The 56,422-nt window shown below is 58.6% G+C and carries 53 protein-coding genes and 6 pseudogenes (1 of these 59 cut by a window edge); 18 read left to right on the top strand and 41 right to left on the bottom strand.

Translation table 11 applies throughout. The annotated features are described in order from the left end of the window. From CWM58_RS13880 to tssK, 15 genes and pseudogenes are all read right to left on the bottom strand, one after another. Positions 1 to 322: formylglycine-generating enzyme family protein (locus CWM58_RS13880; protein ID WP_227520712.1), on the bottom strand; the 322-nt coding region annotated here is incomplete at its 3' end. 141 nt (positions 323 to 463) lie between these two features. Next, a pseudogene (locus CWM58_RS29540) lies at positions 464 to 541 on the bottom strand (hypothetical protein); the annotation flags it as partial. After that, positions 518 to 769: a hypothetical protein gene (locus tag CWM58_RS29545; RefSeq protein WP_100681281.1), complete on the bottom strand. Its 252-nt coding sequence runs from the start codon at positions 767 to 769 to the stop codon at positions 518 to 520. The pseudogene CWM58_RS29540 and the gene CWM58_RS29545, both read right to left, overlap by 24 nt. A 23-nt stretch (positions 770 to 792) precedes the next feature. Beyond that, positions 793 to 1,821 (bottom strand): hypothetical protein, encoded by a 1,029-nt coding sequence (locus CWM58_RS13890; RefSeq protein ID WP_165785801.1) that lies wholly within the window; start codon positions 1,819 to 1,821, stop codon positions 793 to 795. Between the two features lie 137 nt (positions 1,822 to 1,958). Next, positions 1,959 to 2,030 (bottom strand): annotated as a pseudogene (locus CWM58_RS29550) (hypothetical protein); the annotation flags it as partial. 12 nt (positions 2,031 to 2,042) lie between these two features. After that, positions 2,043 to 2,546, bottom strand: a complete 504-nt coding sequence (locus CWM58_RS13895) for a DUF6392 family protein (protein ID WP_100681128.1) — start codon at positions 2,544 to 2,546, stop codon at positions 2,043 to 2,045. Continuing rightward, positions 2,543 to 3,051, bottom strand: a pseudogene (locus CWM58_RS13900) (DUF6392 family protein). The gene CWM58_RS13895 and the pseudogene CWM58_RS13900 overlap by 4 nt, the downstream one beginning before the upstream one ends. Positions 3,052 to 3,144: 93 nt before the next feature. Then, positions 3,145 to 3,651 (bottom strand): annotated as a pseudogene (locus tag CWM58_RS28590) (DUF6392 family protein). Further along, complete coding sequence (locus CWM58_RS29285; RefSeq protein ID WP_100681132.1) at positions 3,648 to 4,157, bottom strand: DUF6392 family protein; 510 nt, start codon at positions 4,155 to 4,157, stop codon at positions 3,648 to 3,650. Before CWM58_RS29285 ends, CWM58_RS28590 begins: the two are co-directional and overlap by 4 nt. Continuing rightward, the gene (locus tag CWM58_RS13920; protein WP_100681133.1) at positions 4,158 to 5,513 is read right to left on the bottom strand and encodes an S-type pyocin domain-containing protein; all 1,356 of its coding nucleotides are present in this window, start codon (positions 5,511 to 5,513) and stop codon (positions 4,158 to 4,160) included. A 23-nt stretch (positions 5,514 to 5,536) separates the two neighbouring features. After that, positions 5,537 to 8,023, bottom strand: coding sequence for a DUF2345 domain-containing protein (locus tag CWM58_RS13925; RefSeq protein WP_100681134.1), 2,487 nt, complete (start codon positions 8,021 to 8,023; stop codon positions 5,537 to 5,539). A 150-nt stretch (positions 8,024 to 8,173) separates the two neighbouring features. Then, positions 8,174 to 8,298, bottom strand: a pseudogene (locus tag CWM58_RS28600) (hypothetical protein). A 184-nt stretch (positions 8,299 to 8,482) separates the two neighbouring features. Next, a pseudogene (locus tag CWM58_RS13935) lies at positions 8,483 to 10,178 on the bottom strand (OmpA family protein). Positions 10,179 to 10,181: 3 nt separating this feature from the next. Further along, positions 10,182 to 10,835 (bottom strand): type VI secretion system protein TssL, short form, encoded by a 654-nt coding sequence (gene tssL / locus CWM58_RS13940; RefSeq protein WP_012541320.1) that lies wholly within the window; start codon positions 10,833 to 10,835, stop codon positions 10,182 to 10,184. Then, positions 10,832 to 12,172, bottom strand: a complete 1,341-nt coding sequence (gene tssK / locus CWM58_RS13945) for a type VI secretion system baseplate subunit TssK (RefSeq protein ID WP_023340376.1) — start codon at positions 12,170 to 12,172, stop codon at positions 10,832 to 10,834. The genes tssL and tssK overlap by 4 nt, the downstream gene beginning before the upstream one ends. 629 nt (positions 12,173 to 12,801) lie before the next feature. Between tssK and CWM58_RS13950 the strand changes: the two genes are divergently transcribed. After that, on the top strand, positions 12,802 to 13,131 hold the full coding sequence (locus CWM58_RS13950; protein ID WP_012541317.1) for a gamma-glutamylcyclotransferase family protein: 330 nt from the start codon (positions 12,802 to 12,804) through the stop codon (positions 13,129 to 13,131). A gap of 57 nt (positions 13,132 to 13,188) precedes the next feature. Here CWM58_RS13950 and CWM58_RS13955 read toward each other — a convergent pair whose 3' ends face one another. The 6 genes from CWM58_RS13955 to dgoR form a co-directional block, all read right to left on the bottom strand. After that, the gene (locus tag CWM58_RS13955) at positions 13,189 to 14,136 is read right to left on the bottom strand and encodes a 2-hydroxyacid dehydrogenase (protein ID WP_012967808.1); all 948 of its coding nucleotides are present in this window, start codon (positions 14,134 to 14,136) and stop codon (positions 13,189 to 13,191) included. Next, positions 14,133 to 15,446 carry an MFS transporter gene (locus CWM58_RS13960; protein WP_100681135.1) on the bottom strand — a complete coding sequence of 438 codons (1,314 nt, stop codon included), beginning with the start codon at positions 15,444 to 15,446 and terminating at the stop codon, positions 14,133 to 14,135. Before CWM58_RS13960 ends, CWM58_RS13955 begins: the two co-directional genes overlap by 4 nt. Positions 15,447 to 15,540: 94 nt before the next feature. Continuing rightward, positions 15,541 to 16,689 (bottom strand): galactonate dehydratase, encoded by a 1,149-nt coding sequence (dgoD, locus tag CWM58_RS13965; RefSeq protein WP_095032996.1) that lies wholly within the window; start codon positions 16,687 to 16,689, stop codon positions 15,541 to 15,543. Further along, positions 16,686 to 17,303: a 2-dehydro-3-deoxy-6-phosphogalactonate aldolase gene (locus CWM58_RS13970; RefSeq protein WP_100681136.1), complete on the bottom strand. Its 618-nt coding sequence runs from the start codon at positions 17,301 to 17,303 to the stop codon at positions 16,686 to 16,688. The genes dgoD and CWM58_RS13970 overlap by 4 nt, the downstream gene beginning before the upstream one ends. Next, positions 17,248 to 18,165, bottom strand: a complete 918-nt coding sequence (locus CWM58_RS13975; protein ID WP_100681137.1) for a 2-dehydro-3-deoxygalactonokinase — start codon at positions 18,163 to 18,165, stop codon at positions 17,248 to 17,250. The genes CWM58_RS13970 and CWM58_RS13975 overlap by 56 nt, the downstream gene beginning before the upstream one ends. Then, complete coding sequence (gene dgoR, locus CWM58_RS13980) at positions 18,162 to 18,851, bottom strand: D-galactonate utilization transcriptional regulator DgoR (RefSeq protein WP_012541311.1); 690 nt, start codon at positions 18,849 to 18,851, stop codon at positions 18,162 to 18,164. Before dgoR ends, CWM58_RS13975 begins: the two co-directional genes overlap by 4 nt. A 368-nt stretch (positions 18,852 to 19,219) precedes the next feature. Here dgoR and CWM58_RS13985 point away from each other — a divergent pair, with 368 nt between their 5' ends. After that, positions 19,220 to 19,759 carry a DUF2058 domain-containing protein gene (locus CWM58_RS13985; RefSeq protein WP_100630701.1) on the top strand — a complete coding sequence of 180 codons (540 nt, stop codon included), beginning with the start codon at positions 19,220 to 19,222 and terminating at the stop codon, positions 19,757 to 19,759. 25 nt (positions 19,760 to 19,784) lie between these two features. On the opposite strand, the gene CWM58_RS13990 is transcribed toward CWM58_RS13985, so the two are convergent. Further along, positions 19,785 to 20,483, bottom strand: a complete 699-nt coding sequence (locus CWM58_RS13990) for an RluA family pseudouridine synthase (RefSeq protein ID WP_100630702.1) — start codon at positions 20,481 to 20,483, stop codon at positions 19,785 to 19,787. 190 nt (positions 20,484 to 20,673) lie between these two features. Between CWM58_RS13990 and CWM58_RS13995 the strand changes: the two genes are divergently transcribed. Further along, on the top strand, positions 20,674 to 21,156 hold the full coding sequence (locus tag CWM58_RS13995; protein ID WP_061154172.1) for a cold-shock protein: 483 nt from the start codon (positions 20,674 to 20,676) through the stop codon (positions 21,154 to 21,156). A 119-nt stretch (positions 21,157 to 21,275) separates the two neighbouring features. Next, entirely contained in the window at positions 21,276 to 22,175 is a 900-nt protein-coding gene (locus tag CWM58_RS14000; RefSeq protein ID WP_064171071.1) for a LysR family transcriptional regulator, read from the top strand. On the opposite strand, the gene CWM58_RS14005 is transcribed toward CWM58_RS14000, so the two are convergent. From CWM58_RS14005 to CWM58_RS14015, 3 genes are all read right to left on the bottom strand, one after another. Then, complete coding sequence (locus CWM58_RS14005; RefSeq protein ID WP_165785791.1) at positions 22,150 to 22,959, bottom strand: substrate-binding domain-containing protein; 810 nt, start codon at positions 22,957 to 22,959, stop codon at positions 22,150 to 22,152. The genes CWM58_RS14000 and CWM58_RS14005 overlap by 26 nt on opposite strands. 11 nt (positions 22,960 to 22,970) lie before the next feature. Beyond that, on the bottom strand, positions 22,971 to 24,266 hold the full coding sequence (locus CWM58_RS14010) for an MFS transporter (protein ID WP_061156350.1): 1,296 nt from the start codon (positions 24,264 to 24,266) through the stop codon (positions 22,971 to 22,973). Positions 24,267 to 24,571: 305 nt separating this feature from the next. Beyond that, on the bottom strand, positions 24,572 to 25,504 hold the full coding sequence (locus CWM58_RS14015) for a LysR family transcriptional regulator (protein ID WP_100681139.1): 933 nt from the start codon (positions 25,502 to 25,504) through the stop codon (positions 24,572 to 24,574). A 100-nt stretch (positions 25,505 to 25,604) separates the two neighbouring features. Between CWM58_RS14015 and CWM58_RS14020 the strand changes: the two genes are divergently transcribed. After that, positions 25,605 to 26,081: a GNAT family N-acetyltransferase gene (locus CWM58_RS14020; protein WP_008804344.1), complete on the top strand. Its 477-nt coding sequence runs from the start codon at positions 25,605 to 25,607 to the stop codon at positions 26,079 to 26,081. Between the two features lie 49 nt (positions 26,082 to 26,130). On the opposite strand, the gene pckA is transcribed toward CWM58_RS14020, so the two are convergent. Next, positions 26,131 to 27,774, bottom strand: coding sequence for a phosphoenolpyruvate carboxykinase (ATP) (pckA, locus tag CWM58_RS14025; protein ID WP_012967799.1), 1,644 nt, complete (start codon positions 27,772 to 27,774; stop codon positions 26,131 to 26,133). Positions 27,775 to 28,057: 283 nt separating this feature from the next. Between pckA and CWM58_RS14030 the strand changes: the two genes are divergently transcribed. Then, positions 28,058 to 28,951 (top strand): LysR substrate-binding domain-containing protein, encoded by an 894-nt coding sequence (locus CWM58_RS14030; protein ID WP_008804342.1) that lies wholly within the window; start codon positions 28,058 to 28,060, stop codon positions 28,949 to 28,951. A 5-nt stretch (positions 28,952 to 28,956) separates the two neighbouring features. Here the strand turns inward: CWM58_RS14030 and CWM58_RS14035 are convergent, their stop codons facing one another. The 5 genes from CWM58_RS14035 to CWM58_RS14055 form a co-directional block, all read right to left on the bottom strand. After that, a complete protein-coding gene (locus CWM58_RS14035) occupies positions 28,957 to 29,676 on the bottom strand; it encodes an ABC transporter ATP-binding protein (RefSeq protein WP_023290181.1) in 720 nt (239 codons plus the stop codon). Further along, positions 29,673 to 30,548, bottom strand: a complete 876-nt coding sequence (locus CWM58_RS14040) for an ABC transporter ATP-binding protein (RefSeq protein WP_004148803.1) — start codon at positions 30,546 to 30,548, stop codon at positions 29,673 to 29,675. Before CWM58_RS14040 ends, CWM58_RS14035 begins: the two co-directional genes overlap by 4 nt. After that, positions 30,545 to 31,831, bottom strand: coding sequence for a high-affinity branched-chain amino acid ABC transporter permease LivM (gene livM / locus CWM58_RS14045; RefSeq protein WP_100681140.1), 1,287 nt, complete (start codon positions 31,829 to 31,831; stop codon positions 30,545 to 30,547). Before livM ends, CWM58_RS14040 begins: the two co-directional genes overlap by 4 nt. A 9-nt stretch (positions 31,832 to 31,840) precedes the next feature. Continuing rightward, on the bottom strand, positions 31,841 to 32,755 hold the full coding sequence (locus CWM58_RS14050) for an ABC transporter permease subunit (RefSeq protein WP_008804338.1): 915 nt from the start codon (positions 32,753 to 32,755) through the stop codon (positions 31,841 to 31,843). A gap of 109 nt (positions 32,756 to 32,864) precedes the next feature. Then, the gene (locus CWM58_RS14055; RefSeq protein WP_162494489.1) at positions 32,865 to 33,923 is read right to left on the bottom strand and encodes a branched-chain amino acid ABC transporter substrate-binding protein; all 1,059 of its coding nucleotides are present in this window, start codon (positions 33,921 to 33,923) and stop codon (positions 32,865 to 32,867) included. Between the two features lie 289 nt (positions 33,924 to 34,212). On the opposite strand from CWM58_RS14055, the gene CWM58_RS28605 reads away from it, so the two are divergent. Further along, complete coding sequence (locus tag CWM58_RS28605; RefSeq protein ID WP_032431965.1) at positions 34,213 to 34,359, top strand: hypothetical protein; 147 nt, start codon at positions 34,213 to 34,215, stop codon at positions 34,357 to 34,359. A gap of 51 nt (positions 34,360 to 34,410) precedes the next feature. On the opposite strand, the gene pflB is transcribed toward CWM58_RS28605, so the two are convergent. From pflB to tdcA, 5 genes are all read right to left on the bottom strand, one after another. After that, positions 34,411 to 36,705, bottom strand: a complete 2,295-nt coding sequence (gene pflB / locus CWM58_RS14060) for a formate C-acetyltransferase (RefSeq protein ID WP_100681141.1) — start codon at positions 36,703 to 36,705, stop codon at positions 34,411 to 34,413. A gap of 28 nt (positions 36,706 to 36,733) precedes the next feature. Next, positions 36,734 to 37,939 carry a propionate kinase gene (gene tdcD, locus CWM58_RS14065; RefSeq protein ID WP_100681142.1) on the bottom strand — a complete coding sequence of 402 codons (1,206 nt, stop codon included), beginning with the start codon at positions 37,937 to 37,939 and terminating at the stop codon, positions 36,734 to 36,736. A gap of 27 nt (positions 37,940 to 37,966) precedes the next feature. Beyond that, positions 37,967 to 39,298, bottom strand: coding sequence for a threonine/serine transporter TdcC (gene tdcC / locus CWM58_RS14070; RefSeq protein ID WP_100681143.1), 1,332 nt, complete (start codon positions 39,296 to 39,298; stop codon positions 37,967 to 37,969). Positions 39,299 to 39,323: 25 nt separating this feature from the next. Continuing rightward, a complete protein-coding gene (gene tdcB / locus CWM58_RS14075) occupies positions 39,324 to 40,313 on the bottom strand; it encodes a bifunctional threonine ammonia-lyase/L-serine ammonia-lyase TdcB (protein ID WP_002910762.1) in 990 nt (329 codons plus the stop codon). 93 nt (positions 40,314 to 40,406) lie between these two features. After that, on the bottom strand, positions 40,407 to 41,345 hold the full coding sequence (gene tdcA / locus CWM58_RS14080) for a transcriptional regulator TdcA (protein ID WP_044612909.1): 939 nt from the start codon (positions 41,343 to 41,345) through the stop codon (positions 40,407 to 40,409). A gap of 167 nt (positions 41,346 to 41,512) precedes the next feature. Here tdcA and CWM58_RS28610 point away from each other — a divergent pair, with 167 nt between their 5' ends. The 6 genes from CWM58_RS28610 (at position 41,513) to CWM58_RS14110 (ending at position 46,816) form a co-directional block, all read left to right on the top strand. Further along, positions 41,513 to 41,665, top strand: a complete 153-nt coding sequence (locus CWM58_RS28610) for a hypothetical protein (RefSeq protein WP_165785792.1) — start codon at positions 41,513 to 41,515, stop codon at positions 41,663 to 41,665. Between the two features lie 437 nt (positions 41,666 to 42,102). Next, entirely contained in the window at positions 42,103 to 43,191 is a 1,089-nt protein-coding gene (locus CWM58_RS14090) for an ABC transporter ATP-binding protein (RefSeq protein WP_100675406.1), read from the top strand. Continuing rightward, positions 43,184 to 43,813, top strand: a complete 630-nt coding sequence (locus tag CWM58_RS14095) for an ABC transporter permease (protein WP_100681144.1) — start codon at positions 43,184 to 43,186, stop codon at positions 43,811 to 43,813. The genes CWM58_RS14090 and CWM58_RS14095 overlap by 8 nt, the downstream gene beginning before the upstream one ends. Beyond that, the gene (locus tag CWM58_RS14100) at positions 43,813 to 44,481 is read left to right on the top strand and encodes an ABC transporter permease (RefSeq protein WP_100681145.1); all 669 of its coding nucleotides are present in this window, start codon (positions 43,813 to 43,815) and stop codon (positions 44,479 to 44,481) included. Before CWM58_RS14095 ends, CWM58_RS14100 begins: the two co-directional genes overlap by 1 nt. A gap of 60 nt (positions 44,482 to 44,541) precedes the next feature. Further along, positions 44,542 to 45,441 (top strand): ABC transporter substrate-binding protein, encoded by a 900-nt coding sequence (locus CWM58_RS14105; protein WP_061154160.1) that lies wholly within the window; start codon positions 44,542 to 44,544, stop codon positions 45,439 to 45,441. 58 nt (positions 45,442 to 45,499) lie between these two features. Beyond that, positions 45,500 to 46,816, top strand: a complete 1,317-nt coding sequence (locus CWM58_RS14110; RefSeq protein ID WP_227520713.1) for an NtaA/DmoA family FMN-dependent monooxygenase — start codon at positions 45,500 to 45,502, stop codon at positions 46,814 to 46,816. A gap of 47 nt (positions 46,817 to 46,863) precedes the next feature. On the opposite strand, the gene CWM58_RS14115 is transcribed toward CWM58_RS14110, so the two are convergent. From CWM58_RS14115 to CWM58_RS14125, 3 genes are all read right to left on the bottom strand, one after another. After that, on the bottom strand, positions 46,864 to 47,664 hold the full coding sequence (locus CWM58_RS14115) for a phosphate/phosphite/phosphonate ABC transporter substrate-binding protein (protein WP_100681147.1): 801 nt from the start codon (positions 47,662 to 47,664) through the stop codon (positions 46,864 to 46,866). Then, a complete protein-coding gene (locus CWM58_RS14120; protein ID WP_165785793.1) occupies positions 47,657 to 48,643 on the bottom strand; it encodes a fatty acid desaturase in 987 nt (328 codons plus the stop codon). The genes CWM58_RS14115 and CWM58_RS14120 overlap by 8 nt, the downstream gene beginning before the upstream one ends. Before the next feature lie 74 nt (positions 48,644 to 48,717). After that, positions 48,718 to 49,926, bottom strand: a complete 1,209-nt coding sequence (locus CWM58_RS14125; RefSeq protein ID WP_032733255.1) for an ROK family transcriptional regulator — start codon at positions 49,924 to 49,926, stop codon at positions 48,718 to 48,720. 214 nt (positions 49,927 to 50,140) lie between these two features. Between CWM58_RS14125 and CWM58_RS14130 the strand changes: the two genes are divergently transcribed. From CWM58_RS14130 to CWM58_RS14150, 5 genes are read left to right on the top strand one after another with little or no spacing between them, the layout of a single operon-like run. Continuing rightward, the gene (locus CWM58_RS14130; protein ID WP_008804325.1) at positions 50,141 to 51,385 is read left to right on the top strand and encodes an extracellular solute-binding protein; all 1,245 of its coding nucleotides are present in this window, start codon (positions 50,141 to 50,143) and stop codon (positions 51,383 to 51,385) included. 9 nt (positions 51,386 to 51,394) lie between these two features. Continuing rightward, a complete protein-coding gene (locus tag CWM58_RS14135) occupies positions 51,395 to 52,303 on the top strand; it encodes a carbohydrate ABC transporter permease (protein WP_012541290.1) in 909 nt (302 codons plus the stop codon). Then, on the top strand, positions 52,293 to 53,132 hold the full coding sequence (locus tag CWM58_RS14140; RefSeq protein ID WP_008804323.1) for a carbohydrate ABC transporter permease: 840 nt from the start codon (positions 52,293 to 52,295) through the stop codon (positions 53,130 to 53,132). Before CWM58_RS14135 ends, CWM58_RS14140 begins: the two co-directional genes overlap by 11 nt. A 2-nt stretch (positions 53,133 to 53,134) precedes the next feature. Then, positions 53,135 to 54,097 (top strand): carbohydrate kinase family protein, encoded by a 963-nt coding sequence (locus CWM58_RS14145; protein WP_012541288.1) that lies wholly within the window; start codon positions 53,135 to 53,137, stop codon positions 54,095 to 54,097. Beyond that, positions 54,084 to 55,169, top strand: a complete 1,086-nt coding sequence (locus CWM58_RS14150; RefSeq protein ID WP_061154156.1) for an ABC transporter ATP-binding protein — start codon at positions 54,084 to 54,086, stop codon at positions 55,167 to 55,169. The genes CWM58_RS14145 and CWM58_RS14150 overlap by 14 nt, the downstream gene beginning before the upstream one ends. A 61-nt stretch (positions 55,170 to 55,230) precedes the next feature. On the opposite strand, the gene CWM58_RS14155 is transcribed toward CWM58_RS14150, so the two are convergent. Together CWM58_RS14155 and CWM58_RS14160 are read right to left on the bottom strand one after the other, a co-directional pair. After that, positions 55,231 to 55,977, bottom strand: coding sequence for a proteasome-type protease (locus CWM58_RS14155; protein WP_008804320.1), 747 nt, complete (start codon positions 55,975 to 55,977; stop codon positions 55,231 to 55,233). 16 nt (positions 55,978 to 55,993) lie between these two features. Then, positions 55,994 to 56,422: the 3' portion of a transglutaminase family protein gene (locus tag CWM58_RS14160; protein ID WP_100681149.1), read on the bottom strand. 387 nt of this gene lie beyond the right edge of the window; the window shows 429 of its 816 coding nt (coding positions 388–816); the start codon falls outside the window, past its right edge; the stop codon is at positions 55,994 to 55,996.

A 56,422-nucleotide genomic window follows, 5' to 3' on the forward strand; every position in this document is an offset into this window, starting at 1 on the left:
AATCAATTTTTTTACCGGATTTTTTACCTAACCACTGACAATAATCTTTTGCCTGTTGCCAGATAACACCTGCAGGATAATCCCCCTTTAGCAGAGAAGGATGACGTTTTGCCAGTATATCCACAGGTGGATTTTTTTTATCTGTTACTTTCAAATAAACATTAAAATCATCGTTAGTGACTTTATATTTTGATATCGAAAAATCACTTAAAATAACCTTATGTAAAGTTTTATCATCCTGTTGTATGCTGAAAGGTAATTTTTGACCAACTAATGGACCAAAATCACCCATTAAAAACTCACCACCCTGAACGGGGACCATATTAGAGACCGATTTATCCACAAGTGCTTTAGCTGCTTTTTCACTCCCGGTGGTATTTCCCTGATCGCACCCGGTCAGTAAACCGGCAGCAACGGAAGCAACTACGATTAATTTTCTCATCTTATCACCTCAGCCATTGCATCAGGCAGTCATTGTACCCGTCGGATGCTGGTCGTCGATCATGGCAAGATATTCTTACATCAGGATATCCGGAATAGGTCTAAATGGTTCATCCGGGCCAACGGAAACCGGAAGGTTATTATGCAATAAGGTGAGCTTTTCGCCATAATTGGTATAGAAAAACAATTTTCGTTCTCCAATGCCTAAAAACTTAATCACATCTTTTTCATTCAATTCTTTATTACCTTTCTTCTCCCCTGGCGACAACGTCAAATGCTGCATGACATTGTTATAATCTGCCTGACTTTGTATCCACTTCAGCGCCATAAACACCGCTTGTTTTCGTCTCTTTAAAGGACCAAGCTTCCAGCTGTTAATGGAAAAAAATCATTATTCTGATTGCGAGGGTCAAGCCAGTCCATCCAGTCCCTGTCAATTAATGTGGCAATCACTGCCCCTTTTGTTTCTGGAGGAGTATATTTTAGCTGATCCGGATTAGACAAAATACTGCTCATCAAATCCACACGTTTATTTTCTTCCAGAAGATCTACTCTTAAGCTGTCCAATATATCCACAACTTGATTATATCTTTTCTCCAGTGCTTGTATTCCTTCTGCTGCTATAATTATTGGGATTGCACATAATCCTCTAAAAGCATTCTCTCCCATCATATCTTCTAACTTCTGATAATCCACATTCCTTAGCATAAACATAAAACTCTTCATAAAAGCCGCAAAGCTGCTGCCATCAACTTCAAAACCGACGTCCCCTTTAGCTCCCACTCCCCAACATAAAGCCGCTTTACAGTAAATACGAAAACGTCCCTGAATATAGGTGATATAAAAAAATCCACTTCCCCCAGCGCCTGCCTGCACCGTCATCCCTGCTTCCAGTTTGGCTATCGCGGCAAACTTCTTCTCTTTATTGACAATGGGTTTGTTATCTTTCTCAACACCTATAGCCACTGGCGTATCATCAGGATGCGGGTCAAACCACTCAATGGCTCCACTAATATTGCCTCCCGCCTGAGCACCAACAAAAACACCAATTTCACCTCCCCCCTGTGCTTCAGGTATTGTTGAGGTCTTTAAATTCACCTGCTGCTGTCCTGGTAACGGTGGGGCAGTCAGGGTTGCAGGACGGCCTTTAATGCCATAGCCCTTTCCCATTTCTCCACTCCAGTCTACTGTCACCCCTAATTCAATTGCAGCACTGGCACCAACGCTACCTGACAATACCAGTTTCATGGCAAAACGCAGTGCTCCCATATTACAGACACCATCCGGTGTCTGTGGCGTCACTTTTTTCGCCGGAAATAAAAGGCTGACACCTAACCTGTCCGGCAGGTACAGGGCCGTTTCGGCCTTCGCCTCCCCCAGTGCAAAACTGGCATGACCTTCTATTTTTCCCTCCAGTTTTTTTCTGACGGATTGTATTCAGCTGATGCACCCGCCCATGACTGTAACGCATCAGTTGGGCCAGTGCGCTAATGTCAATATACTGATGGATTAGGAAATAGCATTTCCGTCTCACCTTCATTCAGTGACGGAGAATAGAAGATAGCCAGCAGAGCAACGGTGACCGGATCATTAAGGCTCCATTAACGCTCTAATCGTTTTTTCTCCAGTACTGCCTGAATCTCTTTGGCTCGTTCCAGTGGGTAAAAAGTTACGGTTTCTACAAATAAATCTTTGTTATAGGTAAACACGGCAGCGATATATTGATGAGGGGCAGGCAGAGCATAGACCTCTTTTACCCCTATATAAATAGTCATGATGATTTCCGCATCAGCGTAAATCATGGGCAACCCGAAGCGCTCTCTAACCCACAATTGGGTCATCACCGGTTCCATACTAAATGGCATCGAATTGGGGAATAGCCAGTCAGTTTTACCTTCATCTTCGAGTGTTAATGTCACTTCTTTAAGTTTTTTTTCCGAATTATTAATAAACGCTAAATATATCCCCTCTCGTTTCATATCCAATCTGGCTGTATCATCAATGGCACCATAAATTTTTGTTTTATAAGGAATCAACCCTTTCTCAAAAATCTCCTGATAGGGCTTACCCAGTTGTTTTACCAGTGTTTCGACATCAATATTCATTTGCCACCAAGCCGTTTTTTCTCCACTGCTGTCTGGATTGTTTTGGCTTTTTCCAGTTAAAAAAACAAACAGATTTAACAAAAAGTTCCTTGTTATATGTAAACATAGCAGCCAAATATTGATTTGGGGAAGGTAATGTGTAGACTTCTTTCACCCCAAGGTAAAATGACATCATTTTTTCGGCGTCAGAATATATCATTGGCAAACCAAAACGTTCCCTTACCCACTGCTGGGTCATCACCGGCTCAAGATTAAATGGCATAGGATTAGGAAATATCCTGTCAGTTTTCAGATCATCCTCCAATGTCAACTCTACATCAGTAAGTTTTTTCTGAGAATCATTTACAAAAACCAAAAAAACTCCTTCACGCTTCATATCCAGATAGGCTTCATTTTCATCAACCGGGCCATGTGGTTTTTTCTTATAGGGAATCAATTCTTGCTCAACTATTTCCTGATAAGGCCGACTAATTTTCTTAATAAGCTGTTCAACATCAATACTCATTTGATAAATACACCTCACGTCCCTGTATCCTGCTAGTACTATCTTCATTGCGCAATGAAATGGTCCAACTGTGAGCGAACCATTGCAGAACCATTACCCACCCAACCGTTTTATCTCTAACGCGGCTTGTATTTCTTTGGCTCGCTCAATTGAGTAAAATGTGACTTTTTGTACAAAAAAATCTTTGTTATAGGTAAATGCGGCAGCGATATATTGATGAGGGGCTGGCAAAGTATAAAATTCCTTCACACCAACATAAATAGTCATGATTATCTGCGCATTAGTGTAAATCATTGGATGGCCAAGTTTATCCCTTACCCATTTCTGGGTCATTACTGGTTCAAGACCAAATGGCAGCGGATTAGGAAATAACCAATCCATTTAATTTTCATCTCCTAACCGCAAAGTCACTTCTTCAAGATTTTTTTCTTTGTTATTGATAAAAGATAAAAATATTCCTTCTCGCCTCATATTCAACCTGGCAATATCATCACTAACAGTACCCGTTGGTTTTGTTTTGCAGGGAATTAAACCTTGATCATAAATATCCTGATAAGGTTTACCTAATTGCTTCACAAGTGTTTCGACATCAATATTCATTTGCCACCAAGTCGCTTTTTCTCCAGCGCAATATGAATCTCCTTTGCTCGCTCCAGTGGATAAAAAGTCACGGTTTCTGCAAATAACTCTTTGTTATAGGTAAATGCGGCAGCAATATTTTGATGAGGTACAGGTAAGGTATATATCTCTTTCACTCCCCTATAAGCAGCCATAACAATTTTTGCTTCAACATAAATCATCGGAAATCCAAGATACGCCCGCACCCACTGCTGAGTCATCACGGGTTCCAGACCAAACGGCATAGGATTAGGAAACAGCCAGTCAGTTTTGGCTTCATCTTCTAACCTTAACGTCACTTCTTTCAGATTTTTATCTTGGTTATTAATGAAGGCTAAAAACATCCCATCACGTTTCATATCCAAACTAGCATACTTATCACTTAGAGAACCATAAGGTTTTGTTTTATAGGGAATTAAATTCTTATTGACAATATCCTGATAGGGTTTACCTAGTTGCTCTATCAATGCCTCAACGTTAATATTCATTTAATATAACCCCCTTAATCGATTCAATTTATGTAATTCATCTCTGATTTCTTCTATCTTTTCGTCACTCATGCCATACTCATTTTTAAGGCATTCAGCATTTGCGTCCCAATTTGAATTAACTGCAGCTTCAAGATCGCTAGCATCCAGCTCTTTTTTAGTCATAGTTTCACCATTTCCTGCTTGAACCTTACTATTATTTCTTCCCCCATAGGTTTCACTGCATTTCTGGTGAACAGCTGTTGGAAGAACAACTGCAGCAACTTTATCAGCCTGTTTATTTATGTATTCAATATCTTCCTCAGGATATTCATCCTCTAAAAAGAGCCGAACAGCCTCCCTGGAAGGAATATGATCGACTTGATATTTTCCCTGCCTTGAACGCCCTTTGAAATCTTCATAATAGTCAACCTCATACTCTTCCACAGGGGCTTTCTTAAAATACACATAGATTGCCGGGACAACCCCCATCGGGTCAACAATAATAAAGTCATTGAAATCCCGGTCTTCGATGGGCAATGTTTCAATATTTGGTCCCTGTTCCTCCGGGATCGGCGTTCCCGGTACGGGCGGTAACGATTCCGGGGCCGGGTTAGCCAATCCCCAGACGCTCTGCGGTTCCGGAATGGGTGTAGGCGGTGTGGTAGAGCCGCCAGCGCTCCCGTCATGGACAGTCGTCTGGCTGGAACCCCACTCAAATTTTCCCTGCCCGGCAGACCGGGACCAGACAAATGTGCCTTTAATTGAAGGATCTTCAAAACCCCATGTCTCTTTATCCAGCTGTTTTGCAAACCGCACCCGGACCCGATCCAGCCCGCTTTTTTCCCCCACCTCATAGCTGCGGGAAACCAGTTCCCCTGACTCAGGATCTTCTTCAATACGAAAGCGTACCCTCGTGCGCACTGTGCCGTTTTGTCGGGCTATTTCCCGGAGTTCATATTCCGGGACATAATCCCCCTGAATGACCGTTGAATTTACACGGGTAAAAGCGCCCACCATCATCTGGCCATGGATCAGATTCTGATAGAGCTGGTCGCCACGTATATTTTGTAGCATTTCCGTCTCACCTTCATTCAGTGACGGAGAATAGAAGATAGCCAGCAGAGCAACGGTGAGAGGATTAGGCGCAGCCAGCACCCGTGCGCCCGCGACGCCTTCTCCGACACCTGCCGCAGTCCCCGCCCCCAATGAAAGCGAATTTCCCAGCGTTGTGGCTGTTGGCCCTGCATAATAACCACTCATTGAGGCGGCCAGCGCCATCGATTCAAAAAATACCTGTGCGGGTTTACGTTCAACAACCGGCTCTTTTGCGGCTGATGATGTTTTTCCCTCTCCGGTTCCCAGTATTTGTGTCATCCCGGCTTTCTCCTGTCCATGGCTCACAGTAGCTCTATTTTTATTGATTCAGGCAATGCGGTATAAACCCTGGCCGTTTTCCCATCAGCATCTGCCCGGCCTTCGAATACCTGGCCTTTTTCAGTGGTGATGCGGTAACGGGCAAACGGAACAATTTCACCGGTCTTCTGATCTTTGACAGTAAAACGCTCTTCGAATCCTTTAGGCAATTCCAGCGGAGGCACCCGAAAATCCGCCTTACCCATTTTCTGCACATTGGCCGATTTCAGCAGAATATTCCCCGGGCAGCCCAGCTCGATATTGCCACCACTTAGCCTGATATACGCTCCCGCACAGTTCACCACCAGTTCCTCCGCCGCCGTGATTTCCACTCGCCCATCCACGCTGGTCACGGTGATATCCTTTTTCGCCGTCGCCTCCAGCGCATCATCCTGCGCCTGGATTTCCATCTTTCCCTTCGCCGCAAACAGCTTCATCCCCGCCTTTCGCGCCAGCAGGCTGACGGCTTCTCCCGCCGCCACCGTAAAACGTTTCAGCGCACTGATGTCCGTATTCTGCTGTGACACAATCCCCACGCTGGCGCTACCCGAAGACAACCGTACCGCCTGCGGACTGCTGATGCTCACGCCCTGCGGCGCATTCAGTACTATCCCCGGCTGCGCCAGCTCTTTCAGCGCATCGTTCAGCGTCTGCTGGTTGCCGGTATCCGATGGCAGGGCCTGAGCCGATTCCGCTGCCGACGCCAGGCTTTTCGCAATACCCAGGGCATTTTCAAGCTGCGCAATCGCCTCCTCCATTGCCAGCATCCTGTCGCCTGCCGAAGGCTGTTTATCCGCACTGATAAACACCCCCGCACCGCCCCGGATGCTCACCCATTTATCCGTACGCAGTTCCGCCCCCTCGCCCCGCAACTCCCTCTGCGCATTCACGTTATGCCCCAGGTTCAGCTGCGTCTTGCCGCCGTAATCGGTGCTGAGCTTGATATGCTCCTCGCCGCGCTTATCCTCCATTCGCAGCTTATTATTGGCCGGAGTACGAATCACATTGCGGGTGCTGTTTTTCTCCGTCACAGGATCGACATGCCGCGAGTCGTGCAGCGCATGCGCAATATACGGCCGGTCAGGGTCGCCTTCGTGGAAAGCAATCGCCACCTCCGTGCCCTGGATCAGCGGGAAGTGAAAGCCGTACACGTCGCCGCCGTAGGGTTTGGCGAGACGCACCGGCATGCTTTCCTGACCCTGCCCTTTCTCCTCTCTGTCAGCGTCAAATTTCACCCGGTACAGGCCGGACGCATCCTGCCAGGCGTAGATATCATTCGCCTTCGCGCTGGTCACCCGCGCCGTCATGGTGCCAGTCACCTTCGGGCGCGGCAGCAGCGGCGGACGCCAGCACAATGTTTCGCTGTAGGGCACCGCCAGCAGGGACACCCGCAGCGCCTCCCGGCGACTGGCGGTAAAACCTGTGCCGGTGATTAACAGCGGATCCTGCACGGGCGCAGGCAGGGTCGGTGGGAGGCTGTCGGTAACGGTCAGCACCTGAGCCGGCGCCAGCCAGGCTGCAGTACTGCTCGCGGTAATAAGCGTCTGGTGAGCCAGAAAACGCTCATGGTCGAGACGGGCATAGAAGTTGGCGGTCTCCGTCTGCGGGTCGATTTTATCGCCACGCTCCCGGTGACGAAGCTTATAGTGGTATACCTCACCGTAAGTGAGGCCTTCCCCATTTCCCCGGGTCATATCCGCTGTCGCCGACTGGAGAACGCTCTGCGCATCGCGGGGGTTATAATCCCGGGTAGTAACGTTCGCCTCTACGACGTTGTGGGTGATGTTCAGACCCCATATCGATTCCGCACCGCTGTCGCTCATCCCGGACGGGCTGTTTACAGGGAGTGTTTTATCGAACATCAGCGCCCGCTGCGCGTCGGCGAAGTGGACCACTTCGCTCTGGGCCTCTTCCTGCAGGGTGAAGAAATAAAATATCCCCACCTCTGCCAGCAGGCGCTGGATAAACGCCAGGTCGCTCTCCTGATACTGATTAATTTGCTCACGCCGCGGATAGTGTTGCTTGAGATTAAACTCATACTCCCAGTCATGCAGGTGATGTTCCTGCAATACCTGCTCCACCACCTCCGGTACCGATTTATTCACGAAAAAACGATGGCTGCGAAACTGTTTATCCAGCAGGAAGAGAAACGGCTGGAGGGTTATCTGATAGGTCGACTGATCTTCAGAACGATTGACGCGCCGGAAGGTGGTAATCACACCATGGACGCGTTTGCAGTCCGCCAGCTGCTGCAGTGCGCCGCCGCCCATCGTCAGCATGGCGGGTTTGCTCAGGAGCTGTGCGGCATCAATGTTTTTCTCTGCGCTGGTAAACGTAATGGTGTAATAATAAAGTTCACTCAGTTTTTCTGCCCCACTGAATTCTTCCACATCCAGCGATGCGGTACATGAAGGAATATCCAGCTGGTAACGGTTAAGGGTGGTGCCGGTAATCATTGAAAATGTATCCATTATATTCCTGTTTTACTCCGCAGTAATGACCACCAAAAATCAATTAACAGGATGCACTGTTTAATTTTGTTTAATGATAATCATCTCATTCATCATAAATATATTTATGTGCATATCGATATCTCAGATACCCCACCAGGAATTTCATAACTAAAAGGAAACCCCAGAGATATTTATATTCACTGACTGAGAAATAAAAAAAGCAGCCAGAAACCGGAACCTTCAACGTTTATCGCCGCCAGCATTTCTCTGGCAATGTCCTTAGCGCTATCTATGCTGAGCGCCTTTATCCCCTCTTTCCTGCGCTTCATCCCCGCAGAGGCCCCGCTTTGCCGACAAGATTGACTGGCTGCAGGCACGCTACCGCCCATCGCTGTTTCCTGTTTATCAGGAACCCGTAGCGCACAGGGTCAGGCAGGCATAATGTTGTTGTTCAACGTCCGCGATCGGGTTCGCGGGTTACTCGGTTTCGTTTTTTAAGGCGTCAGCCCCGGCTCCTGACGTATTAGCCGTGCCCGGCGTCAGACAGGCGTCCTTCTGCGGGACCAGACTGATCTCCACCCGGCGATTTTGCGCCCGCCCCTCTGGCGTCTCGTTGCTGGCGACAGGACGACTTGCGCCGTAGCCCTGCACCGCAAAACAGCTCTCCGGCACATCGCCGGTATCGCGCATCCAGTCGCGGACCGCCTCGGCACGCTTCAGGGAGAGCTGTTGATTGGATCTATCGTTGCCGATGCTGTCGGTATGGCCTGCCACCACGATCAGCCAGCCGGGTTTCGCCTTAATGCCCAGCAGCGAGTTCACCAGCAGCTTTGTCGAACCTGGTTTCAGCGTCGATTTGCCGGTATCGAACAGCGCCATGCTATCGAGGCGGATCGTCTGCGGCCCCTGCACAACCTGCTTAATGACCGGACGCGGCGGCAGGGGCGGCGCCCAGGCATTGATAGCGGCTTCCACGAAGGGGATCAGCCGCATCCCCTGATACAGCCCCAGCCGGTAACGCAACGGCTCTCCCCGGCGCAGCCAGTCATCCAGCTGGCGGCTGTCGGTACGCAGACGCTGCTGCGCCTGCAGCTTCGGCATCGGCGGCGATCATCTGGCGGTAGTACACCGCCAGATGATCGCCGACGCTGCGCACCAGGCTCTGGTTGTTGATAAAGGAAGCCAGCATCGCCAGCGCCAGAAAGAGGAAGCCCACGCCAGCGGCAAGACCGGCATCGCGCATCCGGCGGCTGACCCCGTGGCGGTGCGGCAGTGACGACAGAAGAAGATCCGGCAGCGGGTGAGGACCTGGCGCCGCGGCGTTGCCCGGGGAGAGCGTGGTGATCCCGGCGATTTGCTGTTGCCAGAGGTTATTTGCCACCGCCGCCACCGGTGTCAGGCAGATGCCCGCGGCACACAGGCTCAGCGGAGGAAGTTCCGCATGCCGGGCGCGGAATGGCCGGAAAAGAGCGTTTTCGGCCAAGGTCAGAATGCTCTCCAGCCACAGCGTCTGATACAGGCGTGAATCAGGGCTCCCCTCCCGCTGCCACTCGGCAACCGACTGGGGCGCTTGCCCCTTCTGCTGCACCTGGAGACCAGGCCTCTCCGGCGTGACGGTAAACCAGCGGCTTTCCCCTGCCTGGCCGCCTGGCGGCGTCACCCAGAACACGCTCCACACCAGCGGCAGACCGTTTAGCCAGGTTCGGCACTGAACGATACTCCGCCGCCAGTCGCGTAGCGACTGCGCCAGTTGCTCCCCGGAGGGGTGGTGCTCCGGTACCACCGCCAGCAGCACGGAAACCTGCGATACCAGCGCCGGACGCGCCGCCGCCAGGTACTGCGCCAGCCGCGGCAACTGCTCCGCGCTGTCTCCCCGTAGATACCAGCCGTGACGGGTTTCGCAGTGCGCCGAACGCCCGGGAAACAGACTGTCGGTATCCCCGCAGACCAGAACCACTGCCCCCTGAAAATCCTCGGGCGGCAGGACGATTTCCGATCGCTGACGGCTGACTGCCTGGCGACGCTGACGCCAGAGCGCCGCGCCGCCCACCAGCAGGATGCACAGACTGACGATCACCTGGTTGCCGATGGACAGCGGCCAGAAGCCCAGCACCAGCCACAGGGCCAGGATGACGGTCAGTAGCGTAAGCAGACGACGGGCGTTATCACGCATCTCTTATCCCTGCCCTGCTATCTTCGCCACCATCTGTGACAGCACGGCGGAGAAGGTCAACCACAGCGCGGCCAGCGCCACAATGCCAACCGCCCAGCCGCACCAGTACATCCGCCGTCCGCTGCGCAGCCGGGAGGCACGAACCACCACCGGCGCCTCCTGGGTCAGGCTGAACGGCGGGACCCGTGCGCCAAGCGCATGCGCCACGTCCTCACGCCGTTCGTCATCCTGGGCGCGGTACTGCCCGACAAATCCCAGTTGCAAAGTACGATAGAAACAAGTCAGCACCGCCGCATCCGCCGTGGGCTCTCGCAGCAGCTGGCGGATCCGTTCCCAGAGCTCTTCCCCGGCGTTGAGGGTGCTGAAAAAGCGCGCCTGCAGCGGATCCTTGCGCCACCTGCGGTAGCCATCATCCTGACTGGCGCGGTTGAGGACGCTCTCATCGAGCAGGGCGCAGTAGGCATAGAGCATCTGTTCAGCGCTGGTGTCACTGATTCCTGCCGCCGTCAGCGCCTCGCGCGCCTCGGTCACCCATCGACAGGCCTGACGATAGAGCGCCTCGCCATCGGTCACCGGCTGGCCGCAGCGTAACTGGCTGACCATCAGCCAGCCCGGGTAAAAAGTTTTGTTGATCAGATCGCTTTCAGAGGTATTCATGAGCGCAGTACCGCAAAGAGTTCAAGTTTCACGTCGCCAAGCGATTCCGGGGTATAGAAGGTGCAGTTGCCGGCCTCCAGCATCGCGCGGGCGGCATCGGTGGAGAGATCCAGAGCGAAATATTGGTTTTCCAGACGTAGCGGAATGGCCGCTGGCACGTGGCTCAGCGGTTTGATCGCGATGCCGCTGAGGGCAATATTGACGACCTCAGCGACATCATCATGGCTACCCGCCTTACAAAGCTGCGGAAAGCGGCTCTGTAGCTGGTGAGGGGGGAGTGAAGAGCGCACCGACAGATAAAAATCCGCCCCCTCGCGCAGTCGCGCATCGTGTAGCCTGCCCCGCCAGATCTCCCGGTCGGCGCCCTGCTCCAGAGCGATGGCGATCACCCTTGAGGGCAGGCTGACTTCGAGCAGCGTATCCAGCAGGGCAAACAGCGGCGGGAATACCTGCTCCGGCGAGGCATGCCGGTAGCGGGGGATTGCTTCCAGATGATGTTCAAGGGAGAAAGTCAGCAGACTGCCGGCCAGCCTGGCCAGTTCACGATAGAGCAGCTCCGGATGGCGCGAAGGGTCCTGATGCAGCTCGCTGAGCACCGGCTCGGCGCTGTTCAGCGCGTTGAGCAGCCAGAACAGGGAAACATCCGCCACGGCAAAATCAGCCATCCGCGCATTGCTTTCACGGCGCATGGCCATCAGGCGTCTGCGTCGGGCCTGCAGGCGATGTAACAGCTCGCCCAGCTCGCTGACCAGCGTCGGGCTTGCCGCCAGCGACAGCAGCGGCGGGATGAATTCCGGGTCAACGATCCACTGCCCCTGGGCGTCGCGCACCAGACGCGCTACCGGGCAGGTGAGGAAGGCCGCGTTTTCCTCGGTGGAGAGACGCAGCGTCAGCGCGTGCCGCAGAACGGCCAGCTCGCTGCGTTCATGGCCGGCCAGCTCCTGCACGGTCACCTGCTCGGCGCGCCAGCGGCGCGGGCGGGCGCTCTCCTGGCCGTCATCAAGATTGCCGCCGCTGGCGCTGAGCAGCGGCAGAGCAAGCACAACCTCCACGCTGTCCAGCATCACGCCCGAGACATCGCGGACCGGTGGCAGAGTATCCGCCAGCTCGGTGTCAATCAGCGTTCCGTCGGCGAAACGAACGATCAGCCGGGTGGCGTTGAGCCGGGAAAGGGTGAGCGCGCTGGCGTCAAACTCCGCGCGCAATACCCCCCACGGGTGGGCGAGCGCCATGCGGGAGACCGTATCGGCGACGTGCGCATCCCAGCGAGCCTGTTGCTGAAACTGCTGCGGGACCAGAAAAGCCCCGTCGCGCCATAATGGGCGGAAAATCTTCATTGCACCTCCTGTGCCTTTCGCTTTCATTGGTCTGCAGACAGGACCAAATGCCCGGTCGGATATCCTTCATCCGCCGTACGTTCGCCTCAGCCTTTGCCTTTGCTCTGGCCTGTTCATCACTAGCGGTTTTTCTCCCGAACGTCGTTCGGCTCGATTTATTGCCTGCCGCTTCAGGGAAAGGAAATATCAACTCTGCCCGCGAGGGTTTAGAAGTCAGATGGTATTCTTTGTACAAGGGAGGTTTATCATAAAGCGAAAAAGCCAGGGGAGGTAACGCCTGGCCCTAAATAATATCTGAATTCAACCTACGGCTGCTTTTATGGCTCTTGTTTAATCCATTGAGAAGGAATATTCCATAAGCTATCGTTTTATTATTTCCCCATTGAATGTTAATTAGCGAATTAGTCTCTCCGTCAGGCTTATTTATATTGATCTTAAATATAAATAATAAAAATATCATCGCAATCGATATAGCTTCATTAGCGCCGAGGCCAAAGCCTCCCCCGGCATCAGAGAGATGCCCGGAGGGTTGCCCCGCCCCACCCGGCCATTGCCAGGCGCTGAATTACCCCGTATTTTGGTTTTCCGCTCCGCTGTGGGCGGGTATCAGGGCGAACGAGAGAGAGAAAATGAAACCGCTATTTGTCTATGGGACGCTCTGTCCCGGTCGCAGCAATGCGCACATTCTGGAGGCGATCGGGGGCGAGTGGCGTCCCGGCTACGTCACCGGCACCTTTTACGCGCGCGGCTGGGGCGCAGCCGCCGATTTTCCGGGGATCGTCCTCGACGCTCACGGCCCGCGGGTCAACGGCTATCTGTTCCTGTCCGATCGGCTGGCGGCGCACTGGCCCATGCTGGACGACTTTGAGGAGGGGTACGATCGGGTGCCGGTGGAGGTGACCACCGACGATGGACAGCAGGTCAGCGCCTGGATTTATCAGCTTCAGCCCCGGGAGTAATCCCCGCCGCGAACACGCTGTACAATACAGCAGCCCAGCGCGTTCACGGCGTTGCGGTCAGTCCGCCAGGCTTTCCGCCACTGGAGTCACCAGCGCCTTCTTCTCAGCCCAGCAGGCAACGTTATCGAGCACCAGTTGCGCCATCGCCGCGCGGGTACTCCAGGTGGCGCTGGCCATATGCGGTGTGACGACCACATTACTGCGCTGCAGCAGCCCGGCCGGTACCGCCGGTTCATGGCTGAAGACATCCAGCCCCGCCCCGGCGATAATCCCGCTCTCCAGCGCGGCAACCAGCGCGGGCTCATCAATCACGCTGCCGCGCGAGATATTGATGAGGATCCCTTTCTCCCCCAGCGCCGCCAGCACCGGCTGGTTAATGAGCCCCTGGTTTGCCGCCGTTCCCGGCGTGCAGATAACCAGAAAATCACTCTCCGCAGCCAGGGTCAGCAGATCTTCCCGCCAGGCATAATTTAGCGCCGGGAGACGCTTGCGGTCATGATAAGCAATCTGCATGGCGAACCCCTCGCAGCGCCGGGCGATGGCCTGGCCGATGCGCCCCATGCCCACGATGCCGACCCGCGAACCGGAGACTTTTTGCGTCCACGGAAAACCGCCCGCCGCCCACTCGCCCGCTTCGATAAACTTGTGGGCGGCGACGATCTGCCGCGAGGTCGCCAGCATCAGGCCCAGCGCCAGATCCGCCACATCGTCGGTTAACACCCCCGGCGTATGGCTGACCCGCACCTGGTGCTCTGCAGCCGCCTGCACATCCACGCCGTCATAGCCGACGCCAAAGACGGCGATCAGCTCCAGCGCAGGCAGGCTGGCGATCAGCGCTCGCGTCACGGTGGCTTCGCCGTTGGTGATGAGCACGGTAAAGGTGCCGGCCAGCGCGCGAAAGTCGGCGTCGGTGAGTGCTGTCAGCTCCACGAGGTGATAGCGTCGCGCCAGTTCCGCAGTCAGGGCATCCGGGAGCGACGCCTGTTTTAACACGTTCAGTTTCATAGCTTATCTTCTTTCAGAGAGTGGAAGGCGGAGGGTTTCTGGCCGCTCCGGGAGACGATGATGCCGATAACTCCGCCGAGGGCCAGCGCCACGGCGACGATCAGCAGTCCGGAGTGATAGCTGTTGGTCAGGTCCTTAATCTTCCCGAGCAGCGCCGGCAAGCCTAAGCCGACAAAATTGGCGATGGTGTTGATAAATGCAATGGAGGCCGCGGCCGCCACGCCCGCCAGCTTCTCGGTGGTCACCGCCCAGAACACCGGCGTTAGCGCGAAATTAAAGCCCACGGTGAGCACCAGCAGCAGATAGGCAACCAGCAGGTTGCCGGCATAGATGGCGACAGCCAGCGAGAGACCGGCCAGAATCAGCGGCAATCCCATATGCCATGCCCGCTCGCCGGTCAGATCCGAATGACGGCCATTGAGGTACATAAACAGGCAGGCGAAAATAAACGGCACCGCGGACAGCAGACTAATGACCACATCGCTCTGCTCGCTGACCATACTTTTGAGGATCAGCGGTAAGAAAAGCGTGATGCCGATGGAGCCGAACGCCTGCAGAAACCAGACCAGACTCAGCAGGAGTACCACTTTATTTTTCAGCGCACTGAACCAGGAGGCGTGTTGATTGACTACCGCGCCGCGGTTATCAGCGGCAATCTGCGCCGTCAGCCAGCCTTTCTCCGCCTCAGAGAGCCATGCCGCCTTTTGCGGGCTGGAAGGCAGCAGCCAGAGCACCAGCGCCCCCAGCACGATGGCGGGAACGCCTTCAATGGCGAACAGCCAGCGCCAGCCGGCAACATCGGCGATGCCATGCATATTTAAAATCAGCCCCGAGACGGGCAGCCCGATGATCGACGCCAGCACCGATCCCATATAAAAGAACGACATCGCCCGCGCCCGGTTGCGCTTCGGAAACCAGCAGGAGATATAGTAAATAATCCCTGGGGTGAATCCCGCCTCCGCCATGCCGAGTAAAAAACGCATAATATAGAGCTGGGTCGGCGTCTGGACGAACGCCATGCCGGCGCTCACCATTCCCCAGGTGATCATTATTCTGGCGATCCAGATCCGCGCCCCCACCCGGGTCATGATCAGGTTGCTGGGAATTTCGAAAATAATATAGGAAATATAAAACATGCCGACCCCAAGGCCGTACATGCTGGCCGTTAATCCCAGATCGGCGTTCATTTGCAGCGCGGCAATGGAAATATTGGTTTTATCAAGATTCGCGACAAAATAGCAGATAATAATAAAGGGGATGATTTTGCTGTTTAGCTTTTTTAATGTAGAAGTACAGAGTTCAATGCTCATAATAATAACCCCATGACTTTGCCTCGGGCAGGGGAAGACCGCCCGCACCAGGCAAAGATTGATATTAAGAATCGCAGCAGGTATTAACCGGGGACTACCACTCGGCGACCACGCCATCGGCAAGGCGCCAGACGGGGTTCCGCCAGTCAGGAGCGCGTCGGCTCATCTCGATCACTTTCTCTTCGTCGATGTCGACCCCCAGCCCCGGCTTCATTAACGGCGTAAAGTACCCACCCTCCATATTGAAATCGGCTTTGTTTTTCACGAAGTCGAGTAACTCGGCGCCCTGGTTATAGTGGATCCCCATGCTCTGCTCCTGGAAGACAGCGTTGTAGGAAACAAAGTCCACGTGCAGACAGGCGGCCAGCGCGATGGGGCCTAACGGGCAGTGCGGAGCCAGCGACACGTCCGCCGCTTCCGCCATACCGGCGATTTTGAAGCATTCGGTGATGCCGCCGGCGTGAGAGAGATCGGGCTGCAGAATAGCCAGGCCGCCGGCCTCCAGCACCCGCTTGAACTCAAAGCGCGAGAACATGCGCTCGCCGGCGGCCAGCGGGATCGCGGTTTGCGCCGCCAGCCGCGGGTAGTACTCCGCCTGCTCGGCCAGCACCGGCTCTTCGATAAACAGCGGCCGATAGGGTTCCAGCTCTTTAATCAGCAGTTTCGCCATCGGCGCGCTGACGCGGCCATGGAAATCGAGGCCAAATTCGATGTCGTTGCCAAATGCTTCGCGGATCTGCGCCACCGTGTTCACCGCCGCATCCACCGTGCGCGAACTGTCAATCATCCCCATTTCCTGACAGCCGTTGAGCTTGAAGGTATCAAACCCCATCCCGCGCAGCGTCTTAATCCCGGCAATGACCTCGGCAGGCCTGTCTCCTCCCACCCAGCTGTAGGCTTTGATTTTATCGCGCACCAGGCCACCCAGCAGCTGCCAGACCGGCGCATTTAACGCCTTCCCTTTGATGTCCCACAGCGCCTGGTCAATACCGGCGATCGCGCTCATCAGGATCGGCCCGCCGCGATAAAAGCCGGCGCGGTACATGACCTGCCACAGATCGTTGATCCGTGCCGGATCCTGGCCAATCAGATAGTCCCCCAGCTCATGTACCGCCGCCTCCACGGTGCGCGCCCGGCCTTCGACGATCGGCTCGCCCCAGCCGACTATCCCCTCGTCGGTTTCAATCTTGAGGAACATCCAGCGCGGGGGTAAACGCCAGGTGGTCAGTTTGGTTATTTTCATTTCACAACCTCTTGATACGCCCTAACAAATGCGGCGGCCTGCTCTGCGGTCCGCGCTACCGGCTGACCGGCGCGATAGAGATCGCTGCCCAGCCCCGCGCCCGCACAACCGGCCTCGATCCATTGCGCCAGGTTTTCCGGCGTGACGCCGCCGACGGCAAATACCGGCACCGACGCGGGCAAAACCGCTTTCAGCGCCCTGATGTAGTCGGGGCCAAACGCCGAAGAGGGAAAAATCTTCAGCGCCTGCGCCCCGGCCTCCAGCGCGGTAAACGCCTCGCTTGCCGTCGCGCAGCCGGCGCAGACGGTCATCCCGTGCCCGACGGCCCGGCGGATCACCGCCGGCTGCACATTGGGGGTCACCACCAGCCGCGCCCCCAGTTGCGCCAGCCGATCGACCTGCGCTTCCTGCAGCACCGTTCCGGCGCCAATCAGCGCCTGCGCGCCGTAGGCCTCGACCACGGCCGGGATGCTCTGCTGCCATTGCGGTGAATTGAGCGGGATCTCCACGGTGTCGAACCCGGCGGCGATCGCCGCGCCGACGTGCGCCAGCGCCTCGTCAGGGGTGATGCCGCGCAGAATAGCGATCAGCGGAAGTGAGGTTTGCCACTGCATGTGCGATGCTCCTTATACCAGCCAGAAAGGCATCGTCGCCCGACACTGTCGTCACCTGGCGCCCCAGCAGCTGAAAAGCCTGCTGATAGCGCGCGGTGAGGGACGGGCCGGCAACGATCGCGATAGCCTGTTCGTCGGCAATGAAGGCGCGCATGCTGGCCACCTCGGCGCCAATTAACAGGCCGGATAGATACTCGCTCACCTGCTCCCGGGCCAGCGCCCCCAACAGGTGCGCGGCGCGGGTCTCAAAAAGCTGTGGCAACACCGCGGGTGCGGCCAGGCCGCGCGCCAGCCCGGCGTGAAACGCCGCCGGCGCAGCCTGCTGCTCGGGTAATCCCGCACCGATCAGGGAGTGCGTCAGCAGCAGATGGTGCAGTTCGCCGGTCATCACCGTGCGAAAGTCTTCAATCCGCCGGCCGTCGGTTTTGACCCATTTGCAATGGGTGCCGGGCATGACATACACCGCCGCAGGGGCCAGCAGGCGTGCGCCGAGGAGCTGTGTCTCTTCGCCGCGCATGACGTTGTGGTGGTCTTCGCGGGAAGTGCAAAGCCCGGGGACAATCCAGATCCCTTCATCTACGGCGGTCAACTGGTCGCCAATGGCCGTAAAATCGGCGGGAAGCGGTAAATAGGGCGCGTTCTTCCAGCCCACGTTGCTGCCTACCATTCCCGCCATGACCACTGGGGTATGCCCCTCCCGCCAGCCATGGATTTGTGTCGCTAACACCGCTGCCGGCGATTGACCGTTCAGGCGGGCGATCCCCACCGCCGACTGCCGACTGTCGAGGCAGCGTTCGCCCTCAAACAGCCAGGCGCGAAAATTGGTCGATCCCCAGTCAACAGCGATGTAGCGAGATGTCATGTGATTTCCTTCAGTCTTCGTGTCGAGCTGGCGATCATGGTGAGCGCCGCCTGCTCTGCCGCGTTGCTGTCCTGATGGCGAATCGCATCGAACAGCGCCTTATGTTCCTGGAGCGTTTGCGGCATGTTGGCCTCATCCCCCATCCAGGTCCGTTCAAATATCGCGCGCTGCAGCGAGCTAATCGCCACGCTGAGCTGCTGCAGCACCGGGTTATGCACTGACGCCAGCACCGCTTCGTGATAGCGAATGTCGGCTTCATTAAAGGCATCGCGCTGCTGGTTGTTGGCGATCATGTCATTCAGCGCCGCCTCAATCTGCGCCAGATCGCTGGAGGTGGCCCGCTCTGCCGCCCAGCGGGCGATCGCCGGCTCCACCAGATTACGCACTTCGCTCATCGCCGCGATGAGCCCCGGGTCTTCATCCTGTTCCAGCGCCCATTGCAATACGTCGCTGTCGAGGAAATTCCACTGGCTGCGCGGCGCGACGAAGGCGCCGCGATAGCGTTTCATCTCAATCAAGCGCTTCGCCTCCAGCGAGCGAAAGACTTCGCGGATGATGTTGCGGGAGGTGGCAAACTCCTCGCACAGCTCAGCCTCCGCCGGCAGCGCCGCGCCGGGAAGATATTTGCCGCTCACAATCTGGCGGCCCAGGGTCACCATCAGCCGATCGGTTTTAGTCAGGTTCATAGCGTGTCCTTAACGGGGTTATGCCCGGTTACTTTACTCCGTTCAGCGCATTTCCACCCAGTCTGGTAGTACAAACGTGAACCTGTTCATCCTTGCCTGTGACACATAGTAGTACTATTAATAAAAATTGTACTACAATCAAGATCACAAAAAAGACAACTCATAACGAAAAAGGATCGTCGGCTTGCCAAAAATGGTGGTGAAGATCCTTCGCCGGGGACGGGAAAGATGGGCCTGCGAGGCTGGGTTAACGCGGCTTCGGCGGGGGGCTGTCAGGCTAATCGGGGTAACGAACGGTTGGTAGTCTGGCGTCGTTTCGGCCAATGCAGGTATACTTGGCAGATGTTTCCTCAGTTTCAGACACGCAGATGACAAAACTCACCTTACAAGAGCAGATGCTCAAAGCCGGCCTGGTCAGCAGCAAAAAAATGGCTAAAGTCCAGAGAACGGCGAAAAAATCCCGCGTTCAGGCCCGTGAGGCCCGGGAAGCGGTGGAAGAAAATAAAAAAGCTCAGCTGGAGCGCGATAAGCAGCTCAGCGAGCAGCAAAAGCAGGCGGCACTGGCGAAAGAGTATAAAGCCCAGGTGAAGCAGCTGATTGAGATGAACCGCATTACGGTCGCCCGGGGCGATATCGGCTTTAACTTTACCGATAATAATCTGATCAAAAAAATCATGGTCGACAAGCTCACCCAGACCCAGCTGATTAACGGCCGCCTGGCGATTGCCCGCCTGGCGGTGGATAACAAGCCCGAAGGTGAATACGCGATTATTCCGGCGGTGGTGGCCGAGAAAATCGCCCAGCGCGACGCCAGCAGCATCGTGTTGCACAGCGCCCTGAGTCAGGATGAGCAGGATGAAGACGATCCGTACGCCGACTTTAAGGTGCCCGACGATCTGATGTGGTAACCCCGGGCTTTCCCGCCGCGGGCAATCAAAACGGGCTCGCCTGCTGGATATGCATCGGCTCATGGCTGACGGGGTGGACAAAGCGCAGTTCGCTGGCGTGCAGCATCAGCCGCGGAGCCTGTTCCGTGCCAGGCAGCTCCCGGCCACCGTACAGATCGCAGCCAAGGATCGGATAGCCCAGCAGCTGGCAGTGGATGCGCAGCTGATGGGTGCGCCCGGTCTCCGGGGTGAGCGCCACTCGCGTCAACGCCAGCGCCCTCTCTCCTTCCCGTGACTGATACAGGCGGTCGATGACCCGATAGCGCGAACGCGCCGGTTTGCCGTGCCGGGCGCACAATGACATGCGCGGGAAACGGGCCGGATCTTTGGCGATCGCCGCCTCCACTATCCCCTCGTCTTCCACCAGATGGCCACACAGCAGCGCCGTATAGACCTTGTCCACCGTGCGCTGGCTGAACTGTTGGCACAGCAAGGCGTTAATGCCCTTGTTGCGGGCGATGACCATCAGGCCGGAAGTGCCGAAGTCCAGGCGGTGCACCAGGGTGCAACCCGGAAAGCGCTGAACCAGCCGGTGATGCACGGAGTCGAGGTTGCGTGGATCTTTACCCGACAGGCTCAGCAGCCCGGCCGGTTTATTGATCAGCAGCAGGTGTTCATCCTGATACAAGAGGGTGATCTGTTCGCGGCACGGCGGCGCGACAAAGGTATCGATAATGGTGGACATCAGGCGGCCCGAAGAAGGAGTGGCTGGCGATAGTACCCCATTTTGGCCGCCGGCACGACGCTGGCGCACAATCCGCCCTCGCGGCGGCGCCATTTATCACCCACACTTATCGCAAAGGCATGGCCTGCACAGGCAATGTGCTTTACACTGCGCGCTGCAAAATTTGTGTTAACCAACGAGTAATACGGTAATGGCGATGAACGGAACAATCACAACGTGGTTTAAAGATAAAGGTTTTGGATTTATCAAAGATGAAAACGGCGAAAATCGTTATTTTCACGTGATTAAGGTCGCCAATCCTGATCTTATCAAGAAAGACGCGGCGGTGACTTTCGAACCTACCACCAACAATAAAGGGCTGTCGGCCTACGCGGTGAAGGTCATTCCGGAGAGCAAATATATCTATATCGCCGGCGAGCGGCTGAAGCTGACCTCCATCAAATCCTATGTGGTGTACCGGGAAGAAGAGCCGGTCGAGACCCGCGTCGATAAAGAAAACGCCGTGCTGTCGGTCGGGCTGCTGATGAACAGCATCCGGCCAAAATCCGCGGTGCAGTCGGGGGAGATGCGCTCGGTGAAAAAGCTGGCGATCACCACCTTTCAAGGGACAACTCTGATCTTCTCGGAAGACGAAATCGATATCGATGCCACGGTAAAACTGCTTAAGGTGTAAGCCCCGGCGCGCGGTTTCCCGCGCGCCCGAAGACCTGCCCGATATGCTATATGCTACCCGCCATCGCCCCTCGCCGGACGGGGCGATGGCGCCAGACAGCCGATAAGGATGCCGCCGCCATGCCCGTAAATTTTGACTTCAACGATCTCTACGCCTTTCGCGCCCTGATGGAATATGGCAGTTTTCGGCTGGCGGCCGAATCCATCTGCCTGTCGCAGTCGGCCCTCAGCCGACGTATCGAAAAGCTGGAGACGGCGCTGGGCAACCGGCTGTTCGAGCGTACCACCCGGCGGGTGACCCTCACGCTGTATGGGCAAAATTTTGCCGAACGTTCGGAGCAGCTGCTGGCCCATGTCGAGACGGTGCTGGCGGATATCAGCCAGGTCAGCAAGGCGCGCACCGGGCTGGTGACGGTGGCGACGGTGCCCTCCGCCGCCTACTACTTTATGCCGGAAATCATTCGCAGCTTTCAGGCGCGTTATCCCCAGGTGCGCATCCGGTTGATTGACAGCAGCGTCGGCAATGTGATCGAGGCCGTCAGCAGCGGACAGGCTGACTTTGGCCTCTGTTTTGCCAAAAACCTGCCAGCCAGTCTCGAATTCACCCCACTGGCCGACGACTGCTATGTGGCCGCCTGTCGGTACGATCATCCGCTGGCGCGCAAGACGCACCTTAGCTGGCAGGCGTATTTTGAACAGGATTATATTGGCCTGGATCGGGTCTCGGGCAACCGGACGCTGCTCGACCGGGAGCTGGCGCATCTAACGCCGGCGCGGCCAAGTATCTGCGAAACCCGCCACGTCACCACGATGCTGGGGATGGTGGAAGCGGGCATCGGCATTGCCGCCGTGCCCGCGATGTCAATGCCCGCTGGGGAGCATTCCGTTCTCCGCGCTGTGCCGCTCACTGACCCGGTGGTCACGCGCACGGTAGGCCTGATCCGCCTCAGCGGTCGAATTCAGTCCTACGTGGCGGCAGAGCTGGAGAAGCTGATTATTGAACAGTATCCTTCTGGCTGACCGGCGCGGTGGCGGCCACGCTTCGCATGCCGGTGGCGTGGATGGTCTCCTGCGCCGCCGGTGAAGCCAGATACGTCAGCAGCGCCTTGCCTTCCTGCGGGTGGTCAGCGCTGATGGTCACCGCCCCGGCAAAGCGGGTGATGTACTGCAGGTTATCCGGCAGTTCACCAACGAAGGTCACGCCGGGTACCGGCAGCAGCTCGCTCACCTGCTGAAAACCGATCGCATACCGTCCCTTCGCCACTTCCGAGGCCACCGGAATGCGCTCCACCATCTGCGCTTTGCTCTGCATCGCGTCATCAATGCCCAGGGTGTGGAACAGCGTCGAGCTGACATAGCGTCCGCTGGCGCTGTCGGAGTAAGCGACCGACGGTGCGGCCAGCAGCGTCGCCCGCAGCTGGTCTGCACTGTGGATAGCCGGCAGCGGCGCCCCCGCCTTCACCACCACGCCGATCGGCGAGTCGGCCAGCTCCCGGCGCGAATCCGGTTGCGTACGGCCCGCTTTCTCGAGGCTGGTCAGCGCGTCCCCGACCATAATCACCACGTCCGCGTGTTCGCCCCGCGCCAGGCGATTAGGGATCGCCTGAGGCGTTTTCCCCATCGACGGGCCGGGGATCACCACGAGGTGGTTGCCGGTTTGTTTTTCCCAGGCCGGGGCCAGCTTTTCCAGCGCCGCTTTGAAGCCGCCGGAGATCATCACGGTGACCTCTGCGGACAGCGCGCTGCCGCCGGTGGCGGCCAGCAGCAGCGTGGCCAGCAGGGTTCCTGTCGTTTTACGCATCATCTTCTCCCTGATTAACGTGCTGTCTGCAGCGCAACGGCGCTACGGCGATAGAGGTAGCAGGTGGCCAGCAGGCCGCAGACCGCGGCAAAGCTCATCCAGTAGCCGGGAGACGCTTTATCACCGGTATACTCGATCAGCGCCGTGGAAATCACCGGCGTGAAGCCGCCAAATACCGCGGTCGCCAGGCTGTAGGCCAGCGAGAAACCTGCCACGCGCACTTCGGCGGGCATAATTTCGGTCAGCGCCGGGATCATTGCCCCGTTGTACATGCCGTAGATAAACGACAGCCACAGCAGCACGCTCAGCATCATCAAAAAGCTCGGCGCGTTCGCCAGCATGGTCAGTGCAGGCCAGGCGGTAGCCAGCGCCAGCAGGGTCATGGCAATCAGCACCGGTCGGCGGCCAAAGCGGTCAGACAGCGCCCCGCCCACCGGCAGCCAGAAGAAGTTGGAAATCGCCACCAGCAGCGTAACCAGCAGGCTGTCAGAGGCGCTGAGCATCAGCACCTTTTTACCAAAGGTCGGCGCATAGACGGTGATCAGGTAGAACGCGGTGGTGGTCATCGCCACCATCATCATCCCGGCGATAACCACCTGCCAGTTCGCCAGCAGCGTGGCGAACACCTGGCGCATCGCCAGATGATGGCGGCGGGCCGTAAACTCCTGGGTCTCCTCCAGCTTACGGCGCAGGACAAAAATGAACGGTACGATCAGGCAGCCGAAGACGAACGGAATGCGCCAGCCCCAGTCGCTGATGGCGCTCTGCTCCAGCACCGCGTTGAGGGCAAAGCCCATCGCGGCCGCCACCATAATGGCAACCTGCTGACTACCCGACTGCCAGCTGGTGTAAAAGCCTTTGCGGCCCGGCGTGGCGATCTCGGCCAGATAGACCGACACCCCGCCCAGCTCGGCGCCAGCGGAAAAGCCCTGCAGCAGACGGCCGATCAGCACCAGCAGCGGCGCCCACAGGCCAATGGTCTGGTAAGAGGGGATCAGCACGATCAGGAAGGTGCCGGTGGCCATGATCGACAGGGTGACGATCAGTCCCTTGCGCCGCCCCACCTTGTCGATGTAGGCGCCAAGAACGATGGCGCCGATGGGGCGCATCAAAAAGCCGGCACCAAAGACCGCGAAGGTCATCATCAGCGAGGCGAATTCACTGCTCGCCGGAAAAAAGGTATGTGCGATGTAGGTGGCATAAAACCCGAACAGGAAAAAGTCGAACTGTTCGAGAAAGTTACCGGACGTGACGCGCAGGATGGCGCCGATCCGGTCACGGGTACTCATCAGTGAGGTTGTCGAATGCATGCAGGTCTCCAGTTTGTTATCCACGCGTTGTCGCGCGCCTGTTGCTGAAGACTGAAACAGAACCGGGAACGAAATAAGCGTAATAAACGCATCCATTAATGCATTTTACGCATGAATAACATTTAATTAATTAACATTACTTTTACATACAATCATTTAACACATGCCGTGCTAACCACGCCGCGTGTGACGGCGAAAAAGTCAGTTTTCCGTTTTGTGACCGAGGCCAGGGTACGTCACCGTGGGTTGACGGCATAAAAACCCTGGCCTGGGGTGAGGATACACGCTGCCGGCCGCAAAGCGCGTCAGGAAGCGGAAGCGGCAGACTCCCCCACCAGCGTCTGCAACAGAGCGATCAGCCAGCGGGTAGCCTCGCGTTTCCCGCTGCGTTGGTGGGCGTAAATCTTGACGTCAAACGGCGGAACCGGAAACGGCAGCGGGAAAATGGTCAGCCGGGCGGCGCGGGCCATCGTCTCCGCCGCTCGCCGGGGCAGCGCCATCAACAGGTCGCTCTGCTCAATAATGAAGGGGGCGCTCAGCATCGAGGGGGTTTTCATCGCCACCTGCCGCGAATAGCCCTGCCGCTCCAGCTCACAGTCCAGCACCCCCTGCTGCTCATTCCACGGGGTCACCACCAAATGACGTGCCGCAAGGTAGGCGTCCAGGGTCAGCGCCGTCCGGTCGGCCTGGCTGATGACCACATATTCGTCCCGCAGCCAGTTAATCTCCTCAAGATCGGGATGGGCTGGCTCGTCAGGGGTATTGAACCCGAGGGCCAGGTCGACCTCGCCCGCCAGCAGCTCGGTCAGCGCCGGGCTGTGGGGCAGATAACGGAGCTCAAACCGCAGCCCGGGCGCCTCACGCTGCAGGTGATGCATCAGCGTCGGAAAGACGCAGAACGCGGTGAAATCGGTGATCGCAATCTGCATGCAGTCGGTGCTGGCGGCCGGCACAAACGCCGCCGCCGGCGTCAGCTCCTGGTTGAGAAACTTCAGCGCCGAAGCAATAGAGGGCGCCAGCTGGCTGGCATAAACGCTGGGGCACATCCGGTGCCCTTCGCGATAGAACAGCGGATCGTTGAGGGCACTGCGCAGCCGGGAAAGCGCATGGCTCAGCGCCGAGGTGCTCATCGCCAGCTCTTCCGCCGCCAGGCGCACCGAGCGGGAACGATAGACCGCGTCAAAGACCGGCAGCAGGTTGAGGTCAATCCGGCGCAGGACAGGATGCATAATATTCATCGTTTGCTGATTTCATTGCACTTAATTCTTTTCACAATACCGCTTATCCTCAGGGTCAGCAATTTTGCTCTCTCTTTTGACTATTGATACAGGACGCCCCATGAGCATCACGATCCGCCAGGCCACCCCGGACGACGCCACCGCTATTTACGACATGATTTATGAACTCGCGGTCTACGAGAAAGCCCCTGAAGAGGTGGTGACGACGGCAGAGGAGATCAGAGAGACGCTGTTTGCCAGCGGCAGCAAAACCGAAGCGCTGATCTGCGAGGTGGCGGGCAAAGCGGTGGGCTACGCGGTGTTCTTCACCAGCTACTCCACCTGGCTTGGACGCAATGGTATCTATATGGAGGATCTGTACGTGACCCCCGACTATCGCGGGATTGGCGCCGGAAAAGCGCTGCTGAAAACCATCGCGCAATATGCTGTACAGCGTCAGTGCGGGCGTCTGGAGTGGAGCGTGCTCGACTGGAACCAGCCGGCGATTGATTTCTATCTGAGCATTGGCGCGCAGCCGCAGGATGAGTGGGTGCGTTATCGCCTCACGGGCGATGCGCTGCGTGCCTTTGCGGAGTAAAGCGGCTCGCCAGCAGGTCGGCGCCAGGCGTCGACCTGCTGGCCGCGGATCAGGCTTCGACCGCGCTATTCTGCAGCTGCGGACCGGCCAGCGCCAGACGCGCGCCCGCTTCGGTATCGCTGTACTGCTTAAAGTTATCCATAAACAGCTGAGCCAGGCTCTCGGCCTTCTCCTGCCACTTATCCGCTGAGCTCCAGCCATTACGCGGATCCAGCACCGCGCTGTCTACCCCTGGAATGCTCTGCGGGATCGCAAGACCGAACACCGGGATGGTCTCATCGCGCAGCGGGCCGGTAGTGCCGTTGAGGATCGCGCTAATGATGCTGCGGGTATCGCGCAGCGACAGGCGTTTGCCCTCGCCGTTCCAGCCGGTGTTGACCAGCCAGGCTTCCGCACCGGATTCCGCCATCTTCGCCGCCAGGACGCTGGCGTACTGGGTTGGGTGAAGCAGCAGGAACGCCGCGCCATAGCAGGCGGAGAAGGTCGGCGTCGGCTGGGTAATGCCGCGCTCGGTACCCGCCAGCTTCGAGGTGAAACCCGACAGGAAATGGTACTGCATCTGCTCGGTGGTCAGACGGGAGACCGGCGGCAGGACGCCAAACGCGTCGGCGGCAAGGAAAATCACCTTCGACGGATGGCCCGCGCGGGACACCGGCTTGACGATATTGTCGATATGCGACAGCGGATAGGAGACGCGGGTGTTTTCGGTTTTGCTGCCGTCGGCATAATCCACGCTGCCGTCAGCGCGCACCACCACGTTTTCCAGCAGCGCATTGCGGCGGATGGCGCCATAAATCTCCGGCTCCGCCTGCGGGTCGAGATTGATGGTCTTGGCGTAGCAGCCGCCTTCAAAGTTAAACACGCCGTCATCGTCCCAGCCGTGCTCGTCATCGCCAATCAGCTGACGATGCGGATCGGTCGACAGGGTGGTTTTACCGGTACCGGAGAGGCCGAAGAACAGCGCCACATCCCCTGCTTCGCCACGGTTGGCCGAGCAGTGCATCGACGCGATGCCTTTCTGCGGCAGCAGGTAGTTCATGACCGAGAACAGCCCTTTCTTCATTTCGCCGCCGTACCAGGTGCCGCCGATGAGCTGAATACGCTCGCTGAGATTAAAGGCGACGAAGTTCTCGGAGTTCATCCCCTGCGCCTGCCAGTTGGCATTGGTGCAGCCCGCGCCGTTGAGCACCACGAAGTCTGGCGTAAAGCTGGCCAGCTCGTCGGCGCTCGGCACGATAAACATGTTTTTGACAAAGTGGGCCTGCCACGCCACCTCGGTGACGAAGCGTACGCCAAGACGGGTGTCCGGGCTGGCGCCGCACCAGGCGTCGATGACGTACAGTTTTTTGCCGCTCAGCTGGCCCGCGACCAGGCTTTTCAGGCTGCGCCACACGTCTGGCGATAACGGTTTGTTGTCATTGCGGCCGAGGCCGGAGTCTGCCCACCAGACGGTGTCGCGAGTCTGTTCGTCGCGGACGATGTATTTATCGCGCGGTGAACGGCCGGTGAAGATCCCGGTATCAACAGCTACGGCGCCAGAGTCGGTCATCACGCCGCGGGCCGCGCCGGTCAGCTCAGGAGCGGTTTCATGTGCAATAAGCAAATCGTAATCAGGGTTGTAAAAGAATTCGCCGCTTGCATTAATCCCCAGCTCCTGCAGAGCCATTTTAACTGATTCAATTTGTTGTGACATGGAACTCCTGACAAAATATTTAAGGTAAGAGGCCTGGGTTATTCATTGCTTTCGTCATCGTCGCCGGCGATTTAATAAGATAAGTCCTGGACAATAAAATAAAGCAATAAATAACCGTGAGTCGCGATTTCATATCGTGCTCATGTAGGGTCGCCGATATGCATTCATAAATCTCAACTTTCCAAAAAATGTTAACACCTGTCGATAATTATGTTAATTGCATAGTTTCTATGCGCTATGCTAAAATTGCATAGCCTTTATTACGTTTTTGAGGACTGGATCGGTGTTGGCAAATCTGGAAGTAAAATGGCTGTATGATGTGATTGCCCTCGAGGAGTCGCGCAGCTTTACCCTGGCGGCCAAAGCCCGCAACATCTCTCAGTCCTCGTTCAGCCGTCGCATCCAGTCGCTGGAGGCCTCCCTCGGATTCAGCATCTTTGATCGTAGCGCCAACCCCCTGCAATTGACCAACCGCGGGAAAATTTTTGTCGGCTATGCGCGAAATATGCTCGATGACATGGATTTTCAGATCAGTCGTATTAAGGGGTTAAATAACACGACCCAGAAAATAAGAATCGACGCGGCCCCTTCGCTGTCGGTGTTATTGCTGCCGGAAATCATCGCCGGTTACACCGACCGTAAAAATAAGACTTTTCATGTTGAATCGATTAACGTCAACGACGCCGTATTTAATCTGAAAGAGGGAAAAAGCGATTTTATCCTCTCCTTCTATAATGAAGAATTAATGAACTATCCGTTTATTAATCATAAAATTTTTGATTCTTACCTGCACCTGGTCTCCCCCTGCGACGAACATGGCCGCCCGCTGTTTCATTTACATCGCGGCGTGCTGCCGCTGATGAAATACGCCAACGACAGCTATATGGGGCGCCAGGTCAACCAGGTCATCGACCGTACGCCGGAGATCACCTTCTCCCTCACCTTCGTCTCTTCCATGAGTGAGCTGCTCAAGCGCATGATCCTCAATGGCGACGGCGTGGGCTGGCTGCCGCAATACTCTATTCAGCGCGAGCTGGACGAAGGCCGACTGACGATCCTCGATGACCGCCTGTCGCTGCCGATCGGCGCCTGGCTCTACCGCTCCGGCTCGCGGCTTAACCAGGCCGCCGAACGTTTCTGGCAGCACATTAAAACCCGTAACGAACCGCGGGAATAACCCCCTCAGCCGCTGATCCCCAGATATGCCTTACGCACCTCCGGGTCGTTGAGCAGCGCCTGGCCGCTGCCGCTCAGGCGGATCTGACCGTTCACCATCACATAGGCGCGGTCCGACAGGTTAAGGGCATGGCGCGCATTCTGCTCCACCAGAAACAGCGTCATCCCCTGGGCCGTCAGCTCGCGCAGGATCTGAAAAATCTGCTTCACCACCAGCGGCGCCAGCCCCAGGCTCGGCTCATCCAGCAGCAGCAGGCGCGGTCGGCTCATCAGCGCCCGGGCGATGGCCAGCATCTGCTGCTCGCCGCCGGAGAGGGTCATCGCCCGCTGTCCCCGCCGCTCTTCCAGCCGGGGGAACAGCTGGTACATCCGCGCCTTGTCTTCGGCCTGATAGCGGTTGCCGATGGCAATGGTCCCCATTAGCAGGTTCTCCTCGACAGTCATATCGGGAAAGATGCGCCGCCCTTCCGGGGCCTGGGCGATGCCGTTGCTGGCGATAAAGTGAGTCGATTTCCGGCTGATCGCCTCCCCGCGATAGAAAATCTCCCCGCCGGCAATGCGCGGCTGGCCGAAGACCGACATCAGCAGTGTTGATTTACCGGCGCCGTTGGCGCCGATCAGCGCCACCGTCTCCCCCTCGTTGACGGTGAGGGAGACCTGCTTCAGAGCCTGGATCGGCCCGTAGAAGACATCCACCTCATCAAAGGCAAGCAATGGCTGGCTCATCGGCGCGTCTCCTCTTCCTCAGCGCCAAGATAGGCGGCAATCACGCTGGCGTTGGCCTGGATCGCCTGCGGCGCGCCGCGGGCGATGACGTCCCCGTGATCGAGGACGATGATATGATCCGAAATCTCCATCACCATCCCCATATCATGTTCGATCAGTAGCACCGTGATGCCGTGCTGCTGGCGCAGAAAGCGAATAATCCGGCTCAGCGCCTGGGTTTCCACTGGGTTGAGACCGGCGGCCGGCTCATCCAGACAGATCATCTCCGGGCGGGTACACATGGCGCGGGCGATCTCCAGCCGTCGCTGCTGTCCGTAGGAGAGGGTCCCCGCCAGACGGTTGGCGCAGTCCACCATCTCCACCACCTCCAGCCAGTAAAAAGCGCGATCCAGCGCCTGACTCTCCGCCTGCCGATACCCGCGGGTATTGAGGATCCCGGCCAGCAGATGGCGGTTAACCTGGGTATGCTGGGCCACCAGCAGGTTCTCAATCACCGACATCTCGCGAAATAAACGTATATTCTGAAAGGTGCGCGCCAGGCCAGCGCGGTTCACCAGATGGGTGCCACCGAACATCTTGTAATAGATCCGCCTCCCCAGCTGCGCCGGGTGGAGAAAATCGTCCGGGTGAAGCTTCTGCCCCAGCACCTGAATGACATCGGTGACCTTTTCCCGCGCCCGCAGCACGATGCTCCCCCCCGTCGCCCGGTAAAAACCGGTCAGACAGTTAAACACCGTGGTCTTGCCCGCGCCGTTGGGGCCGATCAGGGCGGTGATCGACCCCCGCTCCACCTCCAGATTGACATCATTCAGCGCTTTGATGCCGCCGAAATGCATCATCAGATGCTCAACGCGTAAGATGCTGTCGGTCATGGCGCGACTCCTTTTCGCAACGCGACCCCGCTGCGGCTGGTGCGCACCAGGCCGCGCGGCCGCCAGATCATCATCACCACCATCAGCACGCCGAACAGCAGCACCCGATATTCGTCAAAACCGCGCAGCAACTCCGGAGTGACCGTCAGCACAAACGCCGCCAGCACCACCCCGAGGGTGGAGCCCATTCCCCCCAGCACCACAATCGCCAGGATCAGCGCCGACTCAAAAAAGGTGAACGACGTCGGGTTAACAAATCCCTGATAGCTGGCGAAGAACACCCCCGCGATGCCGGCGGTCGACGCGCCGAGCATAAACGCCGAGAGCTTCACCAGCACGTGGTTGAGCCCCATTGCCCGGCAGGCGATCTCATCCTCGCGCAGCGCTTCCCAGGCGCGACCGATGGGCATCCGCGTCAGACGATGTTTCACCAGCAGCACCAGCATCACCACCAGGCACAGCACGGCGTAGAGGAAGATAAATTTCAGGTTGGGGTTATAGCTGACGTGGAAAAACTCATGGATGGGGATGCCGCCATCCTTTGCCCGGCGGGTAAATTCGAGGCCAAACAGCGTGGGGGACGGCACCGGTACGCCGTTGGGCCCCCCGGTGAAGCTCACCCAGTTGTTAAGCACCAGGCGAATGATTTCGCCAAAGCCGAGGGTGACGATGGCCAGGTAGTCGCCATGCATGCGCAGCACCGGAAAGCCCAGCAACGCCCCGGCGAGGGCCGCCATCACCGCCCCCAGCGGCAGCATCGCCCAGAAGCCGAGGCCCAGGTACTGGTAGCCCAGCGCCAGGCCGTAGGCGCCGATGGCGTAGAACGCCACATAGCCCAGATCGAGCAGGCCCGCGAGGCCCACCACAATGTTCAGCCCCAGGCCGAGCAGAACGTAGATCAGGCCGAGGATCGCCACGGTCAGCAGGTATTTGCTGGCGAGAAATGGAAAGGCAATGGCCAGGATCGCCAGCAGCGGCATTATCCAGCGCAGCCGCGAGCGGTATCCCGGCGGCCGGACGTACACCCCGTCATCCGCCCCCTCAAAGCGGGCAATAAAGGCTTTTCCCCGACGGCTCTGCAGCAGCAGGCTGAGCGCCAGCCTGCCGGCCATCACCACCGCCACGAGGATCGCCACCCGCGCGGGCGCGAGGGTAAAACCATACCCTTTGAGCACCACGCCGACGATCGGGCCAAAGACAATTAACGCGCAAAGACCGGCCAGCACGCTGTCGATCAGCGCGCTTTTGATATCCCGCGCAGGCTGGCGCGTAAATTCACCCATAAAGCCTCCTTAGACCTTGGCCACCAGCGGACGTCCCAGCAGCCCCTGCGGGCGAAAAATCAGGATCGCCACCAGCAGCGCAAAGGAAAAGACATCTTTGTAATCCGAATTCACCAGCCCGGCGAACTGGGCTTCGGCCACCCCGAGCAGCAGTCCGCCCAGCATCGCGCCAGGCAGCGAGCCGATCCCGCCCAGCACCGCGGCGGTGAAGGCTTTGATGCCGATAATAAATCCGATATAGAAGTCGAAGGTGCCGTAGTTCATGGTCACCAGCACGCCGGCCAGACCGGCCATCGCCGCGCCGATGACAAACACCAGGGAGATCACCCGGTCGGTATTGATGCCAAGGATCGCCGCCATACGCCGGTCCTGCTGGGTAGCGCGACAGATGCGCCCCAGCCGGGTGTACTGGATAATCCAGGTCAGGGTCAGCATCCCCACCAGCGCCGCGACGAGAATAAACACCTTGGTCCAGGTGATCTGCACCACCCCATCGCCCACCGTCATGCGCAGCGCGCCGCTGAGCAGCGTCGGGATCCCCTGCTGGTTCGGCCCCTGGCTCAGCTGGACATAGTTCTGCAGGATCAGCGACATTCCGATAGCCGAGATCAGCGGCGCCAGCCGCGTCGAGTTGCGCAGCGGCCGGTAGGCGATGCGCTCGATCGCCCAGCCATATACGCCAGTGACCACGATGGTGAACACCAGGGTGGCGAAAATCAGCAGCGGAAAGGAGTGGATCCCGAAGAAAGAGAGCAGCGCCAGGCCGATGGCGCACAGATAGGCGGAGACCATATACACCTCGCCGTGGGCGAAGTTGATCATGCCGATGATCCCATACACCATGGTGTAGCCGATGGCGATTAAGCCGTACACTGCGCCCAGCGTCAGCCCATTGATCAGTTGTTGCAGAAAAAACGCCGTCATAGCCCCTCCAGCCGCCAGGCAGACGGCCGCCGGGTTCCGTTCCCGGTCGACCGCCGTCATGTGACGATTCGCAAGTCAAAAGGACAGAGCGTCCTCAGGTCGTGGCCGATCAGAGCTGATGATATTTGCCCTTGTCGTCCCACTGATAGACCACGTAGTCGGACACCTTGAGGTCGCCTTTGCCATCCCAGGCTTTCTTGCCCATTACCGTATCGACGTCGTGGCTCTTCAGCCAGTCGCTGGCTTTGGCGTTATCGGTACCCACGGCGTTCCAGGCCGCGGCAATGGCCTGAATGGAGGCGTAGGCGTAGAGGGTATAGCCTTCTGGTTCAAAGCCGCTGGCGCGGAACTTCTCGATCACCGCTTTGCCTTCCGGGAGGGTGCGCGGGTCCTGACCAAAGGTCATCAGCACGCCGTTGGTAAACTGCGGCCCGCCGGCGGCCGTCACCAGCTCCTCGGTGACGATACAGTCGCCGGAGAAGAATTTAGCCTGCACCCCCTGCTCGCGCATCTGACGCACCAGCGGGCCCGCCTCAGGGTGACAGCCGCCAAAGTAGACCACGTCCGGCTTGAGGGCGCCGATCTTGGTCACCAGGGCGTTAAAGTCTTTTTCACCGCGGGAGAGGCCTTCGTACAACACTTCTTTGGTGCCCCGCTTCGCCAGCGCCGCGCGGGTGGCATCGGCCAGCCCCTGACCATAGGTGTCTTTATCGTGGATGACGGCAATTTTCTTCGCCTTCAGCACGTCCAGCATATAGTTGGCGGCAATCGCCCCCTGCTGATCGTCACGACCACACATGCGGAAAAGGTCCTTCATGCCGCGCTCAGTGATCTGCGGGTTGGTCGAGCCGGGGGTAATAGTCAGGATCCCGGCTTCGTCATATACCTCGGAGGCCGGCATCGTTGAGGAAGAGCAAAAGTGCCCCACCACGGCGGAGACTTTCGCTTCGTCCACCAGCCGGTTGGCCACCGCCACCGCCTGCTTCGGTTCGCACGCGTCATCCCCCTGCACCAGCACAATCTTTTCGCCTTTGATGCCACCGGCGGCATTGATATCGGCCACCGCCTGCGAGGCCCCCTTCCAGTACTGGGCGCCGTAGGTGGCGTTGGGTCCGGTAAAGGGCCCGGCGACGCCGATCTTCACGTCTGCCTGGGCGTAAAAGGCCATGCTCATACAACCTGCTATCACAACATGAAGCGTCATTGTTTTCAGTTTCAAAGACATTCGGATATTCCTCAGCGATGTAAAGCCTGGCGTCATGGAATGACGCAGAAAATATCACTTACTGTGTGGTGCCGACGTTGGCGCAGCGCCAGGACGGCCAGGGTGGAAGAAGCAAAAATCCCGCCAGGTAGAGAGGTCGCGCCGGAGCGCGGACGCCCCGGTCAGTGCGCACGCGACGGCAACCCGTACCGCATCCGGCAAGGGCGCATTCCCTTTCAGGTCAGGAGATCGGTTGCCATCACGTGGCGAGCCGGACAACGCGGTATCCGTACCGACCCGTGAGCTAAACATAGATGCAGTTAGCGGTCGCTGCGCGCCAGCGTGGTGCAAAAATGCGAATATGATCAACAGTGGTGATTATTTTGTTGCGGTAATGTGAAGATGATAACAGGAGAGCCCGTTAAAGGCTCTCCTGTGGCCTGGCGGCCGCTCAGAGTTGGCTGGTGAACGTTCGGGAGATCACATCCTGCTGCTGCTCGCGGGTCAGCGCGTTAAAGCGGACCGCATAGCCGGAGACGCGGATCGTCAGATTCGGATACTGCTCCGGGTGTTCTATCGCATCGAGCAGCTTTTCCCGGTTCAGCACATTGACGTTGAGATGCTGTCCCCCCTCCACCGTCTCCTCGTGGTGGAAGTAGCCGTCCAACAGTCCCACCAGGTTGTTTTCCTGCGCCGACGGGGCTTTGCCGAGGGCCGCCGGCACGATGGAGAAGGTATACGAAATGCCATCTTTGGCATAGGTAAACGGCAGTTTCGCCACCGAGGTCAGCGACGCCACCGCCCCTTTCCGGTCGCGGCCATGCATCGGATTGGCCCCCGGGGCGAACGGCGTCCCCGCCCGACGTCCGTCCGGCGTATTGCCGGTTTTCTGTCCGTATACCACGTTGGAGGTGATGGTCAGGATCGACTGGGTCGGCACCGCCTGACGCCAGGTGGGGAGCGCCTGAATTTTGCGCATAAAGCGCTCCACCAGGTCGCAGGCGATGGCATCGACCCGATCGTCGTTGTTGCCGTACTGCGGATAGTCGCCTTCAATGACAAAGTCCACCGCCAGCCCGTGGTGATCGCGCACCGGCTTCACCCGGGCGTACTTTATCGCCGACAGCGAATCCGCCGCCACCGACAGGCCGGCGATGCCGCAGGCCATCGTGCGGTAGACGTCGCGATCGTGCAGGGCCATCAGCGCCGCCTCGTAGCTGTACTTATCATGCATACAATGGATGATGTTCAGCGCGCTGATGTACTGCACCGCCAGCCAGTCCATAAAGTGGTCGAGGCTGGCCATCACGGTGTCATAGTCCAGCACCTCATCACGCAGAGGGTCGGTTTTCGGCCCCACCTGGATCTTCAGTTTCTCATCCACCCCGCCGTTAATCGCGTAGAGCAGCGTTTTGGCGAGATTGGCGCGGGCGCCGAAGAACTGCATCTGCTTGCCGATCACCATCGGGCTGACGCAGCAGGCGATGGCGTAGTCGTCGCTGTGAAAATCGCTGCGCATCAGATCGTCGTTCTCATACTGCAGCGACGAGGTGGCGATAGAGACCCGGGCGGCATATTTTTTAAACGCCACCGGCAGCGCTTGCGACCAGAGCACGGTCAGGTTCGGCTCCGGCGCCGGCCCTATGGTGTGCAGAGTATGCAGGTAACGGAAGGTGGTTTTACTGACCAGGGTGCGGCCATCCAGCCCCATGCCGCCCAGCACCTCCGTCGCCCAGATGGGATCCCCGGAGAACAGCGTGTCAAATTCCGGGGTGCGCAGGAAACGCACCATGCGGATCTTCATGATGAAGTGGTCAATGAGCTCCTGGGCCTGCTGTTCATTGAGCAGACCCGCCCGCAGATCGCGTTCGATATAGATGTCGAGGAAGGTGGCCGTGCGCCCCAGCGACATGGCGCCGCCGTTCTGCGACTTCACCGCCGCCAGGTAGGCGAAGTACAGCCACTGCACCGCCTCCCGGGCAGTGCGCGCCGGGTGGGCGATATCGCAGCCGTAGCGGGCCGCCATCTCCTGCATCTGCTGCAGCGCGCGCCGCTGTTCGGCCAGCTCTTCGCGCAGGCGCAGGGTGGCTTCCAGCGCCTCGCCGCGCTCAAGGGCTGGCTGCAGGTCGGCAAACTGCAGCTCACGTTCGCGAACCAGATAGCGGATGCCGTACAGCGCCACGCGACGGTAATCGCCGATGATCCGTCCGCGGCCATAGCCGTCCGGTAGCCCGGTGAGCACCCCCGACTTGCGACAGCGCAGCATATCCGGGGAATAGACGTCAAATACCCCCTGATTGTGGGTCTTGCGCAGCGCCGTAAACTGATACTCAAAGTCGGGATCCATTTCGCGGCCATAGGCCTCGAAGGCGCTTTTGATCATATTGATGCCGCCAAAAGGATGCAGGGCGCGCTTCAGCGGCTGGTCCGTTTGCAGGCCGACGATCTTTTCCAGCGGCTGGTTGATATAGCCCGCCGCGTGGGCGGTGATGGAGGTGGCGACATTGGTGTCGAAATCCACCGGCGCATGGGTGGCGTTCTCGACGCGGATCCCGGCCATCACCTGCTCCCAGAGGGCGGTGGTCGCTGGCGTCGTGTCGGCGAGGAAAGACTCATCGCCCTCGTAAGGGGTGTAGTTATGCTGAATAAAATCGCGGACGTCGATCTGCGTTTGCCACGCCGTACCGCGAAAGCCCTGCCAGGCCTCGGCGTATCGTACATCCTGGGTATCGATATCTACTTTCATGAACATCGTCTCTCTACAGAATAAAAAGTCAGGCCAGCGCCGCCGTGTGGATCCGCCCTAAGCGGATCGCATCGAGGGCAATCATGCGCTCTTCATTGGTAGGAATAACCGCGCAGCGCACCCGGCTGGCGTCGGCGGAGATCAGGCGTTCGCCGACCGAATTAGGCTGTTGGTTGCGGGCGACGTCCATCTCAAGACCAAAGACCGCCAGCCGCTCGCTCACCAGCCGACGGATCAGCACCGAGTTCTCGCCAATCCCGCCGGTGAAAATAATGCCGTCGAGACGCTGCAGCGCCGCGGCGTGACCGGCAATATGACGGGCGATGCGATGGACAAAGGTTTTAATCGCCAGGCGGGCGCGGGCATGGCCCTCATGCCACGCCTGCTCCAGCACCCGCAGGTCGGAGGAAAGGCCGGAGATCCCCAGCAGGCCGGAGGCGGTGTTGGCCACCCGCTCCAGGTCGCTGAGGGTCTGCCGGGTTTCCCCGGCAATCCACGCCATGGCGCCGAAGTCGACATCGCCGCTGCGGGTGCCCATCATCAGCCCCTCCAGCGGCGTCATCCCCATCGAGGTGTCCACGCTGCGGCCGTTGCGCACCGCGCAGATCGAGGCGCCATTGCCCAGGTGGGCGATCACCAGGCCGCTCTCCTGCTCCGGCAACCCGAGCAGCGCCAGGGCGCGCCGGGACACATAGCGGTGCGAGGTACCGTGGAAACCGTAGCGGCGTACCCCGAGGTTCTGGTAATACTCCCACGGCAGACCATAGAGAAAAGCTTCCGGGGCCAGGGTCTGGTGAAAGCTGGTATCAAAGACCGCCACCTGCATCACTTGCGGGAACAGCCGCTGCGCCGAGGCGATGCCGCTGAGACTGGCGTAGTTATGCAGCGGGGCCAGGGACGATACCTGGCGAATGTTATTGATAACCTCCTCGCTAATAATGACCGACTCGGTGAAGAGGTCGCCGCCGTGGGCAACGCGGTGGCCAATCAGGGCCACGCTGTCGATGAGGTCGCGTTGGGCTAATGCCCCGGCAATCGCCTGCAGGGCGCCTTCATAGCCGCGCTGCGCCAGCGCCACCGGCTCGCCGCCGTTGAGCGAGAGAAACGCCCGTTCCGCGTTGATGCCCTCGGCCACGCCGTTCAGCAGGCAGTCGCAGCTGACGGCGTCCAGTACGGAAAATTTGATCGACGACGAGCCGCAGTTGATCACCAGTACTACCGGAAATTCAGTCATGTTGTACTCCGCGTGGCCTGAGCCGGATTAGAACAGTTTGTAAACGATGTTGAGGATGGTCAGCAGACCAATGGCGGTCACAAAGAGGTTATCGAGACGGCCACGGTATTTGGCCAGCGAAGGCGCTTTACGAATGGCGTACATCGGCAGCAGGCACAGCAGCGAGGCGATAATTGGCGCGCCCATGGCCTCAATCAGGTCGAGGATATTAGGGTTGGCATACGCCACCACCCAGGTCGAGCCCATGATGAACACCATGCTCAGGGTATTGAGCTTGCCGCTGGAGACCCGGGTTTTATCCCCTTTATAGCCGAAGCGCAGGATCAGACCGTTCAGCCCTTCAAGGGTGCCGAGATAGTGGCCGAAGAACGATTTGAAGATGGCCACCAGGGCGATGATCGACGCGCCATACTCCAGCAGGGTGGCAAACGAGGATTTGGTGCCCGACATCGAGGCAAAGTGGTTCGCCAGATAGGAGAGTACCGGGATATTCTGCGCCTTGGCGTCCGCCATGTTCTGCGGCGAGAGGGTAAACAGGCAACTGAAGGCGAAGAACATCACCACCGCCACCATCAGCATGCTGGCCCGGGAGATGATCTGTGAGCATTTGCGTTCGGTATACTCCCGGCCAAACTGCGCTTCATACTCTTCGCGTTTGGAGACCACAAACGAGGAGACGATTGGCGAGAAGTTAAAGGAGAAGACCATGATGGAGATGCCCAGCCATACCGTCACCAGAATGCCGTCGTGACCGGTTAAGGCGATATCGCTGAGGTTGACCTGCTCAATCACCGCGCTATTCCAGTAAGGGATCAGGGACAGGGAGATCACCACCAGGCTGGCAATAAACGGCCACACCAGATAGCTCATCACCTTGACCATCAGGTCTTTACCAAACCAGATGACAAACGCCATCAGCAGCAGCAGGAGCAGCGCCACCACCCCGCGGTTGAGAGCCGGCATCTGCAGCTGGTTCTCCCAGAAGGTCATAAAGGTATTGGTGATCGTGACGCCATAAATCCACAGCAGCGGGCAAATGGCGAAGAAGTACAGAAAGGTGATCACCACCCCGCCGGTTTTGCCAAAATGCTCTTCCACCGTTTCGGTGATATTGCCGGAGGGGTTAGCCCCCGACAGGCATAGCCGGGCCAGCGCCCGATGGCAATAAAAGGCGATGGGATAGGCCAGCACCAGCATCACCAGGATCGGGATCAGCCCGCCGAAGCCAGCGCGAATAGGGAAAAACAGCACCCCGGCGCCGATAGCGGTGCCAAACAGGCCCAGGGTCCAGGTGGTGTCAGATTTACGCCAGGACGAAAGGCTTGTCTGGCTGGATGCAATGCTCTCAGTCGTACTCATATCCTGTCCTCACTTATGTATTGAATTAAGCGTCAACAAAACCCGTAATTTGCGATACCCGCGAGAGATCGATATTGCCCCCGGAAATCAGGCTGACCGTTTTGCGGTTCTGGATATAGCTGTCTAGTTTGCCGCTTAATAACGCGGCGCAGGCCAACGCCCCGGCCCCTTCGGTGATCACTTTATTGCGCTGAATTAAGGCGACCATGCTCTGGCGAATGTCGTCCTCACTGACCAGGACGATGTCATCCACCAGCTGGCGGGCGATTTCATAAGTCAGTTTCCCTGGCCGGGCGACATCGCAACCATCGGCTAAGGTGCCGGCGTGGCGATGGCTGGTGATCTCCCCGGCATACCAGGAGGCGGCCATCCCGTGAACATTTTCTGACTGCACGCCAATAATGCGGATCGTCGGGTTAATGGATTTAATCGCAATCGCGATGCCGGCAATTAATCCCCCGCCGCCAATCGGCACGATGACATTATCCACGTCATACAGATCTTCTAATATTTCGAGACCAATCGTTCCCTGCCCGGCAATAACCTGCGGGTCGTCATAGGGGGGAATAAAAATACGGCCCTCAAGTTCAACAATATCGCTGGCTTTGGCGAGGGTATCGTTAAAGTTATCGCCATGCAGGACTACCTCTGCCGAATAATCGCAGGTGGCGGCGACTTTCGATTTCGGCGCCCCTTTCGGCATCACCACTTTCCCGTCAATGCCGAGCATGGCGCAGGAGAGCGAGACCCCCTGCGCATGGTTGCCCGCCGAACAGGCCACCACCCCTTTGCGTTTTTCCGCCGCGGTTAAACCGCAGAGCTTATTAAACGCGCCGCGAATTTTAAATGAGCCCGTGCGCTGCATATTTTCGAATTTAAGGAATATTTCCCCCTGGCAGCGTTCACTAAAATAATTGGAGCGGGGCATGCCCGTTTTATATATTTTTCCCGCCAGGCGTTGCTTCGCCTCGAGAATATCGTCAATGGATACCGGAAGATCGTAGGTAATATGCATGATAGCCTCTGTATCTTAATATAAAGTCAATGACCGGGCGTCATCCTGCTGATAACAGCGAGGAAGTGTGTTGGGTTATTTAATCAATATCAGTCAGGCAATTTCTATTGGCTGCCAGTGGCGGTTGCCCTGCCCCGAAGAATACTGTTTCGCCATCTCCACCAGCGACGCCGCCGCGGTTTTAAGCCGGTAATTCTTCGACCATACCGCCGCATAGCGCGCTACCGGCAAGGCCTCTTTAATGGGGATGGTGACAAACTGGCTCGAGCCGAACGGCGTGGTCATGTCGCAGGGGATCACCGTCAGAAAATCGGCATTGAGTACCAGGTTATAGATTGTCACCACCGAATCGGTATTGACGATATTTTCGCGGCGGATGCCGCTGCGCTGCAGGGTGGTCAGCAGTTCGCTGTAATAGCCCATATTGGTCTCCGGCAGCACCCACTGCTCATGCTGGAGCGAGGCCAGGCGGACGGTGCCGTTGCCGATCCGCGCCCGGTTCGCCACCAGCACAAACTCAGATTCAAACAGCGGCTCGACGTGCAGGTCCTGCAGTTTCATCTCATCGCTCAGCGTCCCGATGGCGAAGTCGAGACGCCCGTCGCGGATCGCCGGTAAAAAAGCGGAGAGCTGCGCTTCATACATTGAGACCCGCGCCTTCGGGAAGGTCATTTTAAACTGATGCACCATCTCCGACATAAAGGTAAACCCGACCAGCGAAGGGAAACCAAAGGAGACATCCACCACCGCGCTGTTGGTCAGAGCATTCATTTCATTGACCATATTTTTCATTTCACGGGTGATCGCTTCTGACCAATTGAGAAATACCTGCCCGGCCTCGGTGAGCGAAACGCCGGTATTTCGCCGGACGATTAATTCGCTGCCAAAATAACTTTCCATGTCGCCAATGATTTTACTGACCGCTGGCTGAGTGAGTCCTAACGCTTTTGCTCCGGCCCCGATTGACCCACTGCGGATCACTTCCTGGAAAACCACCAGATGCTGTGTTTTAGGCAGAGAAAAAGTATTCATCGCGTCTCACTTTCATTCCTTTGTTGACGGCGGAAAGTGTAACAAATCGCGATTGCCGGGTTATGTGAGAGCTCTCACAAAGGCTCCGCCGCGGCGGATAGCCAGACTTCGTCAGCAAAAATAAAAACATTAAAATCATTAAGTTATAATAAAAATGAGTGTTCTTTATGCGACTTCCGGCGGGCGCGAATGCGGGGATAAAAATAATTGATGGCGATAACAGCGCCGCTAAAATGGCGATAAAAAATACGCCTTTTGTACGCTATTCGACCATCACTGTCAGGCTGGTGGGAAATCAAAAAATTAAATTAATGCTGTAAACAATAAAAAGCAGACGTAATAAACGCAGTTATTTAACGACAAGCCGGTTGGGCATCACATTTTATCCCCGGCGGTTGGGGAAAATGCGCGGTCATTATTTACACCAAAGAAACATTAAATTCACAATCTTGTTTTTCTTGTGCGGCGGACGGCGCTGCTTTTTCCGCCATCTCACAGTCGGTCATACTTTGATTAAAATCAACCCTGGTAATTTATCTTTTACGGCGGCCAATGGAGAGTCATTTGTGTTGCCGATCACAAATCCATAAAACAACGGCCTGGCCTCTCTTCCATAGCAACTGATTAACCAGCTTTTCACTATGCAAATGCAAATAACGTATTTGCCCTCCCCGCAGGTGCTCTGTAGTTTGAGCCAGGATCCCGGCGCCACTTTATCCGGGTCAGAACTTTATTATTCAGAGTGTTAAATTCCGCCATGATAAAATTAGCGCATCTTTTTAAAACCTATCCAGGCAGCGCCCAGCCGGCCATTCGCGACCTCAGTCTGGATATTGATCATGGCGAATTCTGCACCTTCGTCGGCCCGAGCGGCTGCGGAAAAACGACTATCCTGCGGATGATTAACCAGCTGGATATTCCCGACAGCGGCGACGTCTATATTCAGGGCGTCCGTCTCGCTGACGCTGATATTATCCAGATCCGCCGCCAGATCGGCTTCGTGATGCAAAGCGCTGCGCTCTTTCCCCATCGTACCGTGGCGCAAAATATCGCTACCGTGCCGCGGCTGGCGGGCTGGAGCAAAGCGCGGATCCGCGCGCGGATTGACGAACTGGTGGCGCTGATGTCGCTCGATAGCCATCTGCTGCACCGCTATCCGCATCAGCTCTCCGGCGGCCAGCAGGGGCGTGTGGCCATCGCCCGTGCTATCGCCGCCGATCCGCCCATTTTACTGATGGATGAGCCTTTCGCCGCCATCGACCCGGTGGTCCGCGAACGCCTCCAGGATGAGCTCTTGCTCCTGCAGCAGCGGCTGCAGAAAACCATTGTATTAGTGACCCACGACATCAATGAAGCGATCCGCCTCGGCGATAAAATCGCCATTTTCCAGGAAGGCGGCGTGCTGGCGCAGTTTGATACCCCCGACCGTATTCTGGCCCACCCGGCGAGCGAGTTCGTGCGCCGCTTTATCGGCCCGGAACCCAATCTGAAGCGGCTGGGCATGATACAGGTCGGCCAGTTGCCGCGTCACGATGTCCCCCTGCTCGACGAAGCGCTGACACCGATCGCCAGCGCCCATCCACCGCTGGCCAGCCCGTTGCGTCTGGTGCTTGACCGCCAGCGACGCCCGCTGCACTGGTTTGATCCGCAGCGGGGCCTCACCCTGCCGGTGGAGCGCCCGCTCGCCAGCAGCCACAGCCTGCGTTTTGCCTACAGCGCGCTGCTCGACGTGGCGACCGGCGTGCTGGTGCATGTGGATGACGAAGGACAATACCAGGGGGCGGTATCCCACACCCTGCTGCAGCAGGTGCTCGACGGCGCGGTGGGGGTGCGATCTCATGATTGACTGGGGTTGGGTTATCGATAACCACGCGATGATCGGCGATCTGCTCTGGCAGCATGCGCGGATGGTCCTGCTGGCCCTGCTTTTCGGCTCCCTGCTCACCGGCGGCCTGTTAGCGGTGACCTTACGCTGGCCCGCGACGGCGCAGCCGCTCATCACCCTGTGCGGTGTGCTCTTTACCATTCCCTCGCTGGCGCTGTTTATTTTATTGCTGCCGTTTACCGGGCTGTCGCTGACCACCTCGCTGATTGGCCTGACGCTGTACTCCCTGCTGATCCTGCTGCGCAACGTGCTGGCTGGCATGGAGAAGCTGCCGCAGGCGGCACTGGAGTCCGCGCGGGCGCTCGGCTACACCCGCGGGTTCCGCTTCTTCGATATCGAGCTGTGGCTGCTGCTGCCCTCTCTGTTTGCCGGGTTGCGCATTGCCTCGGTGACACTGGTCGGCCTGGTCACCGTCACTGCGCTGATCGGCCAGGGCGGGCTGGGGCAGCTGCTGCTGGCGGGTTTTAATCAGGACTTTCTGACGCCGATTGTCGTTAGCCTGGTCCTGAGCCTGCTCCTGTCGCTGGTCTTTGACGGGCTGATTGCCCGTCTTGGCGACTGGCTAACGCCGTGGACCGAATGATGACGCTGCTTCTCGCCACCTTTCACTGGCTAACCCAACCGGAGCACTGGCTGGGCGACGAGGGCATCTTGCTGCGCCTCGGCCAACACCTTTATTACGTGCTGGTCAGTATGGCCGTGGCCTGCGCCATTGCCCTGCCGCTCGGCATCGCGCTGGGCTACTGGCGCAAAGGCGCCTTCGTGGTGATTAACCTGTTTAATCTTGGCCGCGCCATCCCCTCGTTAGGGCTGATTTTATTATGCATCATTGTTTTTGGCTTTAACGATATCCCGGTGCTGGCGGCGCTTATCGCGCTCTCGATTCCACCCATCCTCACTAACACCTGGGTAGGGATTTATCACGCCGACCGCCCGCTGTGCGATGCGGCCATCGCGCTGGGCATGACCCCCTGGCAAAGCCTGTGGCAGGTGAGGATCCCGCTGGCGGTGCCGCTGATCCTCGCCGGTGTGCGCACGGCGCTGGTTCAGCTTATCGCCACGGCGGTGGTCGCGGCCTATGCCGGTCTGGGTGGGCTGGGACGATTTCTGATTGACGGTCTCGGGCAGCGGGATATCCCGCAGGTGATCGGCGGCTCGCTGGTGGTTTCCCTGCTGGCGATAGGCGGTGAACTGCTTTTCGCCCGCTGCGCCGGCCGCCTGGTTCACCGCCGTATTGCCGCGCCTTATTAGCGTGAAACTGACATGACCCCAGCGCCTGGGGCTGATTAACCTGAAAATAAAAGAGGTATTATGAAGCAATTATTTGGCAAGGCCGTCACCGCCCGTCGATTTCGTCTCTCGCTGCTGGCTGCCGGGCTATTCAGCCTGAGCGTTAGCAGCCTTGCCGCCAGCGTCACGGTGGGCGGGGCCAACTTTACCGAAAGCTCCATTCTCGCCAACATCTACGCCAGCGCGTTAAAGAAAAACCATATCGAGGCCAACACCCGTCTCAACCTTGGCAACCGGGAAATTATTATTCCGGCGCTGCAGAGCGGTGAGATCGATATCGTCCCGGAATATCTTGGCGCTCTGCTCAATTTCTATAACGGCAAGACCGAGGCCACCAGCCAGCAGGCCGTTAGCGCTGAGCTGGCCCAGGCCCTGCCCGCCGATTTCACGCTGTTGACCCCGGCCCCGGCCACCTCGATCACCGCCTGGGCGGTACGTGCCGAGACCGCGGAGAAATACCATCTGCGCACCCTCTCCGACCTGAAGCCCGTCGCCCCGCAGCTGGTGATCGGCGGACCACCGGAGCTGGCGGTACGCGCCCTGGGCCTGCCGGGGCTGAAGCGCGTCTATGGTCTTGAGTTCAAAGCGGTGAAATCGCTGGACATGGGCGGGCCGCTGACCCGGCTGGCGCTCAATTCGGGCAAAATCGACGTCGCGACGGTCGTCTCCACCCAGGGCAACCTGGCGAAGGAGAAATGGGTGGTTCTGGAAGATGATAAACATGAGCAACCGAGTCAGAACGTGGTGCCGCTGGTGCGCAAAGCCAGCCTGACGCCGGAGATCAGCGCCGTGCTCAATGAGGTGTCCGGCAAGCTGGACAATGCCACGCTGATTGCCCTCAACCAGCAGGTGGATCTCCAGCATAAAGATCCGGCAGCCGTCGCCGAGCAATGGGTTAATGCCAACCTCACCCAACACTGACCGTCACCCCGCCACGGATGGCGTTCAGCCGCGAGTCCACGCTATGTCTACCCGACACATGATCCTGAACCTGTTCTTTTATAACCCGCAGGGGGATTACCGTTTCTCCTGGCGTCACCCTGACGCACCAGAAGCGGAAATATTTACCCTCAACTATTACGCCAGTCTGGCGCGCAAGGCCGAAGCGGCGACCCTCGACGCTATCTTTGTCGCCGACCATATCGCGGTGTGGGATACGGTGCCCAGCGGCCTGACCCACTATGCCAACGCCCGGCTTGAACCCCTGACGCTGCTCTCCGCCCTCGCCGCGGTGACGGAGCATATCGGTCTGATGGCCACCGCGTCGACCTCCTATAACGAACCCTATAACCTGGCGCGCTACTTTGCCTCGCTGGATTTCCTCAGCAATGGCCGGGCCAGCTGGAATGTGGTGACGTCGTGGCTGGAAGAAGAGGCCGCAAACTTCGGTCTGGAGCAGCTTCCCCGCCACGGCACCCGCTACCAGCGGGCCAATGAATTCATCGACGTGGTCACTCGCCTGTGGGATTCCTGGGAAGATGGCGCGGCGATCTTCAATAAAGCGCACGGATTATTCGCCGATGCCGGCAAGGTGCATCACCTCGACTATCAGGGCGAGTACTTTCGCGTGCGCGGCCCGCTCAACGTCCCTCGCCCGCCGCAGGGCCATCCGCTGCTGGTGCAGGCCGGCTCTTCAGAGGCGGGAAAAGCGCTGGCCGCCGCCTGGTCTGATATGCACTTCGTGTTTATTCACTCGATCGCCGAAGGGCTGGCCTATCGCGAAGAGATGAACCAGCGACTGCGTCAGAACGGGCGCGATCCGGCCCATTTCAAAATTATCGCCGGGGTCCTGCCGGTGGTGGTGAATTCCAGCGAGGAAAAGGCGGCCCGCCAGCAGCTTAACGAGCAGCTGATGAGCGACCAGATGGCTATCGACCTGCTCTCCTCTTATCTTCGGATGGATCTCAGCACCCTGCCACGGGACCAACCCCTGCCGCCGCTCCCCGATGAAGAGAGCTTTGATGGCATCCGCACGGCGCTGAAGCTTATCCGCCAGTACGATCCGCGGCTCACCCTGCTGGAGTTGGGGAAATTGTTATTACAGAGTTCCGATAGCTGGCTGCTGCTGGGCAGTGCCGAGGAGATTGCCGCCACCTTAACAGAGACCTGGCAGGCGGGCGCCGCCGATGGGTTCAACCTGATGTTCCCGCTGCTGCCGGGAGACTTTGACCGCTTTGTTGACCAGGTGGTGCCGATTCTGCAGCGTAACGGCGTCATGCGCGATCGCTATCCACCCGGCACCCTGCGTGAAAAGCTCGGTCTGCCCGCGGTGGAAAACCGCTTCACCGCGCCGTAGCCCGACGAGGCCCGCCCCGGCACAGATCGCTGGCCGGGGCATTTTACCTATAGCTGGCTGACTCCCAGCGCCGCGGCCTCATCCCGCCACGCCAGCAGCGGCGCATAGGCCTCCCGCGGCATATCGCTGTAGCCGCAGATCAGTAAGGCGTCGCACTGGGGACGATAGCGCGCATCGCTCACCAACTGCTGGAGCGCCTCGCGCAGGCTATTCAGCGTCGCCGCCGGGGTGGCGCCAGCGGTGATCAGCGGCAGCCCTGGCGCGGCCGGGCTCCAGCCGATCGCCACCAGGCCTGCCAGGGCCTGCGGCTGATGGCGCTGCAGTAGCGCGTAGGTCACGCAGTCGATGGCGGCGATATCGGCGTTTTCCTGCTGCAGCTCGCGCAGCGACTGCCGATGGCTGCCGCTGAACACCACCGCCGAAAAAAATCGCCCCTCCCGGGAGAGCGGCGCGACCATCTTACGCAGCACGTTGTAGCCGGACTGCGAGTGCTCGGCATTGCACACGGCCCGACGGCCAAAAAAGTCCCCCAGCATCCGGTGACTATCCGCTTCGCGGACCACCAACAGGCTGCGGTAGCGGCGCCCTTCACAACCGGGCGCGGCGTAGTGGAAACAGCCCACCGTCTGCACCTCCGGCAGCTGGGTCACCAGCGGGTAGCCGCAGGTCTGGCTCAGCAACAGCGTCGGCTGGCGCCAGTGGTCCAGCAGATCCTCGGGGTCAGCCGCCGGAGGGTCTCCCGTCACCGTCACGCCGCGTTCGGCCAGCAGCGACTGCACCGCCTGCCACAGGGCCTGAGTCTGTTGACGGTGGATGGCATACATCGGAAAGGTCATGCGTTCAGCCATGTTCTCCTCCCGCTTGCGCCTGCTCGCCAAAGCCCGGATGGGCGTTCACCGCCACCGCCCGGCGGCCAAAATGGCGTCGCCACTCACCGTACCCACGCACCAGGAACCCCTGATTACGCTGCAGATAAGCCGCCTGGCGATGCAGATACAGCCGACGTAAACCGTACCAGGGGACGCCGGGCAGGTCATGATGCACCGCATGGTAATTGAGATTGAGGAACAGCACCCGCCAGGGGAGCCCGGCCTCGTTGATCACCGAGCGGGCCAGCGGGTCATCCGCGGCGCGGTGTTCGAGAAAAGAGCGCACTTTGGTCAGGGCCAGCGCCGGGTAGCTCACCGCCAGCACAAACCACAGTGGGGAAAAACCCTGCGCCGCCATCCAGGTCAGCAGGCCCGTCAGCAGCAACAGATGCAGACTCCACATGGCGATAGCGCGGCGGTCACCCTCGCGGAAAGCCCGCAGCGCGCTGTTCAGGGTGTGAATAATATCCATCAGCGGCGCCAGCAGCAGACGCCCCCAGAAGGTGTTGCGCAGGTGGATAAGGCGGCGCTGCCAGGCAGAGAAGCGCTGCCAGCTTTCCGCCGTCACATAGTACGATTCAGGGTCGTCCTCGGGGTGCGTCAGCAGATGGTTGCGATGGTGCGCCAGGTGGCTGTCGCGGTAGATGCCGTAGGGATACCAGACCGCCAGCGGCAGCGTCCCCAACAGCTGGTTAAACCATGCCAGCCGGGTGGGATGCCCATGGATAAGCTCGTGCTGTAAGGACATATACCAGGTGGTAAACCAGATCAGCAGCAGCGTGGCCGGCATCAAACCCAGCGTCCGCCAGCCCGCCACGCAGGCAAACCAGCCGCCGTAAACCGTCACAATCAGCAGCCATGTCGGCAGCTCGCTGCGCCACAGCCAGCTGCGCGCCAGCTGGCGGATCAGGATGCGCTGTTGGTCATCCACATAGACAGCCGTCTTCTTTTCCGTCACTTCCGATACCTTGCCGTGTTGCCTCATTCCCTCCGAAGATGTGAGATAACACGTTAAATAACAAAGTATTTAATTTACTTAGCTTTGCCAAAAAGCGCGTTTGTATTCACCGCTTTCATCAACACCTGAAACTGCGGATTAAATTCATCAAAGATTGGCAGCGCAGCGGCGCCCAGCGCGGCGGTATCGGTGCCGGTCATCCCCATTTTGACACGCTGCGCCGGCAGGTAACGCCCGCGCACAGACTGATACAGCGGCGGCAGCCGCGCCAGCACTTTCTCCAGCAAGGGGGCGGGCATCATACCGCCCACCACCACCGTCTCGGCATCGAAGACGCACTCCAGCAAATTGATCGCCTGACGCAACGGCGCCAGGATGCTGGTGATCCACTGGTCGAAAAGCGCAGCGTCCACCGACAGCAGATCCTCCGGCAGCGCGCGATAGGGGTCGAGGCCGCAAAACTCATAGGCCGCCTGCAGCGAAACATAGCGCTCAAGGCATCCCTCATTCCCGCAATAGCAAGGGCGACCGTTCGGCGCGACCACAATATGCCCGACCTCACCGGCGTTATGGGCATGGCCGGTATACACATGACCATCGGTAAAAATACCGGCGCCCAGACCGGTGCCAATATAGAGATAGACAAAAGAGTTGAGCTGCCGCGCCACGCCGTGAAAGCGTTCGCCAATGGCGGCCACCGTGGCGTCGTTTTCGAGAGTCACCGGCAGGCCGCTGAGTCGCCCGAGCTCCGCCGCTACATCGACCCCTTCCCAGCCGTTGAGCGTCGTGGGTCCCGTCGACGAGATCCCTTCCACGCCAAAGGGCCCCGGCATCACGACCCCCATCCCCAGCACCCGCGACCAGTCCAGCGTCGGCAGCGCACGGATCTCATCCAGCACCTCGGCGAGGCGGGCAAAGGTCGCACCAGGCTGGGGCTTTTGCACCAGAATGAGTCGGCGAAAATGGACCTCGCCGGCCAGATCCACCAGCACCACAATTAGCGTCTGATGATCAAGATGGATGCCAATTGACCAGGCGCTGGCGGGATTGAGGCTCACCGGCACCGCTGGCTGTCCACGGCCGCTGGCGCGCCGCGGTTGGTGGCTGGTCAGGAGATCCATCTGCTCCAGCTCCGCCACAATATTCGACACGGTCTGCGGGGTCAGCGCGGTCAGCCGCGCCAGCTCGGCGCGGGTCAGCTCGCCATGTAAACGCACCGCCTCAATGATCACCCGGCGGTTATGGACCCGGGCATGTTCAAGGTTTGTACCTGATGTTTTCATCGTTTCCCTTCCAGGCTGGACTGGTGAAATTTTAGCCGGCATCACAGATCTGACAACGACCCGCGCAGGCGAGCCTTCGCGATGGCATACCCTTTGCTACGCTTAGTGCTGGGACCACTCGGGAGATGTTGCCGATATTGTCGCCCTGATTAAATCAATCAAATTGATTTAATAAATCATAACCCCTTTCAGTACAGCACAGCGGAGAGCAAAGATGAAATACCACAGCGCACTACGGGTCAACGCCTGTCTGCTGGCGATGCTCGTTATCAGCGGGAGCGTCAGCGCAGCGACCCAGATTAATGCCCTGTTCATGACCCAGGCGGCCTATAGCGAAAACGACATTCGCGCGATGACCAGTGACTTCGAAAAGCAACACCCTGACGTGAAGGTCAACCTCGAATTCGTCCCCTATGAAGCGCTGCACGACAAGATCGTCGCCGCCCGCGGCGCGGGGGGTAACGGCTACGATGTGGTGCTGTTCGACGCGATCTGGCCGGCGGAGTTTAGCCGCTTCGATCTGCTGCAGGATGTCTCCTCACGGATTGCCGCCGACGAGCGCGAGAAGATTTTCCCCGGGGCGATGAATACCGTGGTGTATCAAGGCAAAACCCTCGGCATGCCGTGGATCCTCGACACCAAATATCTGTACTACAACAAAGCCATGCTGGACAAAGCGGGGATCAAAACGCCGCCTGCCAGCTGGCAGCAGGTGATGGACGACGCCAAAGTGCTTAAGGACAAAGGGATTGTTAAATATCCTCTGGTCTGGAGCTGGTCGCAAGCGGAAGCGCTGGTCTGCGATTACACCACCCTCGTCTCCGGCTTCGGCGGGAGCTTCTACCAGAACGGCAAGCTCGATTTTTCGACGCCCGCCTCGCTGAAAGCGGTCACGCTGATGAAAACCTCGCTCGATCAGGGGCTAAGCAACCCGGCCTCACGTGAATACCTTGAGGAGGATGTGCGTAAGGCTTTCTCCAATGGCGACGCCGCCTTTGCGCTCAACTGGACCTATATGTACAACATGGCCAACGATCCGAAACAGAGTAAAGTCGCAGGTGATGTGGGCATTGTCCCCGCCCCAGGCGATACCCCGGATAAACCCGGCGCCGTCAACGGTTCAATGGGGCTGGGCATCGCCAAAGCCAGTCAGCATCCGGAAGAGGCCTGGCAGTATATTCACTATCTGACCTCCCAGCCGGTACAGGACAAGTATGCCAAACTGAGCTTGCCGGTGTGGAAAGCCTCGTACCAGGATCCTGCCGTTGCCAAAGGCCAGGAGAGCCTGATCGCCGCCGCCGACAAGTCGTTGAACGTGATGCTTTCTCGTCCCGAAACGGCAGATTACTCGCGCCTGTCAAATACCCTGCAACAGCAGCTTCAGTCGGTACTGCAGGGTAAAGCCACGCCCGACGTCGCCCTCAAGGCGGTCGACACCAGCGCGGCCCGTCTGCGTTAAGGAGGCATGATGCTGAGTCTGCAACGACGCGAGCATCGTCAGGCATGGGTGCTGTTAGCGCCCATGCTTATCGCGATGTTTATCCTCACCGCATGGCCGCTGGCGCGCACGCTGTGGCTGAGTTTTACCGATACCGCGCTGGCGGGAAGCGGCGAGGCGACCCACTACGTCTGGCTGGATAATTATCTTTATGCCCTGACCGACCCGGACTTTCGTGCGGCCTTCGCGCGAACGCTCTATTTCACCGTGGTCTCGGTGGCGATTGAGGGGGCGATCGGCGTACTGGTGGCGCTGTTGTTGAATCAGCGTTTTGTCGGGCGAAATGTCCTGCGGGTGCTGGTGATCCTGCCGTGGGCGTTGCCAACTATCGTCAACGCCATGATGTGGCGGCTTAACTTTAATCCCGACTACGGCAGCGTTAATGCTCTGCTCAGCCAGCTGGGGCTGATTGACAGCTATCGCAGCTGGCTGGGCTCGCCGGATTCCGCGCTGCACGCGGTGATGCTGGCGGATATCTGGAAAAACTACCCGCTGGTCACCCTGCTGGTGCTGGCCGCCCTGCAGTCTGTTCCCGACGATCTGTACGAGGCGGCGCGGCTCGACGGCGCCTCGGCCTGGCGGCGTTTTCGCGCCATTACCTTTCCGGCCATTGTGGGTCCCCTTGGCGTCGCGCTGGTGTTACGCACCATCGATGCCTTCAAAGTGTTCGACATTATCTATGTGATGACCCGCGGCGGCCCGCTCGACAGTACCAAAACGTTGAGCTTTTTTGTCTATCAGGAGTCCTTCAGCTACCTGCGCGCCGGCAGCGGCGCGGCCTACGCCATGCTGATGAGCCTGATGTGCGCCGTGCTGATAGCCCTGTATCTGTTTTTGCTGCTGCGTCAGCGGCGCCGGAGTGTTGATGATGAAGCGTAAAGGGTACATCGTACTGCGTTACCTGGCGGCGCTGGCGGTGGCGATCTCGATCCTCGCCCCGATGCTGTGGCTGTTTTTGATGAGCGTCAGCACCACCGCGGACCTCACCCGCGTCCCGCTGGAGTGGCTCCCGCGGCAGTGGGACTTCAGCCGCTATGGCCACCTGCTGTCGCTGGCCCCTGGCGAACCCGGGGCGCTGTTTCTTCCCGCGCTGGGCAACAGCCTGCTGGTGGCCGCCGGCGCCACGCTGGTGTCGCTGTTGCTGGCGATCCCCGCCGCCTTCAGCTTTTCCCGCTATCCCGGCCGCGACGGCTGGCTGTACGCCGGCCTCGGCATCTATATGGTGCCGCCCGTGGCCTTTGTGCTGCCGCTCTATTTTATTCTTGAACACTTTGGCCTGCTCAACACCCGCAGCGGGCTGGTGCTGGTCTACTGCTCGCTGATCGTGCCGTTTCTGACGTGGATGGTCAAAAACCAGTTCGATACCCTGCCGCAGGATATCGAGCAGGCGGCCCGGCTTGACGGTCTGCGCATCTGGCAGGTCCTGCTGCGTATCACTCTGCCGCTGGCGAAACCGATGCTTGGCGCCGCCGCGCTGTTCGGCTGGCTGCTGGCGTGGGACGAGTTTTTCTATGCGCTACTGTTCACCAGCAACCTCGCCGCCCAAACGCTGCCGGTGACCATCGCCGGCTTCACCGCTGGCCGCGCCACCGATGACGGGCTGGTGGCGGCGGTCGGCATACTGGCTTCAGTCCCTCCGCTGTTGATTGCTATCTGGCTGCAAAAATCGCTGGTCAGCGGCCTCACCAACGGAGGAAGTAAAGGATAACTATGGATAACACCAGGACACCTGTGCTCTATATCGTGGGCAATTACAATATTGATTTAGTGATGGGAACCCTGACCCACTGGCCTGCCCAGGGGACTGAGATGATGCTCGAGCACAGCGCGCTGCGGCCCGGCGGCTCTGCCGGTAACTGCGCGCTGGCCGCCGCCGCCATGCAGCTTCCGCACTGCGCGGTCGGCTGTCAGGGCGACGACGCGTTTACTCCGTGGCTGGCGGCACAGTTTCCCGGCGGCAGCGCACGCTGGCCGCAGTATCCCTGTGAAACCTCGCTGACGGTGGCGATCACCCATCCCAACAAAGAGCGCTCCTTCCTCAGCAACCACGGACATATTACCCGCCTGACCGCCGGGGATGTGCTGAGCCAGCTGCCGGCCGCCGCTGGCGAGGGCGATATCGTGTTGCTCTGCGGTACCTTTCTCTGTACCGGGCTGCTGTCCGACTATCCGCAGCTGCTCGCCACGCTCCGCCAGCGCGGGTTTACCCTTGCCGTCGATACCGGCTGGCCACCTCAGGGCTGGAGCGACCCGCTGCGTCATGAGGTCGACCGCTGGCTGGGCGACTGCGACTGGCTGTTGCTCAACGACGTTGAAACCCTGCAGCTGGCCGGCCACCCGACCCTCGCCGAAGCCGCCGCAGCCCTGGCGGCACGGCTCAGCGGCCGCGGCGGGTGCGTGGTGAAGCGCGGCGCCGACGGCGCGGACTGCTGGACGACCGACGGCCATCACCATGCGCCGACCCGGCCAGTCACCGTGATCGATACCATCGGCGCTGGCGACAGCTTTAACGCAGGATTTCTTGCCGCACTGCTGAGCGGCAAACCTGCGGCGGCCGCGCTGCGCTGGGGAAATACCGTCGCCGCGCAGGCGATCGGCACCTCCCCGCGCCGCTATCCCGACTGGCATACCCTGCAACATCACCTTGAGGAGGCCACCGATGGCCAGTGTTGAACTGATCGATGTCGCCAAGCGCTACGGCAAACAGACGGTGCTCCAGCCGCTGGACCTCACCATCCCCGACGGCAGCTTTACCGTGCTGGTGGGCCCTTCCGGCTGCGGCAAGTCGACCCTGCTGCGCCTGCTGGCCGGTCTCGAAACGCTTTCCGGCGGCACCATTCTGATGAACAAGCGGCCGGTCAACGATCTGGATCCGGCCGACCGCGATGTGGCGATGGTCTTTCAGAGCTACGCGCTCTACCCCCACCTGACGGTGGCGGAAAATCTCGCCTTTCATATGCAGGTCAAAAAGGTGGATAAGCAGTTACAGAAAAGCAAAGTGCAGCAGGTCGCCAGCCTGCTGGGGATTGATAAACTGCTGGCTCGCTATCCGCGTGCGCTCTCCGGCGGCCAGCGCCAGCGGGTGGCGATGGGCCGGGCCATGGTCAGAAACCCCCAGGTTTTCCTGTTCGATGAGCCGCTGTCGAACCTTGACGCCCAGCTGCGGATGGAGCTGCGCGCGGAGATCAAATCCCTTCACCAGCGTATCAATACCACCATGATCTATGTCACCCATGACCAGGTGGAGGCGATGACTCTGGCCGATCAGATTGTGGTGATGCGCGACGGGCAGATCGTCCAGCAGGGGGCGCCGCTGGCCATTTACGACCAGCCCTGCAATACCTTCGTCGCCCGCTTTATCGGCTCCCCGCCGATGAATCTCCTGCCCGGTCAGCGCGCCGTGCGCGACGGCCAGCCCGGCGTCGCCTGCGGCGAGCTGTGGTTTCCGCTGGCCGAACGCTGGCATCAGGCCGTGGCACAGCAGGGCGATGCCCCGCTGATTGTCGGTCTGCGCCCGCAGGATATTCTGCCGGATGCGCATGGCGCGCTGGCAACGGTAAACATCATGGAGGTGACGGGGGAATCCACCCTGCTGCATCTCGACTGGCAGGGTTTTCCGGTGCATGTGCAGGTTGCCGGCAGGGTGGCGGTCGCGGCGCAGCAGACGCTGGGGCTGACTCTCCGCCGCGAAAACCTGCATCTGTTTGATGCCGCCAGCGGCGAACGGCTGGCGGAGACGCGCTAAGGGCGAAGGGAGCCGGTCATCTTCCGTGTGGCCGGGCTCCGTGCGACGTCGAGTTCCAGGGCTACTCCTCTTCCCGCTCTGCTGGGGTCCAGGTCGGCAGCGTCTGGAAGGTGTGCAGCAGCCCCTCGGACCACGCCTTGCGAATGCGGTTGAAGTAGGGATCGCTGTCGGTGATGCGATGCTGCCCGGCACTGCTCAGGCTGCCGCTGCGGTAGAGCAGCGTATCCAGCGGCAGGCCGACGGACAGATTACTGCGCAGCGTCGAGTCAATGGAGATCAACGCGCAGCACATCGCCTGCTCCAGCGGCGTATCGATGGTCAGCACCCGATCGATGATCGGCTTGCCGTACTTGCTTTCACCGATCTGGAAATAAGGCGTGTCGCGGGTGGCTTCAATAAAGTTGCCCTCCGGATAAATATGGAACAGACGATGGGTTTCGCCGGCGATCTGGCCGCCAAGCAGCAGGTTGCAGTTGAAGTTGGTGTTACTGCAGTTCTGCTGGTTGCTGCTGTCGCGCTGGATCACCTCCAGCAGCGTTTTACCGATCAGCATCGCGGCGTCGTAGAGGGAGGTGACCTGCATCAGATTCGGCTCCTGCTGGGTACGGATGCGCGCGCTGAGCAGGCTTATCACGCTCTGGGTGGTGGCCAGGTTGCCAGCGGATTGCAGCACCAGCACCCGTTCCCCCTCCTGATGGAAAACGTGCAGCTTTTTAAAAGTGGCAATATGGTCGACGCCCGCGTTGGTGCGGGAGTCGGAAGCAAACACCAGTCCATCCGCCAGGCACATGGCCACACAGTAGGTCATTGCGGTTTTTCCCGTATTATTGCTGCTGCGCCTGCTGGCTTTGTTCGCGCACTTCAGCGTTGGTTAACATAATCTCCCCGCCGCCGCCCAGCCGGGTGCCCCGTACCGGGCAGGCGTCGAGATAATCCAGCCCGGTCGCCAGCCGCAAATGCTGATTCAGACGACGGGTATTATTGGTGATATCAAACGACAGCCAGCGGCCGTCGAGCCAGACTTCCGCCCAGGCGTGCATCGCCACATGCTGAGCGTTATCGCTGTAAACATAGCCGCTGACGTAGCGCGCCGGGATCTCCAGCGCGCGGCAGCAGGCCAGAAAAACATGGGTATGATCCTGGCACACTCCCTTCGCGCGGGCGAAGGCGTCGGCGGCGGAGTCCTGCACCTGGGTCGCGCCGGGGGAGTATGGCATTCTTAACAGCAGATCCGCCATCAGTTGATTCAGACT

It is taken from the genome of Klebsiella sp. H-Nf2, assembly GCF_002806645.1.
Taxonomy (GTDB): domain Bacteria; phylum Pseudomonadota; class Gammaproteobacteria; order Enterobacterales; family Enterobacteriaceae; genus Klebsiella; species Klebsiella variicola.

Coding starts and splice junctions, on each gene's coding strand:
- CWM58_RS29545 (WP_100681281.1), bottom strand. CDS start 769: ATGGCGCTGAAGTGGATACAAAGTCAGGCAGATTATAACAATGTCATG.
- CWM58_RS13895 (WP_100681128.1), bottom strand. CDS start 2,546: ATGAATATTGATGTCGAAACACTGGTAAAACAACTGGGTAAGCCCTAT.
- CWM58_RS29285 (WP_100681132.1), bottom strand. CDS start 4,157: ATGAATATTAACGTTGAGGCATTGATAGAGCAACTAGGTAAACCCTAT.
- CWM58_RS13920 (WP_100681133.1), bottom strand. CDS start 5,513: ATGACACAAATACTGGGAACCGGAGAGGGAAAAACATCATCAGCCGCA.
- CWM58_RS13925 (WP_100681134.1), bottom strand. CDS start 8,023: ATGGATACATTTTCAATGATTACCGGCACCACCCTTAACCGTTACCAG.
- tssL (WP_012541320.1), bottom strand. CDS start 10,835: ATGAATACCTCTGAAAGCGATCTGATCAACAAAACTTTTTACCCGGGC.
- tssK (WP_023340376.1), bottom strand. CDS start 12,172: ATGAAGATTTTCCGCCCATTATGGCGCGACGGGGCTTTTCTGGTCCCG.
- CWM58_RS13950 (WP_012541317.1), top strand. CDS start 12,802: ATGAAACCGCTATTTGTCTATGGGACGCTCTGTCCCGGTCGCAGCAAT.
- CWM58_RS13955 (WP_012967808.1), bottom strand. CDS start 14,136: ATGAAACTGAACGTGTTAAAACAGGCGTCGCTCCCGGATGCCCTGACT.
- CWM58_RS13960 (WP_100681135.1), bottom strand. CDS start 15,446: ATGAGCATTGAACTCTGTACTTCTACATTAAAAAAGCTAAACAGCAAA.
- dgoD (WP_095032996.1), bottom strand. CDS start 16,689: ATGAAAATAACCAAACTGACCACCTGGCGTTTACCCCCGCGCTGGATG.
- CWM58_RS13970 (WP_100681136.1), bottom strand. CDS start 17,303: ATGCAGTGGCAAACCTCACTTCCGCTGATCGCTATTCTGCGCGGCATC.
- CWM58_RS13975 (WP_100681137.1), bottom strand. CDS start 18,165: ATGACATCTCGCTACATCGCTGTTGACTGGGGATCGACCAATTTTCGC.
- dgoR (WP_012541311.1), bottom strand. CDS start 18,851: ATGAACCTGACTAAAACCGATCGGCTGATGGTGACCCTGGGCCGCCAG.
- CWM58_RS13985 (WP_100630701.1), top strand. CDS start 19,220: ATGACAAAACTCACCTTACAAGAGCAGATGCTCAAAGCCGGCCTGGTC.
- CWM58_RS13990 (WP_100630702.1), bottom strand. CDS start 20,483: ATGTCCACCATTATCGATACCTTTGTCGCGCCGCCGTGCCGCGAACAG.
- CWM58_RS13995 (WP_061154172.1), top strand. CDS start 20,674: ATGGCGATGAACGGAACAATCACAACGTGGTTTAAAGATAAAGGTTTT.
- CWM58_RS14000 (WP_064171071.1), top strand. CDS start 21,276: ATGCCCGTAAATTTTGACTTCAACGATCTCTACGCCTTTCGCGCCCTG.
- CWM58_RS14005 (WP_165785791.1), bottom strand. CDS start 22,959: ATGATGCGTAAAACGACAGGAACCCTGCTGGCCACGCTGCTGCTGGCC.
- CWM58_RS14010 (WP_061156350.1), bottom strand. CDS start 24,266: ATGCATTCGACAACCTCACTGATGAGTACCCGTGACCGGATCGGCGCC.
- CWM58_RS14015 (WP_100681139.1), bottom strand. CDS start 25,504: ATGAATATTATGCATCCTGTCCTGCGCCGGATTGACCTCAACCTGCTG.
- CWM58_RS14020 (WP_008804344.1), top strand. CDS start 25,605: ATGAGCATCACGATCCGCCAGGCCACCCCGGACGACGCCACCGCTATT.
- pckA (WP_012967799.1), bottom strand. CDS start 27,774: ATGTCACAACAAATTGAATCAGTTAAAATGGCTCTGCAGGAGCTGGGG.
- CWM58_RS14035 (WP_023290181.1), bottom strand. CDS start 29,676: ATGAGCCAGCCATTGCTTGCCTTTGATGAGGTGGATGTCTTCTACGGG.
- CWM58_RS14040 (WP_004148803.1), bottom strand. CDS start 30,548: ATGACCGACAGCATCTTACGCGTTGAGCATCTGATGATGCATTTCGGC.
- livM (WP_100681140.1), bottom strand. CDS start 31,831: ATGGGTGAATTTACGCGCCAGCCTGCGCGGGATATCAAAAGCGCGCTG.
- CWM58_RS14050 (WP_008804338.1), bottom strand. CDS start 32,755: ATGACGGCGTTTTTTCTGCAACAACTGATCAATGGGCTGACGCTGGGC.
- CWM58_RS14055 (WP_162494489.1), bottom strand. CDS start 33,923: ATGGCCTTTTACGCCCAGGCAGACGTGAAGATCGGCGTCGCCGGGCCC.
- pflB (WP_100681141.1), bottom strand. CDS start 36,705: ATGAAAGTAGATATCGATACCCAGGATGTACGATACGCCGAGGCCTGG.
- tdcD (WP_100681142.1), bottom strand. CDS start 37,939: ATGACTGAATTTCCGGTAGTACTGGTGATCAACTGCGGCTCGTCGTCG.
- tdcC (WP_100681143.1), bottom strand. CDS start 39,298: ATGAGTACGACTGAGAGCATTGCATCCAGCCAGACAAGCCTTTCGTCC.
- tdcB (WP_002910762.1), bottom strand. CDS start 40,313: ATGCATATTACCTACGATCTTCCGGTATCCATTGACGATATTCTCGAG.
- tdcA (WP_044612909.1), bottom strand. CDS start 41,345: ATGAATACTTTTTCTCTGCCTAAAACACAGCATCTGGTGGTTTTCCAG.
- CWM58_RS28610 (WP_165785792.1), top strand. CDS start 41,513: ATGCGACTTCCGGCGGGCGCGAATGCGGGGATAAAAATAATTGATGGC.
- CWM58_RS14090 (WP_100675406.1), top strand. CDS start 42,103: ATGATAAAATTAGCGCATCTTTTTAAAACCTATCCAGGCAGCGCCCAG.
- CWM58_RS14095 (WP_100681144.1), top strand. CDS start 43,184: ATGATTGACTGGGGTTGGGTTATCGATAACCACGCGATGATCGGCGAT.
- CWM58_RS14100 (WP_100681145.1), top strand. CDS start 43,813: ATGACGCTGCTTCTCGCCACCTTTCACTGGCTAACCCAACCGGAGCAC.
- CWM58_RS14105 (WP_061154160.1), top strand. CDS start 44,542: ATGAAGCAATTATTTGGCAAGGCCGTCACCGCCCGTCGATTTCGTCTC.
- CWM58_RS14110 (WP_227520713.1), top strand. CDS start 45,500: ATGATCCTGAACCTGTTCTTTTATAACCCGCAGGGGGATTACCGTTTC.
- CWM58_RS14115 (WP_100681147.1), bottom strand. CDS start 47,664: ATGGCTGAACGCATGACCTTTCCGATGTATGCCATCCACCGTCAACAG.
- CWM58_RS14125 (WP_032733255.1), bottom strand. CDS start 49,926: ATGAAAACATCAGGTACAAACCTTGAACATGCCCGGGTCCATAACCGC.
- CWM58_RS14130 (WP_008804325.1), top strand. CDS start 50,141: ATGAAATACCACAGCGCACTACGGGTCAACGCCTGTCTGCTGGCGATG.
- CWM58_RS14135 (WP_012541290.1), top strand. CDS start 51,395: ATGCTGAGTCTGCAACGACGCGAGCATCGTCAGGCATGGGTGCTGTTA.
- CWM58_RS14140 (WP_008804323.1), top strand. CDS start 52,293: ATGAAGCGTAAAGGGTACATCGTACTGCGTTACCTGGCGGCGCTGGCG.
- CWM58_RS14145 (WP_012541288.1), top strand. CDS start 53,135: ATGGATAACACCAGGACACCTGTGCTCTATATCGTGGGCAATTACAAT.
- CWM58_RS14150 (WP_061154156.1), top strand. CDS start 54,084: ATGGCCAGTGTTGAACTGATCGATGTCGCCAAGCGCTACGGCAAACAG.
- CWM58_RS14155 (WP_008804320.1), bottom strand. CDS start 55,977: ATGACCTACTGTGTGGCCATGTGCCTGGCGGATGGACTGGTGTTTGCT.